The following is a 55,745-nucleotide window of genomic DNA, read 5'->3' on the forward strand; positions in this document are numbered from 1 at the left end:
ACTGGGCGTCAGTCAACGACACACCCAGACCAACGATCCGATGATCTGAAAGAAACGGCCTAGTCCCGCGCCTCCGCCAGCAGCTTCTGGATGCGGCTCACGCCCTCGACGAGGTCCTCGTCACCGAGCGCGTACGACAGCCGCAGGTAGCCCGGTGTGCCGAAGGCCTCGCCCGGGACGACCGCGACCTCGGCCTCCTCCAGGATCAGCGCGGCCAGTTCGACGGTGTCCTGCGGGCGCTTGCCCCGGATCTCCTTGCCGAGCAGCGCCTTGACCGAGGGGTAGGCGTAGAACGCGCCCTCGGGCTCCGGGCAGACCACGCCGTCGATCTCGTTGAGCATCCGCACGATGGTCTTGCGCCGCCGGTCGAACGCCTCGCGCATCGTCGCCACGGCCTCCAGGCCGCCCGAGACGGCGGCCAGGGCGGCCGCCTGGGCCACGTTGGAGACGTTGGAGGTGGCGTGCGACTGGAGGTTCGTCGCGGCCTTGACGACGTCCTTCGGGCCGATGACCCAGCCCACCCGCCAGCCGGTCATGGCGTACGTCTTCGCCACACCGTTGACCACGACGCACTTGTCACGCAGCTCGGGCAGGAGCGCCGGCAGGGAGACCGCGGCGGCGTCGCCGTAGACCAGGTGCTCGTAGATCTCGTCGGTGAGCACCCACAGGCCGTGCTCGACGGCCCAGCGGCCGATCGCCTCGGTCTCGGCCTCGGAGTACACCGCGCCGGTCGGGTTGGACGGGGAGACGAAGAGGACGACCTTCGTCCGCTCGGTGCGCGCCGCCTCCAGCTGCTCCACCGAGACCCGGTAGCCGGTGGTCTCGTCCGCGACGACCTCCACCGGGACACCGCCGGCCAGGCGGATGGACTCCGGGTACGTCGTCCAGTACGGCGCCGGGACGATGACCTCGTCACCCGGGTCGAGGATCGCGGCGAACGCCTCGTAGATGGCCTGCTTGCCGCCGTTGGTGACCAGGATCTGGGAGACGTCGGGCTCCCAGCCGGAGTCGCGCAGCGTCTTGGCGGCGATCGCGGCCTTCAGCTCGGGCAGGCCGCCGGCCGGGGTGTAGCGGTGGTACTTGGGGTTCTTGCAGGCCTCGACGGCCGCCTCGACGATGTAGTCCGGGGTCGGGAAGTCGGGCTCGCCGGCGCCGAAGCCGATCACCGGACGCCCGGCGGCCTTCAGGGCCTTGGCCTTGGCGTCCACGGCGAGGGTGGCGGACTCGGAGATCGCGCCGACTCGGGCGGAGACCCGGCGCTCGGTGGGAGGGATTGCAGCGCTCATGCGGCCCATCGTTCCAGACCGGAAATACCCCCGGCACACGGGTTTCACAGACTGGGCAGCCGGCGGCCGAGGGGTGAACACGGGTCCGAATCCGGCCCCCGGCCAGGACGATCTTCCTTTCCGCGGCCCCGACGGGCACTTTCTGTTCGACGCCGGGCCCCGGACCACGTACACTCTCACCTCGTTGGCCTCTCGACGGCCGCCGTCGGGCCGGTGCACATCGGGCACCCGGTCGGATGCGGTACGTTGGGGGACACACAAAGGGTCGTAGCTCAATTGGTAGAGCACCGGTCTCCAAAACCGGCGGTTGGGGGTTCAAGTCCCTCCGGCCCTGCTACACACACCGCCAGGATGTGTGCGCATGTACGTACAGCAATGCACCGCCGTGCGGCTCAGAAACCGGGCGCGGCACGGCCACGACCCGGGATCAGGTGAGGACTATGACGGACGCCGTAGGCTCCATCGACACGCCTGACGCCCAGGACGAGGTGCCCGAGTCCAAGAAGGCCCGCAAGGGCGGAAAGCGCGCCAAGAAGGGCCCGCTGAAGCGCCTCGCCACCTTCTACCGCCAGATCATCGCGGAGCTCCGCAAGGTCGTCTGGCCGACGCGCAACCAGCTGACGTCGTACACCACCGTGGTGATCTTCTTCGTCGTCATCATGATCGCTCTGGTGACCGTGATTGACTATGGGCTCGACCACGCGGCCAAGTACGTCTTCGGCTGAGCCAAAAGCGAAGGGCGCCGTGGTACCGGCGCCCCTTTTCGCATGTTCCACCCCTATGTATCCAGGAAGAAGCAGCCATCGTGTCTGACCCGAACCTGAACGACGACGCCGCAGAGCCCCGCGGGCTGGCTGCCGAGACGGTGGACGACGAGCTCGACATCGTCGAGGGCGCGGACGACCAGGACGAGTTCGAGGCTGCCGAGGCCGAGGCGGGGGAGCCGGCCGAGGAGGCCGCCGTGCACGCCGAGGACGCCGAGGACGAGGACGAATCCGAGGACGAGGGCGAGGGCGACGAGGCCGCCGAGGAAGCCGTCGCGGAGCCCGCCGAGGCCGAGCCCGTCGCCCCGGTCGACCCGGTCCAGGCGCTGCGCGAGGAACTGCGCACCCTGCCCGGCGAGTGGTACGTCATCCACACCTACGCCGGTTACGAGAACCGCGTGAAGACCAACCTGGAGCAGCGCGCCGTCTCGCTGAACGTCGAGGACTACATCTTCCAGGCCGAGGTGCCGCAGGAGGAGGTCGTCCAGATCAAGAACGGCGACCGCAAGACCATCAAGCAGAACAAGCTGCCGGGTTACGTCCTGGTCCGCATGGACCTGACCAACGAGTCCTGGGGCGTCGTCCGCAACACCCCGGGCGTCACCGGCTTCGTCGGCAACGCCTACGACCCCTACCCGCTGACCCTGGACGAGATCGTCAAGATGCTCGCCCCGGAGGCCGAGGAGAAGGCCGCCCGCGAGGCCGCCGAGGCCGAGGGCAAGCCCGCCCCGCAGCGCAAGGTCGAGGTCCAGGTGCTGGACTTCGAGGTCGGCGACTCGGTCACCGTCACCGACGGCCCGTTCGCCACCCTCCAGGCGACCATCAACGAGATCAACCCCGACTCCAAGAAGGTCAAGGGCCTGGTCGAGATCTTCGGCCGCGAGACCCCGGTCGAGCTGTCCTTCGACCAGATCCAGAAGAACTGAGCACACGCCCCGGAAGCGCCCCGCCGGTGAACACCGGTCCGGGGCGCTTCCGCCGTGTCCGGCCCGCGGTCGCCGTACTGGCGCCGCTGGTCCTGGCGTACGCCGTCTGCGTCCCGGCGGCCTGGCAGCGCATCGCACTGCGCGGCGCCGAGCCGGTCGCGGCCACCTTCCACGACGGATCCTGCCTCCTCGGCGGCTGCACGGTGACGTACTCCGTCGCGGGGGAGCGGGTCACGGCCGGTCTGCCGGCGGGCACGCGCGCGTGGGGCCGCACCGAGGGCGACACCGTGTCCGTGCGCGTCGCGCCCGGCGAACCGGGGCGGGTGGCGCTCGCCGCCGACACCGGGCGCGGGGTCGTCGCCGCGCTGCTCGCCGTGCCGGTGGGGGCGACCCTGCTCGCGTTGCTCGCCGCGGCCGTGCACGTGCTGCGCGACCGGCGCCCCGGAGAACCCACGAGGGACGCCTGACCTGGGGGATTTCTTGTCTCGTGGGGACAGCGGCTATCGTTGTGCGGTATGCCATCTGCGGGATCGTGCAACGGCATGGATCCGGAGTCGCAGACGGCCATCAACCTCTCAGTAAGGACCCGGAGAGAGCATGCCTCCCAAGAAGAAGAAGGTCACGGGGCTCATCAAGCTCCAGATCCAGGCCGGCGCCGCCAACCCGGCTCCGCCGGTCGGCCCGGCGCTGGGTCAGCACGGCGTCAACATCATGGAGTTCTGCAAGGCCTACAACGCCGCGACCGAGTCGCAGCGCGGTTGGGTCATCCCGGTGGAGATCACGGTCTACGAGGACCGTTCCTTCACCTTCGTCACCAAGACGCCGCCGGCCGCGAAGATGATCCTCAAGGCCGCGGGCATCGAGAAGGGCTCCGGCGAGCCGCACAAGACCAAGGTCGCCAAGATCACCGAGGCGCAGGTCCGCGAGATCGCCCAGACCAAGATGCCCGACCTGAACGCGAACGACCTGGACGCCGCCGCGAAGATCATCGCCGGTACCGCGCGTTCCATGGGCGTCACGGTCGAGGGCTGAACCCCACCTTCGTAGCAGTCATGCGGCTGCCTGCATTTCGCGGCCGCACGTGGCAGGGCCTGCTCGGCCCAGGGACCACGACTCCTTTCAGAACACACAGGAGCAAGTTGTGAGCAAGCGCAGCAAGGCTCTCCGCGCTGCGGACGCCAAGGTCGACCGGGAGAAGCTGTACGCCCCGCTCGAAGCCGTCCGTCTCGCCAAGGAGACCTCCACGACCAAGTTCGACGCCACCGTCGAGGTCGCCTTCCGTCTGGGTGTCGACCCGCGCAAGGCCGACCAGATGGTCCGTGGCACCGTGAACCTTCCGCACGGCACCGGTAAGACCGCCCGGGTCCTGGTCTTCGCGACCGGCGACCGTGCCGAGGCCGCGCGTGCCGCGGGCGCCGACATCGTCGGTGCCGACGAGCTGATCGACGAGGTCGCGAAGGGCCGTCTGGACTTCGACGCCGTCGTCGCCACCCCGGACCTCATGGGCAAGGTCGGCCGCCTCGGCCGCGTCCTCGGCCCGCGTGGTCTGATGCCGAACCCGAAGACCGGCACCGTCACCCCCGACGTGGTCAAGGCCGTCACCGACATCAAGGGCGGCAAGATCGAGTTCCGCGTCGACAAGCACTCGAACCTGCACTTCATCATCGGCAAGGCGTCCTTCGACGACGACAAGCTGGTGGAGAACTACGGCGCCGCGCTGGAGGAGATCCTCCGTCTGAAGCCGTCCGCCGCCAAGGGTCGCTACATCAAGAAGGCCGCCATCACCACCACGATGGGCCCCGGCATCCCGGTCGACCCCAACCGCACCCGCAACCTCCTCGTCGAGGAGGACCCGGCCGCCGTCTGAGCCCCGGCTCAGCGCGGTAGCCGCGTCAGGGACGCGTAAACCACAAGGGCGGGCCCTGGAACCTCTCCGGTTCCGGGCCCGTCCTTTGTGTGTACGGCCTTTCCGTCAACGGCCTTTCGCAGGACTGTCAGTGGCCTGGGTTACGGTGCAGGCACAGGACACGCATTAGGGGTGGGACTAGATGAAGAGCACGACCGTGCGCCGGGTGACCCTTTCCATCGCGGTGGTGGCCGCGCTGACCGGAGTGGCCGCCTGCGGCTCCTCCGACTCCGACAAGGGCGGCGACAAGGGCGGTGACAAGGCGGCCGGCAAGGGCGCGATACACCTCAGCCCGATCGCCGCGCTGCGGTCCGTCGAGAAGACCACCGACCAGGCCGACTCGGCGAAGGTGCGCTCCACGACGTCCCTCGGCGACCTCATGTCGATGACCGCGAACGGCGCCCTCACCTGGAGTGACGGTCTCAAGGGCAACCTGACCATCACCTACACCGGTGGGCAGATGGCCGAGCTGATGAAGAAGGCCGGCACCCAGTCGATGGAGGCCCGGTATCTGCCGGACGCCTACTACGCGCACATGAGCGAGAAGTACGCCCAGCAGGCCGGCGGCGGCAAGCACTGGATCAAGTACTCCTACGACGACCTCGCCAAGCTCGGCGGCGCGTCCGGGTCGTACATGAAGGACCAGATCCAGAACGCCACCCCGAACCAGTCCGTGAAGATGCTTCTGGCCTCCGGTGACGTGAAGAAGGTCGGCGAGGAGAAGGTCTCCGGCGTCCAGACCACGCACTACTCGGGCAAGGTCGACGTCGCCGACCTCGCCGACAAGACCAGCAACCTCGACGCCGACCAGATGGCCGCCCTGAAGAAGCAGCTCAGCCAGGCCGGGGTCACCACGGAGACGATCGACATCTGGGTCGACGACCAGAACCTGCTGGTCAAGAAGACCGAGAAGGGCAACACCGCCAACGGCGTGATGACCAGCACCGCGTACTACTCGGACTACGGCGTGAAGGTCGACGCCGAGGCCCCGCCGGCCGGTGACACCAAGGACTTCGCGGACATGATGAAGTCCGGCGGCATGGCCACGGGCGGCACGGGCACCGCCTCCTGAGCCTGAGCGAGCCTTAGCGAGCCTGGGCCTGGGCCTGGGCTTGGTTCTGAGGCGGCCGGCGTCCCCCGGGCTCCCCTGAGCCCGGCCCACGGCCACGCAGCGCCGTGCGGCACGCCGGCCGGCTCCCGGGCAGCCACAGACCCGGCCCGGGACCGGCGAACGGTCCGATTTGCTCTGTGGGGAGCCGGTCCCGTACTCTCTGGAGGAAGCCAAAGACCGCTGGTCGTTGCCGTGCGCTCGAATGAGGGCGCGGTGGCCGAAGGATCCGCTGAAAAGTGGGCGACCCGCGCAGGTGACTGTGGAAGTACTCCCGGAGTGCGCGCCGAGCGTGCGTAAGACCGGTCGAGTCCGCCCCGTGCGCCTGCGCCGGGGCGTTTCGTTTTCCCCAGTCCTCCTTCGGGTCCGCGCGGTCCGAATCACCCGGAAGGAGGCCGAGGCTCTATGGCGAGGCCCGACAAGGCTGCCGCGGTTGCGGAGCTGACGGACAAGTTCCGCAGCTCCAACGCCGCCGTGCTGACCGAGTACCGCGGTCTCACCGTGGCGCAGCTCAAGACGCTGCGCCGGTCGCTCGGTGAGAACGCCCAGTACGCCGTGGTGAAGAACACGCTGACCAAGATTGCGGCCAAGGAGGCCGGGATCACGCTGGAGGACCAGCTCTTCGCTGGCCCGACGGCCGTCGCCTTCGTCACCGGTGACCCGGTGGAGTCGGCGAAGGGTCTGCGTGACTTCGCCAAGGAAAACCCCAATCTCGTCATCAAGGGCGGTGTCCTTGACGGCAAGGCGCTGTCCGCCGACGAGATCAAGAAGCTTGCGGACCTCGAGTCCCGCGAGGTTCTGCTCAGCAAGCTGGCCGGTGCCTTCAAGGCGAAGCAGTCCCAGGCTGCTTCCGTCTTCCAGGCGCTGCCGTCGAAGCTCGTCCGCACCGTGGACGCGCTGCGCGCCAAGCAGGCCGAGCAGGGCGGTGCCGAGTAATTCGGCTCGCTTTCTGATCCGCGCCGCCGGCGCGGGTCGCAGCGGGCCGACGTACGCCCGCCTTATCCAGTACATCCGGCACCTGCCGATTTGAGTGGAAGGACCGCCATCATGGCGAAGCTGTCCCAGGACGAGCTGCTTGCCCAGTTCGAGGAGATGACCCTCATCGAGCTCTCCGAGTTCGTGAAGGCCTTCGAGGAGAAGTTCGACGTCACCGCCGCCGCCGCCGCGCCGGTCGTCGTCGCCGGTGGTGCCGCTGGTGGCGCCGCCGCCGAGGCCGAGGAGGAGAAGGACGAGTTCGACGTCATCCTCACCGGTGCCGGCGACAAGAAGATCCAGGTCATCAAGGTCGTGCGTGAGCTGACCTCGCTGGGTCTGAAGGAGGCCAAGGACCTCGTGGACGGCACCCCGAAGCCGGTCCTGGAGAAGGTCAACAAGGAGGCCGCTGACAAGGCCGCCGAGGCCCTCAAGGGCGCCGGTGCCTCCGTCGAGGTCAAGTAAGACCTCAGCGAGCGCCACAGCGGCCCGCTAGGGCTGTAACGCGAACGCACCGAAGGGCGATCATCCATCCGGGTGGTCGCCCTTCGGCGTTCCCCGGCCCGGCGAGGGCTGCCTTGCACCTGTGTTCGTGCGGGGTAAGGTGATCTTCGTCGTGTCTCCCGAAGGGCCGGTTCCGGCAAGCAGCTCTTGACGAACCGCACGCAGCGCGCAATTCTCAGGACGCGTCGTCACAAGGATCCGAATCCGAGGCATGGATCGACGACGAAGAGGGCAGTATCAACGTGCGTTGAGGGCAGGATGCCGAGGGCGTTGACAGAGGCGTTGAGCACAACGAGGGTCTTCGAATACCCGCACTGGACATCAGTGTGCCAAGTGGCTACACTGACCCTTTGCGCTGCCTGTTAGCTGTCCCCTGCCCGTCGCCAGGGGTCTGCCCTCACTTGAGCACAGTCGACCGAACCTCCCTGACCTGGGGTTTCCGTCTCTGTGTACAGGAGAGGGACCGGTACGCGCGTAGTGAGTCCGAGCCCTCGGAAGGACCCCCTCTTGGCCGCCTCGCGCACTGCCTCGACCGCGAATACGAACAACGGCGCCAGCACCGCCCCGCTGCGCATCTCCTTTGCAAAGATCAAGGAGCCCCTTGAGGTTCCGAACCTGCTCGCGCTGCAGACCGAGAGCTTTGACTGGCTGCTCGGCAACACCGCCTGGCAGACTCGGGTCGAGGAGGCTCTGGAGAACGGTCAGGACGTCCCCACCAAGTCCGGTCTGGAGGAGATCTTCGAGGAGATCTCCCCGATCGAGGACTTCTCCGGGTCGATGTCGCTGACGTTCCGGGACCACCGCTTCGAGCCGCCGAAGAACTCGATCGACGAGTGCAAGGAGCGCGACTTCACGTACGCCGCCCCGCTCTTCGTCACCGCCGAGTTCACCAACAACGAGACCGGTGAGATCAAGTCCCAGACCGTCTTCATGGGCGACTTCCCGCTCATGACGAACAAGGGCACTTTCGTCATCAACGGCACCGAGCGTGTCGTGGTGTCGCAGCTGGTCCGTTCCCCCGGTGTCTACTTCGACTCCAGCATCGACAAGACATCCGACAAGGACATCTTCTCCGCCAAGATCATCCCCTCCCGGGGTGCCTGGCTGGAGATGGAGATCGACAAGCGCGACATGGTCGGTGTCCGCATCGACCGCAAGCGCAAGCAGTCGGTCACCGTGCTGCTGAAGGCGCTCGGCTGGACGACCGAGCAGATCCTTGAGGAGTTCGGCGACTACGAGTCGATGCGCGCCACCCTGGAGAAGGACCACACCCAGGGCCAGGACGACGCGCTGCTCGACATCTACCGCAAGCTGCGTCCGGGCGAGCCCCCCACGCGCGAGGCCGCGCAGACGCTGCTGGAGAACCTCTACTTCAACCCCAAGCGCTACGACCTGGCCAAGGTCGGCCGCTACAAGGTCAACAAGAAGCTGGGTACGGACACCCCGCTGGACGCGGGCATCCTGACCGTCGAGGACATCATCGCGACGATCAAGTACCTGGTGAAGCTGCACGCCGGCGAGACCGAGACCACCGGTGACAACGGCGAGACGGTCGTCGTCGAGACCGACGACATCGACCACTTCGGCAACCGCCGCCTGCGCAGCGTCGGCGAGCTGATCCAGAACCAGGTCCGCACGGGTCTGGCCCGTATGGAGCGCGTCGTGCGCGAGCGCATGACGACCCAGGACGTCGAGGCGATCACGCCGCAGACCCTGATCAACATCCGGCCGGTCGTCGCCTCCATCAAGGAGTTCTTCGGCACCAGCCAGCTGTCGCAGTTCATGGACCAGAACAACCCGCTCTCCGGGCTGACGCACAAGCGCCGTCTGTCGGCGCTCGGCCCCGGTGGTCTGTCCCGTGAGCGGGCCGGCTTCGAGGTCCGTGACGTGCACCCCTCGCACTACGGCCGCATGTGCCCGATCGAGACGCCCGAAGGCCCGAACATCGGTCTGATCGGCTCGCTCGCCTCCTACGGCCGGGTCAACGCGTTCGGCTTCGTCGAGACCCCGTACCGGAAGGTCATCGACGGCCAGGTCACCGACGAGGTGGACTACCTGACCGCCGACGAGGAGGACCGCTTCGTCATCGCGCAGGCCAACGCGCCGCTGACCAGCGACCTCCGCTTCGAGGAGAGCCGCGTCCTGGTCCGCCGCCGCGGCGGCGAGGTCGACTACGTCGGCCCCGAGGACGTGGACTACATGGACGTCTCGCCGCGCCAGATGGTGTCGGTCGCGACCGCCATGATCCCGTTCCTTGAGCACGACGACGCCAACCGCGCCCTCATGGGCGCGAACATGATGCGTCAGGCCGTCCCGCTGATTAAGTCGGAGGCCCCGCTCGTCGGTACCGGCATGGAGTACCGCTCCGCCGTCGACGCCGGCGACGTCGTCAAGGCCGAGAAGGCCGGTGTGGTCCAGGAGGTCTCCGCGGACTACATCACCACCGCCAACGACGACGGCACGTACATCACGTACCGCCTGGCCAAGTTCGCCCGCTCCAACCAGGGCACCTCGGTCAACCAGAAGGTCATCGTCAACGAGGGCGACCGCGTCATCGAGGGCCAGGTCCTCGCCGACGGCCCGGCCACCCAGAACGGCGAGATGGCCCTCGGCAAGAACCTGCTCGTGGCGTTCATGCCGTGGGAGGGTCACAACTACGAGGACGCGATCATCCTGTCGCAGCGCCTCGTGCAGGACGACGTCCTCTCCTCGATCCACATCGAGGAGCACGAGGTCGACGCCCGTGACACCAAGCTCGGCCCCGAGGAGATCACCCGGGACATCCCGAACGTCTCCGAGGAGGTCCTCGCCGACCTCGACGAGCGCGGCATCATCCGCATCGGTGCCGAGGTCATCGCCGGTGACATCCTCGTCGGCAAGGTCACCCCGAAGGGTGAGACCGAGCTGACCCCCGAGGAGCGCCTGCTGCGCGCGATCTTCGGTGAGAAGGCCCGTGAGGTCCGTGACACCTCGCTGAAGGTGCCGCACGGTGAGACCGGCAAGGTCATCGGCGTGCGCGTCTTCGACCGCGAGGAGGGCGACGAACTGCCGCCGGGCGTGAACCAGCTGGTCCGCGTCTACGTCGCGCAGAAGCGCAAGATCACCGACGGTGACAAGCTCGCCGGCCGTCACGGCAACAAGGGTGTCATCTCCAAGATCCTGCCGATCGAGGACATGCCGTTCCTGGAGGACGGCACCCCGGTCGACATCATCCTCAACCCGCTGGGTGTGCCGTCCCGAATGAACCCGGGACAGGTCCTGGAGATCCACCTCGGCTGGCTCGCCAGCCGTGGCTGGGACGTCTCCGGCCTGGCCGACGAATGGGCCCAGCGCCTGCAGGCCATCGGTGCCGACAAGGTCGCCCCGCGCACCAACGTCGCCACCCCGGTCTTCGACGGTGCCCGCGAGGACGAGCTGGCGGGTCTGCTGCAGCACACCATCCCGAACCGCGACGGCGAGCGCATGGTGCTCCCGTCCGGCAAGGCGCGGCTGTTCGACGGCCGTAGCGGTGAGCCGTTCCCGGACCCGATCTCGGTCGGCTACATGTACATCCTGAAGCTGCACCACCTGGTCGACGACAAGCTGCACGCCCGTTCGACCGGCCCGTACTCGATGATCACCCAGCAGCCGCTGGGTGGTAAGGCCCAGTTCGGTGGCCAGCGGTTCGGTGAGATGGAGGTGTGGGCACTCGAAGCCTACGGCGCCGCTTACGCGCTGCAGGAGCTGCTGACCATCAAGTCCGACGACGTCACCGGCCGCGTGAAGGTCTACGAGGCCATCGTCAAGGGCGAGAACATCCCCGAGCCCGGCATCCCCGAGTCCTTCAAGGTGCTCATCAAGGAGATGCAGTCGCTCTGCCTGAACGTGGAGGTGCTGTCCAGCGACGGTATGTCCATCGAGATGCGCGACACCGACGAGGACGTCTTCCGCGCCGCGGAGGAGCTCGGTATCGACCTGTCCCGGCGCGAGCCGAGCAGCGTCGAAGAGGTCTGACGGGAGTCCGGCGGGGCCCCTGACCGACCAGGGGCCCCGCCGACCCCCAGGCCCCCGTACAGACCACAGACTTACGACCCTGAGAGGGATTGACGCATAGTGCTCGACGTCAACTTCTTCGACGAGCTCCGGATCGGCCTGGCCACCGCTGACGACATCCGTCAGTGGAGCCACGGCGAGGTCAAGAAGCCCGAGACCATCAACTACCGCACCCTCAAGCCCGAGAAGGACGGACTCTTCTGCGAGAAGATCTTCGGTCCGACCCGGGACTGGGAGTGCTACTGCGGCAAGTACAAGCGCGTCCGCTTCAAGGGCATCATCTGCGAGCGCTGTGGCGTCGAGGTCACGCGTGCGAAGGTGCGCCGTGAGCGGATGGGCCACATCGAACTGGCCGCCCCCGTCACCCACATCTGGTACTTCAAGGGTGTCCCCTCGCGCCTCGGCTACCTGCTGGACCTGGCGCCGAAGGACCTCGAGAAGGTCATCTACTTCGCGGCGTACATGATCACGTACGTCGACGAGGAGCGTCGTCAGCGCGACCTGCCCTCCCTGGAGGCGCACGTCTCGGTCGAGCGTCAGCAGATCGAGAACCGTCGCGACGCCGACCTGGAGGCCCGCGCCAAGAAGCTCGAGACCGACCTGGCCGAGCTGGAGGCCGAGGGCGCCAAGGCCGACGTGCGCCGCAAGGTGCGCGAGGGTGCCGAGCGCGAGATGAAGCAGCTACGCGACCGTGCGCAGCGCGAGATCGACCGCCTCGACGAGGTGTGGAACCGGTTCAAGAACCTCAAGGTCCAGGACCTGGAGGGCGACGAGCTGCTCTACCGCGAGCTGCGCGACCGCTTCGGCACCTACTTCGACGGCTCGATGGGCGCCGCCGCGCTGCAGAAGCGCCTGGAGTCCTTCGACCTGGAGGAGGAGGCCGAGAAGCTCCGCGAGATCATCCGCACCGGCAAGGGCCAGAAGAAGACCCGCGCCCTGAAGCGGCTGAAGGTCGTCTCCGCGTTCCTGCAGACCTCCAACAGCCCCAAGGGCATGGTCCTGGACTGCGTCCCGGTCATCCCGCCGGACCTGCGTCCGATGGTGCAGCTGGACGGTGGCCGCTTCGCGACCTCCGACCTGAACGACCTGTACCGCCGTGTCATCAACCGCAACAACCGCCTGAAGCGGCTTCTCGACCTCGGCGCGCCCGAGATCATCGTGAACAACGAGAAGCGCATGCTCCAGGAGGCCGTCGACGCGCTCTTCGACAACGGCCGTCGTGGCCGCCCGGTCACGGGCCCCGGCAACCGTCCGCTGAAGTCGCTGTCGGACATGCTGAAGGGTAAGCAGGGTCGCTTCCGGCAGAACCTGCTCGGTAAGCGTGTCGACTACTCGGCGCGTTCCGTCATCGTCGTCGGCCCGCAGCTGAAGCTGCACCAGTGCGGTCTGCCCAAGGCGATGGCGCTGGAGCTGTTCAAGCCGTTCGTGATGAAGCGCCTGGTCGACCTGAACCACGCGCAGAACATCAAGAGCGCCAAGCGCATGGTGGAGCGCGGCCGCACGGTCGTGTACGACGTCCTCGAAGAGGTCATCGCCGAGCACCCGGTGCTGCTGAACCGTGCTCCCACCCTGCACCGCCTCGGCATCCAGGCCTTCGAGCCGCAGCTGGTCGAGGGCAAGGCCATCCAGATCCACCCGCTCGTGTGCACCGCGTTCAACGCGGACTTCGACGGTGACCAGATGGCCGTGCACCTGCCGCTGTCCGCGGAGGCGCAGGCCGAGGCCCGCATCCTGATGCTGTCCTCGAACAACATCCTCAAGCCGGCCGACGGCCGTCCGGTGACGATGCCGACCCAGGACATGGTCCTCGGTCTGTTCTTCCTCACCACCGACGGCGAGATGCGGGACGTCAAGGGCGAGGGCCGTTCGTTCGCGTCCGTGGCCGAGGCGATCATGGCGTTCGACGCCGGCGAGCTGTCGCTGCAGTCGCGCGTGGACATCCGCTTCCCGGTGGGCACCATCCCGCCGCGCGGCTGGACCCCGCCGGTGCGCGAGGAAGGCGAGCCGGAGTGGCAGCAGGGTGACAGCTTCCGGCTGAACACCACGCTGGGCCGCGCGCTCTTCAACGAGCTGCTGCCCGAGGACTACCCGTTCGTCGACTACGAGGTGGGCAAGAAGCAGCTCTCCGAGATCGTCAACGACCTCGCCGAGCGCTACCCGAAGGTCATCGTGGCGGCGACGCTCGACAACCTGAAGGCGGCCGGCTTCTACTGGGCGACCCGTTCCGGTGTCACCGTGGCCATCTCCGACGTCGTCGTTCCCGAGGCGAAGAAGGAGATCGTCAAGGGGTACGAGGCGCAGGACGAGAAGGTCCAGAAGCAGTACGAGCGCGGTCTGATCACCAAGGACGAGCGCACGCAGGAGCTCATCGCGATCTGGACCAAGGCGACCAACGAGGTCGCCGAGGCGATGAACGACAACTTCCCGAAGACCAACCCGATCTTCATGATGGTGAACTCGGGTGCACGAGGCAACATGATGCAGATGCGTCAGATTGCCGGTATGCGTGGTCTGGTGTCGAACGCGAAGAACGAGACGATCCCGCGGCCCATCAAGGCGTCGTTCCGTGAGGGTCTGTCCGTGCTGGAGTACTTCATCTCCACGCACGGTGCCCGTAAGGGTCTGGCGGACACCGCTCTGCGTACCGCCGACTCGGGTTACCTCACCCGTCGTCTGGTCGACGTCTCGCAGGACGTCATCATCCGCGAGGAGGACTGCGGCACCGACCGCGGCCTCAAGCTCAAGATCGCGGAGCGGGGCGCGGACGGCGTGCTGCGCAAGACGGACGACGTCGAGACGTCCGTGTACGCGCGCTGCCTCGCCGAGGACATCGTGGTCGACGGCCAGGTGCTGGCCCCGGCCGGCACCGACCTGGGTGACGTCCTCATCGAGGAACTGGTCTCCCGTGGCGTCGAGGAGGTCAAGACCCGCTCGGTCCTGACCTGCGAGTCCGCCGTCGGTACCTGCGCGATGTGCTACGGCCGTTCGCTCGCCACCGGCAAGCTGGTCGACATCGGTGAGGCGGTCGGCATCATCGCCGCCCAGTCCATCGGTGAGCCCGGTACCCAGCTGACGATGCGTACCTTCCACACCGGTGGTGTGGCCGGTGACGACATCACCCAGGGTCTGCCGCGTGTCGTCGAGCTCTTCGAGGCCCGTACCCCGAAGGGTGTCGCCCCGATCTCCGAGGCTTCCGGTCGCGTCCGCATCGAGGAGACCGAGAAGACCAAGAAGATCGTCGTCACCCCGGACGACGGCAGCGACGAGACGGCGTACCCGATCTCGAAGCGTGCCAAGGTCCTGGTCCGCGAGGGCGACCACGTCGAGGTGGGCCAGCAGCTCACCGTGGGTGCCACCAACCCGCACGACGTGCTGCGCATCCTGGGCCAGCGTGCCGTCCAGGTCCACCTGGTCGGCGAGGTCCAGAAGGTCTACAACTCGCAGGGTGTGTCGATCCACGACAAGCACATCGAGATCATCATCCGGCAGATGCTGCGCCGCGTGACGATCATCGAGTCCGGCGACGCCGAGCTGCTGCCCGGCGAGCTGGTCGAGCGCTCCCGCTTCGAGCAGGAGAACCGTCGTGTGGTCCAGGAGGGCGGTCACCCGGCCTCCGGTCGTCCGCAGCTGATGGGTATCACCAAGGCCTCGCTGGCGACGGAATCCTGGCTGTCGGCCGCCTCCTTCCAGGAGACGACCCGAGTCCTGACGGACGCGGCGATCAACGCCAAGTCCGACAGCCTCATCGGCCTGAAGGAGAACGTCATCATCGGTAAGCTCATCCCGGCCGGTACGGGTCTGTCCCGCTACCGCAACATCCGGGTCGAGCCGACCGAGGAGGCCAAGGCCGCGATGTACTCGGCCGTCGGCTACGACGACATCGACTACTCGCCGTTCGGCACCGGCTCCGGCCAGGCCGTCCCGCTGGAGGACTACGACTACGGTCCGTACAACCAGTAAGCGAGCAGCATGAAGGGCGGCCATCCCGTTACGGGGTGGCCGCCCTTCGGCGTTCTCCGGGTGTGCTCAGTGCCCTCGCGGGGCGAGGTAGGCCTGGAGGTGGTGCAGCCGGGTGTGGTAGTCCGGGTGCGAGGTGAGCAGCTTGGCGAGCGGGCTCCGCGCGACCGGGACACCGCCGTTGTGGACGGTGAGCGCGGCCTGGACCTGCTGCTCCTGCTGGTGCATCTTCTCCAGCACCGCCGCCAGCATGGGCGCGAAGCCGAGGGCCGCCGCGTGCTGGTCGGCGCGCAGCTCGGCCCGTCGGCCGACGGCGGCGAGCGCGTAGGGCACGCCGAGGAGTAGCAGCGGAAGACCGTACAGGGAGCCGATGGTGACGAACGCCAGGCCGATGACCATCATCCCGAAGAAGGCGATGCCGAAGCAGGAGAAGACGCGCGAGACCTTGTACATCACGCTGATCGCGCCCCGCAGCAGCCGCCAGGCGAGCCGGCCGGGCAGCGCGTACCAGTAGCCGAGCAGTCCGGCCCAGGCGTGGCCGCCGACATGGTGGCCGAGTTCGTGGGCCATGACGGCGGCGAGTTCGCCGTTGGGCAGCCGGTCCATGGCGAACCGGGTGACGCCCACGATGTGCCCGGCCGCCGCGACCGCGTTCAGGTGGTCGCTGTCCTCGACCCACAGCTCGTAGGTACGGCCGTCCACCCCGGCCCGGGCCGTGACCTCCCGCCAGACCGGTTCGAGTTTGGCTCGTTCTTGTGGAGTGGGGTAGCGCAGGCGAAGCACATGGCGTGCGAGGGCGCTTTCGGTGGGCCGGTGGAAGACGAGTGCGCCGCTGGCGAGCCAGGCCAGGACGACCAGGAAGCCGAGGTCGCCGAAGAGGAGCGAGACCAGGCCGACGACGAAGAGGCTGCCCAGGAGGTTCGGCAGGTGCAGCAGCAGGCTGCCGACGGCCGTTGCGTCGGTGCGGCGCTGCTGGGCGGCGAGGTGGATACGGCCGTGATCGGTGCTGATGTGGTGCGGGTGCCGGGCATCGTGCGCCTCGCCGCCGCCCGGACCGACGTCCGGCGGCAGGGGCGGGGAAGACGGTGGCGCGGGTGCGGCCTGCGGGGGCTGTGGGTACGACGGGTAGGCCGGGGACGGCGGATACGGCGGATACGGCGGATGGGACGGCGTCGGCTGCGCCGGGGGTTGGATGGGCGGACCGGGCGGCGGTTGCTGCGGGTAGCGGGGTGGCTCGGGATACTCCGGTGCGGTGGGCGGGTGGGTCATGCTGGTTCCTTCGATGGGTGGGGACGGCGGCCGACGGGTCAGCCGATCAGCAGGGATGCGGGCACCAGGACCGTGCCGGCGCAGAACGCGATGAGGCCGGAGCGGATCCACTGGTGCTTGCGGGCGGCGATCGCGCTGTTCGCGGTCAGCGAGGCGAGCAGTCCGGCGGTGGGGTCGCGGACGGTGTCGTCGAGTGCCGCCTCCAGCCGGCCGGTGCGGGCGGCCTGCCGGATGTCGCCGAAGTACGACAGCGGTTGTCCCGGCGTCCAGGCCCCTGGGCGGTAGCGCGGCAGGACGGCGAGCAGCAGGGAGAACAGCGAGAGCACCAGGCAGACGGTCCCGGCCCACCACAGGACGGCCCCGGCGGCGGAGAGCCGGTCCGGTGCCCAGCTCCGGCCGGCCAGCAGGCCGCTGAGCAGCCCGGCGGTCATGCCGAGCGCCGCGACCAGCACGGAGGCCTTGCTGTCGGCCCGGGCTATCTCGGTGCGCAGGTCGGCGAGGAGCCGTTCGCACAACCGCAACCGGTCGGGGGACCGGTCGGCGGAACCGTCCGGAGGGCTGGTCACCGTCATCCGCCGACACCGCCCTCGCCGCCCGGGGACTCGGCCTCCGGTCCGGCGTCCGTGGGGGAGGACCGCGGGTGCTGTTCCGGTGTACCGGCGGCCGGCGGGTGCCCGGGAGGCGGCGGTACGACCGGGGGCGCGGCCGGCGGCGGTACGACCGGAGGTGCGGCCGGCCGCTGCGGGGGTGCGGTCGGCACCGTGCCGTAGCCGGGCGGCGGTTGCCAGCCGGGCGGCGGGGACACGGGAGCCGGCGGAACGGGTGGCGGGTAGAAGCCGCCCGGCCGCGTCGGGTACGGAGAGTGGGGCGACTGGGCCGGTGCCTGGGGTGCCGTGGCCGCGTACGGGGCCGACGGCGGCGCGTACGGCAGGGTGTACGGGGCGTGGGGAGGGGAGTAGGGCATCTCCGGCGCGGGCTGCTGCCCACCGGGCGCAACCCGGTGGTCCTCGGCGGACGCTTCCGCGCCGTCGCCCCCGCTGTCCGGTGGGAGTTCTTCCGTACCGCCCTCGGTGATCTCGCCGGGTGCCGGTCCGCTCCCCGGCACCGGACCCGGCGGGATCAGCGGCGGGTTCTGGGCCACACCGGGCAGCCGCTGGTTGAGGATGTCGGTGACCGTGCGCAGGGCCAGCTGCTTGGGGCCCTCCAGCTCGAACTTTTCCGCGTTGTCCCCGGCCAGCAGCTCCTTCACCAGATCCATCTGTGCCTGGATCATGCGCAGCTGGTCCTCCCGCATGGCGGTCATGACCAGCCCGGTGTCGCCGGGGTGCTCGGCGAGATGCAGCGCCCAGGCCTGTACCCCGCCCTGCTGGAGGTGCCACTGGTAGAAGGCCACCTTCTGGGCCTCGTACTGCTGCATCGCCAGGGCGTGCTGGGCCTGCTGTACAGCGAGCTGATGCTGCTGCGCGCCGTGCAGCATCGCCTGTTCCTGCTGCCAGTGCTGTTGCTGGAGCGCGAGTTCCTGGTGTTGACGTCCGTACGCCATGGCCCGCTCGATGTGCAGCCGGTCCTGTTCCCGGGCCCGGCGGTCCAGCTCGGCGTCGATCTCCGTCCCCCGCTGGGCCACGCGGATCTGCTCCGCGGCGGAGTGGTCGATCGCCTGGAGCCGCTGCTGGTGCTCGATACCGGCCTGGTCCCGACGCAGCCGCAGGGTCCAGGTGACCTGGAGGCCCACGTCCGAGCCCAGGGTGCCGAGCGGTGCCAGGGCGGTCAGCAGCTCCCGCTCGGCCGTCGCGCTGTCGGCGACCGGGAACCGGCGGGACACCGGCCGGGCCGTCTGCTGGAGCATGCCGACGAGCAGTCCGGGCACGTCCCGGTGACCGCTGCGCACGAACCCGGCGGGGTCCAGCACCTGCCAGGAGAAGTCGACCTCGGCGGTGAACTCGAACGCGTCGTTGTCACTCGGCAGGGTGAAGGTGCCGGTGAAGGGGTGCACGCCCATGTCCACCTCGTACACGGCCGTGTAGCGGTGGGCGACGATCTCGCTCCGGGTCGGGCGGTGCGGCGGGAGGTACGCGTCGTAGCCGCCCTTCGGGGTGGTGAACACCAGCGCGTGGTCGATCCGGACGACGTGCTTGAGCGAGAACTCGAAGCGGGACAGCTGCCGCACGGTGAGCACCGGGTCGGACAGCCGGGTGTGCCGGTCCGCCGGCTGCTGCCACTCGGGCGGGCGGGTGAAGCTGGACATGGGCGGGTCTCCTCGGGGACGTGCTCGGGACGTGCGCGCGCACGGACCGTCAGCGGGGCGGAAGCGTGGTCAGCAGCCGGGCCGCCACCCGCGGGGGCGGGGCGCCGTCCCGGCCGGGCATCGTGCGCAGCAGATGGCTCAGGCGCTGGTACTCGGTGGGCGTGGTGACGAGGTGCGGCAGCAGGGCGGCCAGCGCCCACTCGGTGCCGGGCGAGTGGTCGGCGATCAGCACCCACTCACCCAGGGCGTCGAGCGCGAGCCGGGTGGTGTGCCGGTCCGCGAGCGCCCTGCGCCACAGGAAGGCGAGGCCGGCGGCGGCCTGGTCGCCCCCCGCGGCCGTGTCGGCGTACCAGGCGAGGACGGTCGGCCGGCCGGCCGGGTCGCCGTCCTCCTCCTGGTGGCCACAGGCGTTGACGAACGCCGTGAGCGTGAGCGCGTTCACCGCGGGATCGTCGTCGAGGTGCGTCAGCAGCTCCTTGAGGACCTGGTCGTGCGCGGGGGAGAGCAGCAGCAGCGCCACCGCGTCGGAGAGCTCGCGCACCATCTCCAGGTCGAACTCGTCGGGTTCGGCGGGATCGGCGTACAGGCTGCGGGTGGCCTTGCGCAGCGCGGCGAGCGCCTGGCCGGGCAGTTCCGGGCCGATCAGGGCGTACGCCCGCGCGGCCACCCAGCGCAGGGCGCGGTCGTCGTCGCCGGACCAGTCGTCCAGGATGCGCGGGATGTTGGGCGTGCCGACGAGGTGGGCGAGGGTGAGGGAGTTGACCGCGACGAGCCGGTGCCGGAACAGGCGGGAGGTGGCCCATGGCTGGATGACCAGGGCCATCGCGGAGGGCAGGTCGGTACGGGCGAGGACGGCGACGGTGGCGGCGGCGCGGGTGCGCACCAGCGGGCGGCCGTCGTCGGCGAGCCGGCGCAGCCACTCGATCAGCGCGGGCCGGGCCGATGGATGGCCCGTCCACACCAGGCGCAGCAGCACCAGGGGGACCCGCTCGTCGAGGAACTTCGCCTTGAACTGGGTCACCGGCCCCCACTCGGTGTGCTCGTCGTCCTCGTAGCCCTCCGCGCGGGCCAGTTGGAGCCGCTTGTCGATGTGGGTGCCGAAGACGGGGACCTCGGCCGGCCGGCCCGGCTGCTGGGTGTGGAGCAGGAAGCGGTAGAGCAGGTCGCTCAGTTCGGCGGTCAGGGCGTAGGGCCCGCCGTCGAACGCCGCGAGGGCGACGAGGAACGCCTTGTCCCGCAGGTGGAGCGTGCTCTCGTCCTCCTCGAACCACTCCTGGACCTGGTTCTCCAGCGAGAGCCACGAGAACGCCGTGATCGGCTCCTCGGTCACCTCCCCGGCGGCGTAGCGGGCCAGCAGCCGGGCGAACCCGGCGGTCTCGCGCAGCCGGTGGCCGCGGGCCAGGAAGTCGGTGACCGCCGGGAGGCGGAGCAGACCGGCGGCGGTGTCCGGGTCCACGTGGGTGCGCAGGTGCGCCGCCAGCACCTCCGCCCCGGCCGGCGGCTTCCAGGGGACGGCCGCCACGTCCTCCAGTACGGCGGTGTGACCCACGGTGATCACCAGGTAGGCGTCCTGCTCCGCGAGCCGGCCGCGCGCGGCCAGCAGATGGGGCTCGCGCAGCGGACTCCCGCGCCGGGTGGCCAGGTCGCCCAGCACATAGCCGCGGACCTGCCGCTCCCCGGTGCCGGTGCCGGTGCCGGTGAGCCGGTCGGCGAGGGAGCCGGGCGCGGTGTCCCGGTCCAGGACGTGCACGGGGACGGCGCCGAGCCGGTGCAGCAGCACCAGCGCGGCCGTCCGGCGGCCGGAGAAACGGGTGCCGGACAGGACCAGGACGCGGTCGCGGCGCAGCCGGTCCAGCAGTTCCCCGACGGTCTCCTCGGCGGCGGTGAACGACGCGTCCAGCCGCTCCAGCCGTTGCCGCGGTACCTCGCCGGAGACGGTGGCCGACCCGGACAGGCCGGCGAAGCTCCAGTGGTGTACCTCCGTCTTGCCGCCCAGGAACACATCGCCGGTGATCTGGTTGCCGGCCAGGTTGTTCTGGTCGCCGTGGACCGTGCCGCCGCCGAACCGGGTCCGGGCGCCGATGTTCATGGTCCGGGGACTGTGGTCGACCAGGTCGCGCCGGGCCGCCCAGACGTCCTGCGGCTGGTCGCGCTCCTCGGTCTCCTCGCCGGTACCGGCGGCCTGGGTCTGCTCCGCCTGCGCCTCGCCCGCCGGTGCGCCGGGGGCCGGGCCGGGCGGGGAGCCGGGGCGCTCGGCCTGGGGTTCGCTCACGCGTCCTCACTCCGTTCCCGGCGCCGGCCGCCGCCCAGGTGGATGTCGCCGGTGATCTGGTTGCCGCTGAAGTTGTTCTGGTCGCCGTGGACCGTGCCGCCGCCGATCGTCACGGGACCGTGGAGGAAGGGGCCCGGCGCCGGCGGGGGCGCGGTGGCGGGCCCCGGCGTGGGGCCCGGCGCCGGGCGGTCCCCCGATCCGCCCGGCGCCTTCCCCTCCCCCGTGTCACCGTGGTCCGCGCCGGTGCCCAGGGCGATACCGGACGTCTCGTCCGCCGCCGTACCGGGCACCGGTCCATGCAGCCAGGCCGTGAGCGGGCCGTTCTTGCTCGCCACCGACACCCGGTGGAAGCCGTCGGCCGGGACGCCCGGGTGGTCGTGCCGTACGACTCCCGCGTACAGGGCGTCCGAGACGCACAGGGCGAAGTCGTCGGCGCGCTCGCGCAGCGCGTCGCGCAGCACCTCGGCGTCCAGCAGCCGGCAGGCGTGGTTCAGATCGGAGCCGACCCAGCCGGCGTGCGCGTCGATGGCGACGAACCCGCTGGCGACCACCCCGCGCAGCCGGATCTGCGCCGAGCTGGACGCCATGCGGTTGATCGCCCGCAGCTCGGCCGGGACCTCGGTGAGCAGGGCCCGCAGCAGCGCGGTGACGGAGGCGTTGGCGTCGATCAGCTCCATCACCGAGTCGCCGCGGTCGGCGCGCAGCCGCTTTGTCTCGTCGATGCCGGCGCTGTGCAGCGCGCGGTCGGTGATGTCGTAGAGCATGCGGCGCAGATAGGCCTGTTCGACATCGTCCCGATGGCTGAACCTCTCGATGTCCAGCAGCAGGATCGTGCGGTTCACGGGATCGGTCATGGCGGCCTCTCGGAGGGGGGCGGTGTGCTGGGCAGCAGCGTGCTGTCCGGCGGGCCGGAGTGGTGAGGGCGGATGACGCACACCGACTGTGACCGTGTGCACAGAACGGCACCCGGGGCGCGTGGGGGCCGGCGAGGAGGGCCGCGCGGGACGGCAGACGGGCTTGGGCGGGCCGGGGCCGGATGGGACGGCGGGGCTGCGAGAGCGCCGGAAGACCGGGCGAGGAACGACGGGCCGGGACAGTCCGTACGGGCCTCGGCGGTCGGCCGGCGGGGTGGCCCGCGAGCTTGGGGCGGGGCCCCGAGAGCCGGAACCCCGGGCCGGTGGGGACGGGATGGCCGTGCCCCGCGAGGAAGGGAGGACGGAACCGGTCGACAGGGCGGCGCCGGAGGGCCGGCCTCCGGAGGGCGCGGTCCTCCGGAGGCCGGCTGGGGGAGGGGCGGCTGGCTCGGTGGCGAGGGCCGGGGGCGGACGTCCCTCGGTCGGCAGGGCGGCGCCGGGAGCCGGCCTTGGAGGGCTCGGTCCTCGCCGAGTCCGCTGGGGGGCGGTTGGGCTCGGCGACGAAGGGGGGGGCCGAGGGGCCAGACGACGAGGTGGCCGCTGGGAGCCGGTCCCCGGACCCCGTTCCCCGGATCCCTGGCCCCGGACTCCGGTCCCCGGACTCCGTCCCTGTTTCCCGGATCCCTGGCCCCGGACCCGGACCCCGGACTCCGCTCCCCGGACTCCGCTCCCCGGACCCCTGCCCCGGTCCCCTGGCCCCGGCCCCTGCTACCCCGACCCCGTCCCCAGCAGGTTCAGTCCTCCCGTGGGCCCGGTGGGGGCGGAATGGTGGGGGGCGTCGGGGAGGGGAGTGTCGCCGTGATGCGGCGCAGGATGTCCGGGCGGCGGATGAGCAGGGCGCGGCGGCCGGTGACCACCGCGTCCTTGTCGCGCAGTTCCTTCAGCAGCCGCTGCACCATCTCCCGGGAGGCGCCGACGGATCCGGCGAGTTCCTGCTTGCTGAGCGGGACGGCCAGCTCGATGCCGTCGGGGACGCGCCGGCCGTGGGTGCGGGCGAGGTCGAGGAGCAGGACGGCGAGCCGTTCACGCACGTTCATCGACGCGAACTCCAGCCGTCGCCGGTCGGCCGCCCGGGTGCGGTCCGTGGTGAGCCCCAGCAGGGCGAAGGAGGCGGCGGGGGAGTCGCCCAGGAAGTCCCGGAACCGCTCCCGCTCGACGGCGACCGCACGGACCCGCTCCAGCGCGGTGACCGTCGCCGAGCGCGGCCGTCCGGTCAGCGCGGCCGACTCCCCGATGATGTCGCCGGGCCCGCGCAGCGCGAGCAGCGCCTCGTAGCCGTTGGCGGCGGAGGCGGTGACCTTGGTCCAGCCGTCGACCAGGAACAGCACGTGGGAGGACGGCTCGTGCTGGTGGAGCAGGATCGTGCGGGGAGCGAAGGCGAGCGTCATGCCGAGGTCGAGCAGCGCCGAGCGGTCCTCGCTCTCCAGCCTGGCCAGGAACGGAACCCGGTCCTCCAGACCGCCGTCGTCCGGCGAGTACGCCGGCGTCCTTGCTGTCATGCTCATCCCCCGGGAGTCAGCGGACGCATCAACGTACTGAACACGCAAGACCGCCGAGCCGCGAAGAGCGCGTTTCGGCCACTCACGGTCCACCGGACAAGCCGGGCGAATGTCAAGGGACAAGGTGGGGAGTCTGGGGAGTCCGGCGTGTCGAAGAGCACTTCATTTGTTTTGACCGAAGTCCGTGAGGTAGGTACGCTCAGACCTTGTGCCTGGGGTGTGCCCTGGCTCCTGTGCGTGCCTGTAAACCGTGCGGCGAGTCAAGTGCGGCCACCGTAATTCGCGCCCTTTTCGCCTTGCGGCGGGAGTCTGGCGGATTCGACACACCCGACCGCGTGGGTCGGCGACGTTCCAGGTTAGCTGTACCCATCGGCACACAGAAACCGGAGAAGTAGTGCCTACGATCCAGCAGCTGGTCCGCAAGGGCCGGCAGGACAAGGTCGAAAAGAACAAGACGCCCGCACTTGAGGGTTCGCCCCAGCGTCGCGGCGTCTGCACGCGTGTGTTCACGACCACCCCGAAGAAGCCGAACTCGGCCCTCCGCAAGGTCGCGCGTGTGCGTCTGACCAGCGGCATCGAGGTCACCGCTTACATTCCGGGTGAGGGACACAACCTGCAGGAGCACTCGATCGTGCTCGTGCGCGGCGGCCGTGTGAAGGACCTGCCGGGTGTTCGCTACAAGATCATCCGCGGTTCGCTCGACACCCAGGGTGTCAAGAACCGCAAGCAGGCTCGCAGCCGTTACGGCGCCAAGAAGGAGAAGTAAGAATGCCTCGTAAGGGCCCCGCCCCGAAGCGCCCGGTCATCATCGACCCGGTCTACGGCTCTCCTCTGGTGACCTCCCTGATCAACAAGGTGCTGCTGAACGGCAAGCGCTCCACCGCCGAGCGCATCGTCTACGGCGCCATGGAGGGCCTGCGCGAGAAGACCGGCAACGACCCGGTCATCACGCTCAAGCGCGCTCTTGAGAACATCAAGCCGACCCTTGAGGTCAAGTCCCGCCGTGTCGGTGGCGCCACCTACCAGGTGCCGGTCGAGGTCAAGCCCGGCCGCGCCAACACCCTGGCGCTGCGCTGGCTGGTCGGTTACTCCCGCGCCCGTCGCGAGAAGACCATGACCGAGCGTCTCCTCAACGAGCTTCTCGATGCCTCCAACGGCCTCGGTGCGGCCGTGAAGAAGCGCGAGGACACCCACAAGATGGCCGAGTCCAACAAGGCCTTCGCGCACTACCGCTGGTAGTCGCTACCCACATCGAGACCGAGAGAAGACTGAAGCCTTATGGCTACCACTTCACTTGACCTGGCCAGGGTCCGCAACATCGGGATCATGGCCCACATCGACGCGGGCAAGACGACCACCACCGAGCGGATCCTGTTCTACACCGGTGTGTCTTACAAGATCGGTGAGGTCCACGACGGCGCTGCCACCATGGACTGGATGGAGCAGGAGCAGGAGCGTGGCATCACGATCACCTCTGCTGCCACCACCTGCCACTGGCCGCTGGAGAACGTCGACCACACCATCAACATCATCGACACCCCGGGTCACGTCGACTTCACCGTCGAGGTGGAGCGCTCCCTGCGCGTGCTCGACGGTGCCGTGACGGTGTTCGACGGTGTCGCCGGCGTCGAGCCGCAGTCCGAGACGGTGTGGCGTCAGGCGGACCGCTACGGTGTTCCGCGTATCTGCTTCGTCAACAAGCTCGACCGCACCGGTGCCGAGTTCCACCGCTGTGTCGACATGATCTCCGACCGTCTGGGCGCGCAGCCGCTGGTCATGCAGCTGCCGATCGGTGCCGAGGCGGACTTCAAGGGTGTCGTCGACCTGGTGACGATGAAGGCGTTCGTCTGGTCCGCCGAGGCGACCAAGGGCGAGATGTACGACATCGTCGACATCCCGGACACCCACACCGAGGCTGCCGAGGAATGGCGCGGCAAGCTGCTTGAGGCCGTGGCCGAGAACGACGAAGAGATCATGGAGCTGTACCTGGAGGGCGAGGAGCCTTCCGTGGAGCAGCTGTACGCCGCGATCCGTCGTATCACCATCGCCTCCGGCAAGGGCACCGGCACCACGGTGACCCCGGTGTTCTGCGGTACCGCGTTCAAGAACAAGGGCGTGCAGCCCCTGCTCGACGCGGTCGTGCGCTACCTGCCGTCCCCGGTTGACATCGAGGCCATCGAGGGCCACGCGGTCAACAACGCGGAGGAGGTCGTCAAGCGCAAGCCGTCCGACGACGAGCCGCTGTCGGCGCTGGCGTTCAAGATCATGAGCGACCCGCACCTCGGCAAGCTCACCTTCGTCCGCGTGTACTCCGGCCGCCTGGAGTCCGGCACCGCCGTGCTGAACTCCGTCAAGGGCCGCAAGGAGCGCATCGGCAAGATCTACCGCATGCACGCCAACAAGCGTGAGGAGATCGAGTCGGTGGGCGCCGGTGACATCGTCGCCGTCATGGGCCTGAAGCAGACCACCACCGGTGAGACGCTCTGCGACGAGAAGAACCCGGTGATCCTGGAGTCCATGGACTTCCCGGCGCCGGTCATCGAGGTCGCGATCGAGCCCAAGTCCAAGGGTGACCAGGAGAAGCTGGGTGTCGCCATCCAGCGTCTCGCGGAGGAGGACCCCTCCTTCCAGGTGCACACCAACGAGGAGACCGGCCAGACCGTCATCGGCGGTATGGGCGAGCTTCACCTTGAGGTGCTCGTCGACCGTATGCGCCGCGAGTTCAAGGTCGAGGCCAACGTCGGCAAGCCGCAGGTGGCCTACCGTGAGACGATCCGCAAGGCCGTCGAGCGCGTCGACTACACCCACAAGAAGCAGACCGGTGGTACCGGTCAGTTCGCGAAGGTGCAGATCGGCATCGAGCCGCTTGAGGCCGGTGACACCTCGTACGAGTTCGTGAACAAGGTGACCGGTGGCCGTATCCCGAAGGAGTACATCCCTTCGGTGGACGCCGGCTGCCAGGAGGCCATGCAGTTCGGCATCCTCGCGGGCTACGAGATGACCGGTGTCCGTGTCATCCTGCACGACGGTGCCTACCACGAGGTCGACTCCTCCGAGCTCGCCTTCAAGATCGCCGGTTCGCAGGCCTTCAAGGAGGCCGCGCGCAAGGCCAGCCCCGTGCTGCTCGAGCCGATGATGGCCGTCGAGGTCACCACGCCCGAGGACTACATGGGTGAGGTCATCGGCGACATCAACTCCCGCCGTGGCCAGATCCAGGCCATGGAGGACCGGGCCGGTGCCAAGGTCGTCCGCGGCCTCGTGCCCCTGTCGGAGATGTTCGGCTACGTCGGCGACCTCCGCAGCAAGACGTCGGGTCGCGCAAGCTACTCGATGCAGTTCGACTCCTACGCCGAGGTTCCGCGGAACGTCGCCGAGGAGATCATCGCGAAGGCCAAGGGCGAGTAACGCACCGCGTGAACACGCCGTAGGCTTGACTCCGGAGCCTCCAGGGGCAAACGTCCGCAATCGTGAGCGTTTGCCCCGGGTTCCGGGCCTTTACAGCAAAGATCACCTGGCGCCGATGAAGTAAGGCGTACAGAACCACTCCACAGGAGGACCCCAGTGGCGAAGGCGAAGTTCGAGCGGACTAAGCCGCACGTCAACATCGGCACCATCGGTCACATCGACCACGGTAAGACGACCCTCACGGCCGCCATTACCAAGGTGCTGCACGACGCGTACCCGGACCTGAACGAGGCCACCCCGTTCGACAACATCGACAAGGCGCCCGAGGAGCGCCAGCGCGGTATCACCATCTCCATCGCGCACGTCGAGTACCAGACCGAGGCGCGTCACTACGCCCACGTCGACTGCCCGGGTCACGCGGACTACATCAAGAACATGATCACCGGTGCCGCGCAGATGGACGGCGCGATCCTGGTGGTCGCCGCCACCGACGGCCCGATGCCGCAGACCAAGGAGCACGTGCTCCTGGCCCGCCAGGTCGGCGTTCCGTACATCGTCGTCGCCCTGAACAAGGCCGACATGGTGGACGACGAGGAGATCCTGGAGCTCGTCGAGCTCGAGGTGCGTGAGCTCCTCTCCGAGTACGAGTTCCCGGGCGACGACGTTCCGGTCGTCAAGGTCTCCGCGCTCAAGGCCCTTGAGGGCGAGCAGGAGTGGGTCGAGTCCGTCCTCAACCTGATGAAGGCTGTCGACGAGTCGATCCCGCAGCCGGAGCGCGACGTCGACAAGCCGTTCCTCATGCCGATCGAGGACGTCTTCACCATCACCGGTCGCGGTACGGTCGTCACCGGCCGTATCGAGCGTGGTGTCCTCAAGGTCAACGAGAACGTCGACATCATCGGCATCAAGCCGGAGAAGACCTCCACCACGGTCACCGGCATCGAGATGTTCCGCAAGCTGCTCGACGAGGGCCAGGCCGGTGAGAACGTCGGTCTGCTCCTCCGTGGCATCAAGCGCGAGGACGTCGAGCGCGGCCAGGTCATCATCAAGCCGGGCTCGGTCACCCCGCACACCGAGTTCGAGGCGCAGGCCTACATCCTGTCCAAGGACGAGGGTGGCCGCCACACGCCGTTCTTCAACAACTACCGTCCGCAGTTCTACTTCCGCACGACGGACGTGACCGGCGTGGTGACCCTCCCCGAGGGCACCGAGATGGTCATGCCGGGTGACAACACCGAGATGAAGGTGGAGCTCATCCAGCCCGTCGCCATGGAAGAGGGCCTGAAGTTCGCCATCCGTGAGGGTGGCCGCACCGTGGGCGCCGGCCAGGTCACCAAGATCGTCAAGTAAGTTCCGCTTGCTTGAGGGTCGGTACCTGACCTAAGGGGAGGCCCGTACGACTCCGGTCGTACGGGCCTCTTCTGCTGTTCCGGGGCGCTCACCGCGCGCGGGGGTTCGAAACTATTCGGCGCGTACGACCCGTTCCCCGGCGGCACTGCCTCGCCCACTATTTGTCATGCCGCTGAGCAAATAGCGAGGCAAGTGGGAGCTGGAGGAGTGCCGTATGTCGTCTGCGCACGTCAGCCGTAGGACGGTCCTGGGCGGGACGGTTCTGGGCGCCGGGCTGGCCACGGTGTCGGGACCGGTGGCGGGGGCCGCCTCCGGGCCGGAGCCCGGGTCCGTGTCCGGGGCCGGTTCCGGGGAGGGGCTGCGGGTGACGGACCCGGGGTCGTACATCTCGTTCACGGGCGGGGTGTTCTCCCTGGTGGGCGCGCCGGTGGTGGTCAGCCCCGAGGATCACCCCGGAGTCGTACGGGTCGCGGGGGACCTCCGTGACGACCTCGCGCGGGTGACCGGCGTCCGTCCGGGCACGACGATCGGGCGCTTTCCGGTGCTGCTCGGCACGATCGGCCGCAGCCCGCTGATCGACGGCCTGATCCGGTCCGGCAAGCTCGATGTGACGGGCGTGCGCGGCAAGTGGGAGACCTCGCTCCAGACGGTGGTGGACCACCCGATGCCCGGCGTGGAGCGGGCGTTCGTCATCGCGGGCAGCGATCCGCGGGGCACGATCTTCGGGGCGTACGACGTCTCGTACGGCATCGGGGTCTCGCCCTGGCACTGGTGGGACGACGTACCGCCGGCCCGGCGCAAGCACGTATGGGTGAAGCCCGGCCGTTTCACCCAGGGAACCCCGGTGGTGAAGTACCGGGGCGTCTTCATCAACGACGAGAACCCGGCGCTCGGCACCTGGGCCCCGGCCTACTTCGGCCCCGGGAAGGTGCCGGGATACCCCGGAGGCTTCACCGCCGACTTCTACGCGAAGGTGTTCGAGGTCCTGCTGCGCCTGAAGGGCAACTACCTGTGGCCGGCGGTCTGGGGCCGGGCGTTCGCCGAGGACGACCCGGAGAACCACCGCAGGGCCGCCCAGTACGGGATCGTCATGGGCACCTCCCACGAGGCGCCGATGATGCGCGGTATCGAGGAGTGGAACCGGCACGCGGGCTCGGGGTCCGACCCCTACGGGGGCACGGGCGAATGGTCGTACCGGCGTAACGCGGAGGCGATCCGCGCGTACTGGCGCGCGGGCATCCAGCGCATGGTCGACGAGGGCTTCGAGGGCGTCGTCACCCTCGGCATGCGCGGCAACGGCGACACCAGTCTGCCCGACGGCGACGGCATCGAGCTGATGCAGGAGATCATCGCCGACCAGCGGCGCATCATCGAGGAGGTGACCGGGAAACCGGCCGCCGAGACGCCTCAGGTGTGGACCCTCTACAAGGAGGTCCAGCGCTACTGGGACCGGGGGCTGCGCGCCCCCGACGACGTCACCGTGGTCCTCACGGACGACAACTGGGGCAACATCCGCAAACACCCGGACGGCCCGCGCTCCGGCGGCTTCGGCCTGTACTACCACTTCGACTACGTCGGCGACGGCCGCAACTACAAGTGGGTCGACACCGCGAACCTCCGCAACGTCTGGGACCAGCTCCACCAGGCGCACGCCTACGGCAACCACGGCCTGTGGGTGGTCAACGTCGGCGACCTGAAGGGCAACGAGCTGCCGACGGAGTTCTTCCTCACCTACGCGTGGGACCCGGACCGCCTGCCCCTGGAGCGGCTCGGCGCGTGGGAGGAACGTTACGCCCGGCAGAACTTCGGCGAGGCGCAGGCGGCGGAGATCGCGTCGCTGCTGGCGGAGTACGGCCGGCTCCAGGCCCGCCGCAAGCCGGAGCTGCTGAACCGCCGGATCACCCTTTCCGGCGACCGCATCGTCTACGACGACCAGCAGACCCCGTACTACTTCGCGCACCGGGAGCTGGAGCGGGTCACCGAGGAGTGGCGCGAGCTGGGCCGCCGCGCCGAACGCGTCGAGCGCAGGCTGCCGGAGCGGCTGCGGGACGCGTGGTTCGAACTGGCCGGCTACGAGGTGACGGCGACGGCGAACCTGTACGAGCTGCGGCAGGCGGAGTTCACCAACCTGCTCTACGCGGCGCAGGGCCGGGCCGCGACGAACGACCGCGCGGCCCGGGCGGAGGCGGGACTCGACCGGGACTTCGCCCTCGCCGACCGCTTCAACTCCCGTGTGGCGAACGGCAAATGGCAGGGCTTCCAGACCCAGCCGCACATCGACTACGGCGATGTGGAACGCTACGGCCCCAACGCGGGCTGGCAGCAGCCGGAGAAGGACAACGTGGCCATACCCGACGTGCTCTTCCCGGCGGTGCGCCGCATCGAGGTGCCCGAGGCGGCGGAGCTGGGCGTGTCGGTGGACGGCGCGGAGGACAAGGGCGAGTGGTGGCCCGGCGGCGCGTCGGGGGAGGCCGCCCTGCCGCCGTTCAGCCCATACCAGACCCGGCCCCGCCAGTATGTGGAGATCTTCAACCGGGGCCGTACGCCGTTCCCCTACGAGGTCTCGGTCTCCGCGCCGTGGCTGCGGGTGGACCGCCCGCGCGGCCGGGTGGGAAAGCAGGTCCGCCTGGAGGTGGAGGTCGACTGGTCCCGGGCCCCCAAGGGGCGCGCGGAGGCGACCCTGACCGTGCGGGGCGCGGGCGTGTCGGTCCCGGTCCGCTGCGTGGCGGAGCGTCCCTCGGGCGTGCGGCCGCGGGGCTTCGTGGAGGCCGGCGGTTATGTGGCGATCGACGCCGGGCACTATGACCGGGCGGTCGGCCAGTGGCGCCGTATCGAGGGCATCGGCCGTACGGGGGCGGGGGTGACGCCGTGGCCGGTGACGTCCCCGAGCCGTACTCCGGGGGGCGGCTCCCCGCGCCTGGAGTACGAGGTGACCCTGCTCTCCGCCCCCGGCGAGGTGACGGTCTGGGCGTACCTGTCCCCGCGCAACCCGGCCCTGCCCGGGGTCTCGGGCCTGCGCTACGGCGTCTCGCTGGACGACGGCCCCATCCGGACCGTGGACATCACGGAGGGCGCGGACGACGGCGGGCTGAACAGGGTGTGGGCCCGCAACACCTCGGACAACATCAACCGCACGGCCACCCGCCACACGGTGACCTCACCGGGCGTCCACCGCCTGAAGTTCTGGATGGTCGACCCTACGGTGGTGGTCCAGCGGCTGCTGATCGACACGGGCGGCCTGCCGGAGCTGTACTTGGGGCCGCTGGAGAGTCGGCGGTTGTAAAAGGGCTGGTCGGAAAGGGTCGGCGAGGGGGCGGTTGTGGAACAGGCTGACGGGCACCAGGCGTCCCGACGCGGGTGCCGCCCCCTTGCCGGCCCCGGAGGTCCGGGCGGCCCTGCCGGCGCTCAACGGGCCGGACGTGCCGTACCGCGTGCCCGCCGCCTCGCCCGGTGAGAAGGCCGACCTGGTGGCGGAGTGCCGGGTGCCGAGGGTGGGGCTGACCCTTAAGGCGCGGATGCGTCTGATCCCCGAAAAGCGGGAGGTGCGCACGCTGGAGGAGCGGTGGGAGAAGCGGACCTCCGGCCAGGCCGAGGCGCAGTACGGCCGGGGGCACGCGCCCGCCGTGTACCGGCAGTGGGGGACGGTGTGCTCAGGCTTTGAGCAGGTCGTTCATGGCTTCGTCGAGAACGGCGCTCAGTTCTCTCAGGGCGTCCTGTGCGACGATCCGCTGGTCGGCTCGCGTGCTCATGTCGTTCGGTCGTAGAGCGGCAGGCCCCGGGTCGGGATCGTCCAGTCGGCGATCGTCACGTCCTCGCCGTAGACGAAGTCCTTCCGGGTGGCGTAGCGCGGGCCGGCCGGGGTGGGGTGGATGTCGGTGAAGACGGCGCCGGTGCCGGTGCGCGGATCGAAGACCGCGTAGACGGGGATACCCATCAGAGCGTAGTCGCGGACCTTTCCCACCCAGTCGTTGTCCGGGTTCGAGCGGGATACGATCTCGATGGCGGCCAGGACGGTACGGGGGTCGATGGAGCCTTCGGTATCGAGGTCTTCCCAGGCGATCACCATGACGTCGGGGTGCCGCAGGATGGCCTCGGGCTCGTCCTCCACGTCCGGTGTGCCGGTATGGGCCAGCAGCTCGTCCGGCATCGCCTTCTCCAGGCGACGGCTGACGTGCGCGGCCGTGACCTCGTGCGGTCCCCCCGGCGACATCATGTCGTGAACGATCCCTTCCTTGGTGATCTCGAATTTCCCCGGGAGGGCGTCATCCATCGACTGAACGACATCCCGCATGGTCCGGTACAGGTGGGAAGCGCTCTGCCGGGGGCCGTTCGGTGCGATGGTCATGGCGCCCGCTCCTCGTCTGTGCCCGGGGTCAAGGATCGTCGCTTTCATGCTAGGCGGCCTCCAGGAGAACGGTCCGGCAGTCTCGGCAGTGGCCGGGGGTGGGGGAGCGGAAGGCTCGGTCGCAGGTTTCGCATGTCTGGAGGGGGTGGCGGGTGGGTGGGGGTGGTTCGGGGGCGCGGTACGGCGGGAGGGGAGGGAGGCCCGTCGTGAGGCGGTGGGCCAGGAGGGCGGCCGGGCGGGTCAGGGGGGCCGGTGGGAGGTTGGTGGTCAGGGCCTCGCGTACCGCCGTGGGGGGCACGTCGCGTTCCAGCCAGGCCGCGACCCCGGGCGCCAGGTGTTCGGCCTCGGTGGCGGAGAGGAGCAGGCGGGGGTCCCTGCAGCGTAGGCCGGCCAGGACCTCCGTGGCCGAGCGGAGCAGCTCCGGGGAGGGGTACGCGGGCTTCGGTACCGCCGGGAGGGCCGTACGGCGGGGCTGTTGCCGACGCCGGGGTGCGGGTGGTTCCTCGGCGCGGCGGCCGGGCTGGTTGCAGGAGATCGTGCGGGTGATGATCCGGCCGCCGGGGACGCGGGTGCGTTCGCGGCGCAGGTAGCCGTGGGTCTCCAGCTCCCGCAGGGCCGCCGCGATGCGGATCGCGCCCTCGGGGAACCGCGCGGCCAGGGTCTTGATGTCGACGCGGGCGCCCGGTGGCAGCGACTGGATGTGGCACGCCAGGCCGATCGCGAGGAGCGACAACTCCTCGTGCTGGACCAGGTGGTTGCCGATCACCGTGAAGCGGGTGGTGTGGCGGGTGTGGTCGTGGACGAGTCCACCGGTGTGACGGCCCCGGTTCGGGTGGTTGTTGGCGGTAACTCGGGACTGGGTGCGCGCGGGCGCGCTAGGGTCTTCGCTATCCATCGGGAAGTTGGAGCCTTCCTCGGTGGTCAGGCCCTCGCACTGGGATCGCTACTCCCGGCGAGGGCCGACGCATGTCTGCGGTGGTGTTGCGCTGAGCGTAGGGCAGACAACCAGCCCCAAATCCAGCCAAGTTGGCGATGTTCACCCTCCTGAGTGAGTTTGCTCCGTGGGCGGGAGGGGTGGGGCTTGGCGGGGTTCTTTCACCCTGGTGTTCCTTGGGGAATTGCCGCCCGTGTCACCGGAGCACGGTCCGCCGGGTCCCGGTGGGGGAGGGTCACCTCGGCCCACACCGTCTTGCGCGGGCGACGGCCCACGGCTACGCCCCACTTGTCGGCCAGGGCCTCCACGAGGAGCAGTCCGCGCCCGGCCTCCCCGTCCTCGCTCGGGGGGCGCAGCCGGGGGAAACGGTCGTCGCGGGTGTCGGTGACCTCGATGCGGAGCGTGTGGCCGACGACGTAGATCAGGAGCTGGAAGTCCCGGCCGGGTACGGGACCGTGCGTGACAGCGTTCGCCGCCAGTTCGGCGACGATCTGCGTCACCCGCTCCACCGGCAGCCCCCACGACCGCAGATGCTGTTCGGCGAGCAGCCGGGCGAGTCGGGCACCGCGGGGTGTGGGGGACAGCCGGAGGTCGAAGGTGGGGATGTGGCCGGTGGGGTGGTTTTCAGGGGCACCCATTTCTTGGTTCACATCACAGAGCGTGGCGAAGCCTGCTTCCGTAAGGGAGTGACAACGCCTGTACGTACAGTCACTTTCTCCCGATTTGTCTCGGCTGTCTCGGCTGTCTCCGGCGTTGTACGGGTACGACTGCGCGCCGAAGGAGGAGCCATGGGTGAGGGTGTGGACGAGGCCGGTTGGGACGTCGAGCCGGGCGACGAAATCGAGCCGGTCGTTCAGGCGGTGGGCCGACTGCTCAAAGTCTGCCGGGAGTCGGCCGGGGTGAGCGTGCCCGAGCTGGCGGAAGCCCTGGGCTACGGCGAGGACATGATCCGCAAGATCGAACGCGGGGCGCGTATCCCGAGGCCGGAGTTCCTGGACAACGCGGACACGTTCCTGAAGGCGCAGGGGCATCTGCGGGCGTTCCGGGAGGACATGAGGAAGGCGCGGTACCCGAAGAAGGTACGGGAGCTGGCGGAACTGGAGGGGCGGGCAGTGGAGATGCTCCTCTACAGCAACCACAACATCCATGGCTTGTTGCAGACGCCGGAATACGCTCGGGCGCTGTTGGAGATGAGGCAGCCTGTCCGCAGTCAGGACATGGTGGAGCGGGGCATCGCCGCGCGCATGGCCCGGAAGGCTGTCTTCGAGCGTGAACCCGCCCCCACCCTCAGTTTCGTCCTAGAGCAAGTCACGCTCGAACGCCCCTACGGTGGCAGGATGGTGTTGCGCCAACAACTCGAACACTTGCTGGAAGTGGCGAAGTTGAGAAACGTGACGCTTCAGATCATGCCGACCAACTGCGAGGAAAACCCCGGCGCTTCGGGGTTGGTCGAGGTGCTGAAGTTCGCGGATGGTACGGCGATCGGGCGTTCGGACGGCGCGTTCAACGGCCGCCCGGTCTCGAGCCCCAAAGACCTCCGAATCCTCGAACTGCGCTATGGCATGATCCGGTCGCAGGCTCTCCCGCCGGGGAAGTCACGGGACTTCATCGAGAAAGCGTTGGGAAGACTATGAGCACCGTGGAACTGCACTGGTTCAAGAGCAGTTACAGCAGCAGCGCCGAGGTCGACGACTGCGTGGAGGCGGCTCTCACCTGGTCCAAGAGCAGCTACAGCGACAGCAGCAACGGACACGACTGCCTCGAAGTCGCCCCCACCCCCTCCACCATCCACATCCGCGACTCCAAGAACACCGAGGGCCCCTGCCTCACCGTCGCCCCGGCCGCCTGGGCCGACTTCCTGACGTACGCCGCGGGTCGGTGAATTCGCTTGACGATACAGAACCCCTACCCGTCGGGACATCCGTACGCCGGCCCGCCGCCCGTGCCGCAGAACATCCCGGCCAGGGACTTGCGGCCTCGGCGCGTCTGGTACCTGGTCGCCGCGCTGCTGGGGATCGTGCTGGCCGCTGTCGGGGCCGTCTTCCTGGTGGTGACGGTGAAGGACACGGTCCACTCGATCGACACGGACCGGAGCTTCTCCAACGGTGAGTCGCGGACGTTCCGCTTCGTCGAGGGGGAGACCAAGGCGGTGTACGTCTCCCAGTCCGGGCGGGCCCACGTCGAGTGCCGGATTCCGGGGATGCGGTCAGGATCGATGTCCCAGCCGGACAGCACCTTCCGCGTCACCACGGGGTCCCGCACCTGGGAGCGGGTCTTCGAGGTGAAACCCGGCAGCAGCGGCGACTACCCGCTCACCTGCACCTCGGAGGTGCCGGCCGAGTTCGCGCTGGGGGACAGGCCCCAGGTGGGGGCCACGATCGGCAGCATCGCCGCCGGGGTCGGCTGTCTGCTCGCCGCGTTCTTCGCGTCCGCGACGATCGTCGTCGTCACCGCCGTCCGGCGCAGCCGCCACCGCCGTCGGCTCATGGCCGCCTGGGCCCGGCCGCCGCAGTGGGGGCCGCCCCCGTCCGGCCCGGTCTCCTAGGAACCACCCCGTGCGTGCCGCGTCCGTTCCACAATGATCGGATGCGGGTTCGGGGACTGAAGCGGCTGGGGGCGGTTGTCTACGTCGTGCTCGTGGCGGGCTTGCTCGTCTACTTCCGGCAAGCGGAGCCGGACAGGGCGGACCAGCGGGCCAGTGTGATCGGTGTGCTGATCGCGCTCCTGGGCGTTCCTGCCGCTGTTCACACCCTGTGGCAGATGTGGCGTGGAGAACGCGCCTCCGAGCGGTCGAGCTTCCCCTTGGAAGAGGCGGCGGGACAGCTCGCGGTGGCGGTGCGCAATCAGTGGGAGGCCGAGGCCACGCTGCGGCGGGTCGACGACCCCTATCCGCTGCCGGTCGCCTGGCGGGCCGCGGATCAGGAACTGGCCGTACCGTGGTCCGAGTTGGTGGACATGGCCCGGGCCTGGCCGGGCGGGCCGCCCGGGGACCCGGCGCACTGGCCGCCGGACTCGTCAGGGCTGGGCGGTCAGGACGGCGCGATCGGGGACGTATTCGGCAACCGGGTCCCTACCCGTCGGCTGGTCGTCCTGGGCGAGCCCGGCGCGGGCAAGAGCGTGCTGCTGGTCCGGCTGTTACAGGACCTCCTGGCCCGCCGTACCGGGGACGAGCCCGTGCCGGTCCTCTTCTCGCTCGCCTCGTGGGACCCCCACGAGCCGCTGCAGAAGTGGCTGGCCGACCAGCTGCGCGGCCACTACCCCGGACTGCGCGCCACTGTCATCGGCCCCGCCGGCGGCACGGCCGGCGATCTCGCCGGGGCCCTGCTGGAGAGCGGCCGCGTCCTTCCGCTGCTGGACGGTTTCGACGAACTCCCCGAACATCTGCACTTCCTCGCCCTGGACGCCCTCAACCGGGCCTTGCCGGCCCGTCGGCCCTTGGTACTGGCCACCCGTTCCGCCGCGTACCGGGCCGTCGTCGGCGGACCTGGGCCCACGCTTCGCCTCAACGGCGCCGCCGTCATTCAGCTCCTCCCGCTGGCACCCGAACGCGCCGCGGCCTATCTGCGCCGTGACGCGGGCGGTCCGCACACCCCCGGTGCCGCCCGCTGGGACGCGGTCGTCGACCAGCTGGGTACCGACAGTCCGGTCGGACAGGCGTTGAGCACACCGCTGGGACTGTTCCTGGCCCGCACCATCTACAACCCTCGCCCCGGCACCGGCCGTGCCGATTTCGCGCCACACCCGGACGAGCTGTGCGACCGGCAGGCCTTCCCCGACCGCGCCGCTGTGGCACGACACCTGTTCCAGTCCTTCATCCCCGCGGCCTATGCTCCCGACGGGCCGCAGCCGCCCCGCTGGAGCGCCGCCCAGGCCCAGCGGGCCTTCACCTTTCTCGCCCGCTTCCAGGAAGCCCACTGTCACGGCAGCCCCGACCTGGCCTGGTGGGAACTGCGCCGAGCCGTCCCGGGGGGCGTTCCGTGCCTCGTGGGCGGGCTCGTGCTCGGCCTCGCGTGGGGGCTCGCGGGCGCGGTCGGAGATTCCTGGACGGTCAAGGTGCTGAGCGTCGTCTCAGGCGGGGCGGCGGGCGCGGTCATCGGGAGGCGGGCATACGGACGATCCGTCACCGCGTTCCTGTTCGGACTGGTCGGTGTCTTCGTCGGTGGGCTCGTGTTCGCGCTCGTCGGCGCGGGGGCGGTCTGGGTCTCGGGGGAATCCGGTGCTGTCGTGGGATGTTTCGTCGGAGTCGTACTGGGGTGCCTGATGTTCCGTCCCACCCGGCGTTCCACTGCCCCGAGCGCCGGTCGTCAGCAGCTGCGCGAGGGGCTCGTCGGCGGTTTCTGGGGGCTCGCGGTCATGGCGGTCACGGCCGCGGGCTGGGTCCTCGTCGACTACGACCTGATCGGAGTGTTCCTCGGGGGGTTCTGCGGCGGCTTCGCGGGGGAGCTCGTCGGGCGACGTGTCCGCCGGCAGGCCGGCGGTTTCGTCGTGGGGTTCGTAGGCGGAGCGGCGGGCGCGTGGCCGTTCGGTGATCGGGTCCTGGGCGGGATGCTGAGCGGGCTGGTGTGCGGCGGCCTGGCGGTCGTCGCGTACGGGACCGGGCGCGGACTCGGATCCCGCACGCCCGATCCGACCTCCAGCATCGGGGCATCCAGGCTCTTCGCCGCCGACCGACGTGCCTTCCTTGTGGTGGGCCTCGTCCTCGCAGCGGTGGCCGGAGCTGTTTTCGGGATCCTCTTCGCGACCCCGGTCGGCGACGAGTTCGGCCTGGGCTCCAGCGCGGAGGAGGCCGGTGTCCGCTTCAGGATCGTGTTGGCAGTGGTGACCGGGGCGGCGATCGCTCCCCTGCTCGGAGCGGCGGCGGCGGCCTGGCCCCACCTCGTGATCGCACGGACTTACCTGACGATGCGCCGCCACCTGCCCCGCGAACTGATGACGTTCCTGCGCGATGCCCATGAACACCGTGGTGTCCTGCGTCAGGTCGGCCCCGTCTACCAGTTCCGGCACATGGACCTGCAACGGCACCTCGCCCGACCACGCTGAGCGCGTGATCGCTACCCTGGCAGGTGCACAACACCAGCTGAAACGGGGGCAACGCTTTGTGACTGGCGCACCAGGAGAACAGGGCATAACGGGGGCGGTGCCCCAGTCCGTGGGGACGCGGCTGAACCAGCTGGCCGTTCCCGGGGGCGGCGGCGCCGCGGGCGGGCGACTGACGTCGTCGACCGCCGAGAAGCAGGCCGCCGCGAACGCGATCGAGCGGGACATCGAGGGCGACACCCGTGAGGCGGGGGCCTGGGCGGACGGCGAGACGAACGCGGTGGTGAAGGCGTTCGGCGCCAAGGACGGCGACGGCTGGCTGACGTCCAAAGCCGTTCACACGATGCACAAGACGTGGGGTGAGCAGGTCAAGAACCTGCTGACCCTGCTGTCGATGGACAAGGCCGCGCTGCGGGCCGCCGACACCACCTTGACGGGCACGGACGCCGGGGTCGGCGCGCAGGCGCGCAGGCCGTCGGTGCTCGACCAGTACTCACAGCCCCCGCGGCACTGACCTCACTCGATTCGACTCACAGGCATCGCATTCAACGGGGACCCATGCCGACGTACCACGAAGTCATGACGACCGACCTGTCCACGCTCACCACGGCGGCCGACCGCTGGGACGCGATGGCGAAGCGGTTCCACGAACAGGAGACGGCGTACGCGAAGAAGGTGCACGGCATCACCCTCGGTACGTCGTGGATGGGGTTCAGCGGTGACATCGCCCAGAAACGCCTCGGCGACACGCTGAAGGAGTTCCAGAAGGCCCAGGTGGAGGCCAAGGCCATCGCCTCGCTCCTCCGGGACGCGCACACCCGTTTCGCCGACCTGCGCAAGAAACTGGAGTCGGCCCGGGACGACGCCGTCGACCAGGGGATGAAGGTGTCGGACCAGGGTGTCGTCTCGCTCGACGAGGACAAGCTCAGCGCCCGCGACCGCCAGTTGCTCGGGACGGACACGGACTACGCGGGCAGGGTCCACAAAGCCGTCGCCTCCTGGCAGGCCCACATCGACCAGTGCGTGGAGAACGTGGGCACGGCTGACCAGGACGTCCGGTTCGCCCTCCAGACCGTGGTGGCCGACACCGACGTCACCGACGGCACGCTGAACGGATTCAACGGCAAGGCGCACGGGGACCTCGACACGTACCACGCCCCTGGAGCGGCCAAGGACGGCAAGGCCCGGACGGAGACCGACGGGTGGCAGTGGCACGGCGAGGGCAAGGGCACGGGGCCCGACGCCGGGTTCAGCGTGAGCGGTCCGAAGTACGGCAAGGAGGGAACGGCCAAGGCGTTCGCCGACCTCGACCACATCAGCGGGGAGGGAACGCTCACCAACGGCGACCTCAAGCTCGCCATGGTCGGTGACCTCGTGGTGGGTGCCAGGGCGTCGGCGTCCGGTGCCATGACCGACAAGGGCATCTCCGGGTCCGCCGAGGTGTCCGCGGGAGCACGGGCCCTCGTGGAAGGGCGGGCCGAGTACGGCTACCTCGGCGCCGGCTACCTCAGGGGCACCGGGTTCGACGGAGCCGAAGCCCAGGCGAGTGCCGGTGTGGGGCTGGAGGGCCTCAACGCCGGCGCGAAGGCGTTCGCCGGGGGCAAGGCCGGCGGCGCGGCGGGAGGCGAGGTCGCCGGAATCGGCGCCGGTGCCACGGCCGAGGGGTGGGCCGGTGCGGGCGCGGAGGCCAAGGTGACCTTCGGCAAGGGCGACGACGGTAAGTTCCATGTCGGGGCGAAGGTGGGCCTCGCGGTCGGGCTCGGCGGCTCCGTCGGCGCGGAGTTCACCGTCGACCCGGACAAGGTGGGCAAGGCCGCGGGCGATGCGGCCGACGCCCTGGGAGACGTGGTTGATTTCGCCGGTGACGCCGCGGGCTCGCTCAAGCACGGCATCACCAGCTTGTTCTGACAGGCCACCCCGTGGAAGGAACGACCCCCATGCCCTCGACCCTGCCGGTACCGATCGAATTCAGGCTGCCGGACGGCTGGCGGCCGGCGCCTCCGGACGAGGTCGGCGCTTCCACCGCCGCCTTCGTCGCGCTCCACCCCGGGCCGGACTCCGGGTTCACCGCCAACATCACCATCGACGGCGAGTTCCGGGCCGGCGGGAGGCTGACCGAGTCCGCCGACGAGTCGGTCCAGCGCTTGCAGGCAGTGGCCGGCCCGGTGGCGGTGGTGAGCCGACGCGAGACCGGCACCGAGGACGCGCCCGCCCTGACGCAGCGGCTGGCGTTCTCGGCCGTCGTGGACGGGGTACGCCGTGACCTCGTCCAGTCCCAGGTGCACCTGGGCCTCCTGGACACCGGGAATCCGCACAGGCAGGCGGTGATCCGGGCGTACCTGACCGCCACCACGACGCAGCACGACGCGGTTCTCCCGGACTTCCAGGAGTTCGTGCGCTCCATCCGCCCGGATACGGGAAGGTGATCACATGGGCCTGCGAGACCTGTTCACCGGCACCAGGCACCCCGACCGCGGCGTCCCGCCCCGGTCCGCCGACGAAGTCCGCGCCGCCCTGCTCGCCGTCGGCGGGCCGGACGCGCCGTACGTCGTGCGGGAGGGCCTCGCCGACGGGGCCGACCTGGTCGCCGAATGGCGCATCCGGGACCCCGCCTGGCACACCTTCTTCGCCCGGACCCAGGTGAGCCGGGCCTTCGAGGTCCGGATGCGCCTGGTCCCGGAGAGCCGGGAAGTGCGTGCTCTCGACCGTGAGTGGGAGGTCACCTGGGTCGGCGGGACGCCCAAGCTGGTCCTGTCGGCGGAACGGTCGCGCGGGCAGGTCAAAACCGTGTCCCGGCGCTGGACGGTCGAGCGGGGGGACGACGGCAGGATCAGGGCCACGGAGGACTTCCGCTTCGACACCGCCGAGCTGAAGACGCCCCTGCAGGAGGCGGTCCTCGGCGCGGGGTGGACCTGGCGCGGGGTGCTGTTCAGGCTCTGATCCGGTCCCGAAGTCGTCCGGGCTGAAAACCTGCGCGGTCCAGCGGAGGCGGCGGGGCCACGGGAGGAGGCGGCCGGGGCGGGGGGCGACGCGGGCCAGGGGAGTGCCCTCGGGCGCGTGGACGTCGTGGGTGTCCGGGCCCGCGGGGGTGACGGAACACAGCGGGCGGTCGTCCGGAGCGGTGTGGGTCCAGAGCGGGCGGCCGGCCGTACGGGAGGCGTAGACCCGGGCCGGCGGTGCGTTCCCGGAGCGGTGGCGGACCGTCGCGGCCGGCTCCGCGCCGGGGCCGGCCCGTACGATCTCGTACCGGAAGCCGCGGTGCGCCGCACCGGCGTCCCGGTTTGACCTACGTCACCTTCGGGGTAATCTCTTCGGCCCGATTGGCACAGGGGCCGCCCCATATGGCAGACTGTCCGAGTTGCTCGGTCGAGTGTTGATGCTGCGCGCCTCCCGCCGGGAGGACCGGAAGCGAGTCCCACAGTACTCGTCGTCCTAACTGCCCTCGGGCAGCACTGGGGCGGACGTACGGGAATCTTCCGGGAAGCGTGGGCGCGACACCGGCCAGGCGCCCGGTGGGCCCCGAGGTCCCCGGTCCGCGGTTCCGGAAGGGCCGTGTCAATCCCGCAGGGATGTTCGGACAAGGGACATTCATGTCAGCGGGAGCGCGACACGCCCGACCGCGTGGGTCGGAGGAACAAAGGGTCACCCAGAAGCAACACCGGGTTCCAGAGCGTTAGAGAGACAGGACTACTGAGTAGCCATGGCGGGACAGAAGATCCGCATCCGGCTCAAGGCCTACGACCACGAGGTCATCGACTCCTCGGCGAAGAAGATCGTCGAGACGGTGACCCGCACTGGTGCGTCGGTCGCGGGCCCGGTGCCGCTGCCCACTGAGAAGAACGTGTACTGCGTCATCAAGTCGCCGCACAAGTACAAGGACTCGCGCGAGCACTTCGAGATGCGCACGCACAAGCGCCTGATCGACATCCTCGACCCGACCCCCAAGACCGTTGACTCTCTGATGCGACTCGACCTGCCGGCCGGTGTCGACATCGAGATCAAGCTCTGAGGCTGGTGGGCTGAGAATGGCTAAGCAGATCAAGGGCATCCTGGGCGAGAAGCTCGGCATGACGCAGGTGTGGGACGAGAACAACCGTGTTGTTCCGGTCACCGTCGTCAAGGCCGGCCCCAACGTCGTGACCCAGGTTCGTACCAACGACATCGACGGCTACGAGTCGGTCCAGATCGCCTTCGGCGAGATCGACCCGCGCAAGGTGAACAAGCCCCTCAAGGGCCACTTCGCGAAGGCCGACGTCACCCCCCGTCGCCACCTCGTCGAGATCCGCACCGCGGACGCCTCCGAGTACACGCTGGGCCAGGAGATCACCGCTGCGGTGTTCGAGGCCGGCGTGAAGGTCGACGTCACCGGCAAGAGCAAGGGCAAGGGCTTCGCCGGTGTCATGAAGCGTCACAACTTCGGTGGCCTCGGCGCCGGTCACGGCACCCAGCGCAAGCACCGCTCGCCCGGTTCCATCGGTGGCTGCGCCACCCCGGGCCGTGTGTTCAAGGGCCTCCGCATGGCGGGTCGCATGGGCAACGAGCGGGTCACCACCCAGAACCTGACCGTCCACGCCGTTGACGCGGAGAAGGGTCTGCTGCTCATCAAGGGCGCGGTTCCCGGTCCGAACGGCGGCCTCGTCCTGGTCCGCACCGCGGCCAAGGGGGCCTGAGGTAACCGATGAGCACTGTTGACATCCTTTCGCCGGCGGGCGACAAGGCCGGTTCCGTCGAGCTCCCCGCGGAGATCTTCGACGCCAAGGTCAGCGTCCCGCTGATCCACCAGGTCGTCGTCGCGCAGCTGGCCGCTGCCCGCCAGGGCACGCACAAGACCAAGACCCGCGGTGAAGTCCGTGGTGGCGGCAAGAAGCCGTACCGCCAGAAGGGCACCGGCCGCGCCCGCCAGGGTTCGACCCGCGCGCCGCAGTTCGCCGGTGGTGGCGTCGTGCACGGTCCCGTGCCGCGTGACTACTCGCAGCGGACCCCGAAGAAGATGAAGGCCGCCGCCCTGCGCGGTGCCCTCACCGACCGGGCGCGTCACAACCGCATCCACGTCGTCTCCGGCGTGGTCGAGGGCCAGGTCTCCACGAAGGCCGCGAAGAGCCTGTTCGGCAAGATCTCGGAGCGCAAGAACCTGCTCCTGGTCGCCGAGCGCTCCGACGAGGCCGCGTGGCTGTCCGCCCGCAACCTGCCCCAGGTCCACATCCTGGAGCCGGGCCAGCTGAACACGTACGACGTTCTCGTCTCGGACGACGTGGTCTTCACCCAGGCCGCTTTCGAGTCCTTCGTCGCCGGCCCGAAGGCCAACGACACCGAAGGGAGCGAGGTCTGATGGCCATCCGTCACCCCGCTATCGCCTCGAAGGCCGCCAAGGCCGCCAAGGCCGCGCGCGTCGCCAAGGCGCGTCGCCACGCCACCGAGGGCAAGAACACCGTCGAGACCCCGCTGAGCAAGTCGTACACGGACCCCCGTGACGTCCTGCTGAAGCCGGTCGTCTCCGAGAAGAGCTACGCGCTCCTCGACGAGAACAAGTACACGTTCATCGTCGACCCGAACGCCAACAAGACCCAGATCAAGCAGGCCGTCCAGGCGGTCTTCGACGTCAAGGTCACCGGGGTCAACACGATCAACCGCCAGGGCAAGCGCAAGCGCACGAAGACCGGTTTCGGTCAGCGTGCCGGCAGCAAGCGCGCGATCGTGACCCTCGCCGAGGGCGACCGTATCGACATCTTCGGCGGTCCGACCGCCTAAGGGCGGTCCGGATCGTCCGATATCGGACGAGGACTGAGAAATGGGAATCCGCAAGTACAAGCCGACTACGCCGGGCCGTCGTGGCGCCAGCGTTGCCGACTTCGTCGAGGTCACGCGGTCCACGCCGGAGAAGTCGCTGGTTCGCCCGCTGCACAGCAAGGGCGGCCGTAACAACGCCGGTCGTGTGACCGTTCGCCACCAGGGTGGCGGACACAAGCGCGCCTACCGAGTGATCGACTTCCGTCGTCACGACAAGGACGGCGTGCCGGCGAAGGTCGCGCACATCGAGTACGACCCCAACCGCACCGCGCGCATCGCGCTGCTGCACTACGCCGACGGCGAGAAGCGCTACATCCTCGCCCCGCGCAACCTGCAGCAGGGCGACACCGTGGAGAACGGTCCCGGGGCCGACATCAAGCCGGGCAACAACCTGGCCCTCCGCAACATCCCGGTCGGTACCACGATCCACGCGATCGAGCTCCGTCCCGGTGGCGGTGCCAAGTTCGCCCGCTCCGCCGGTGCCTCCGTGCAGCTGCTCGCGAAGGAGGGCGCCTACGCCCACCTGCGCATGCCGTCCGGTGAGATCCGCCTGGTCGACGTCCGCTGCCGCGCCACCGTCGGCGAGGTCGGCAACGCCGAGCAGTCGAACATCAACTGGGGCAAGGCCGGCCGTAAGCGGTGGCTGGGCGTTCGCCCGACCGTCCGTGGTGTGGTCATGAACCCGGTCGACCACCCGCACGGTGGTGGTGAGGGCCGTACCTCCGGTGGTCGCCACCCTGTGTCCCCGTGGGGCAAGAAGGAAGGCCGTACTCGTTCGCCCAAGAAGGCGTCGAACAAGTACATCGTCCGCCGCCGCAAGACGAACAAGAAGCGCTAAGGACGGGTTGAGATGCCTCGTAGCTTGAAGAAGGGGCCCTTCGTCGACGACCACCTGATGAAGAAGGTGGACGCCCAGAACGATGCCGGCACCAAGAACGTCATCAAGACCTGGTCCCGTCGCTCGATGATCGTCCCGGCCATGCTCGGCCACACGATCGCGGTGCACAACGGCAAGACCCACATCCCGGTGTTCGTCACCGAGTCGATGGTCGGCCACAAGCTCGGCGAGTTCTCGCCGACGCGCACCTTCCGGGGCCACGTCAAGGAAGACCGGAAGTCGAAGCGCCGCTAGTAGCGGATCGCATTCAGACACGTAAGTAACTGAAGGGACAACCATGGAAGCCAGGGCCCAGGCGCGGTACATCCGCGTCACGCCCATGAAGGCCCGCCGCGTGGTGGACCTCATCCGTGGCATGGACGCCACGGAGGCCCAGGCCGTCCTGCGATTCGCTCCGCAGGCCGCCTCGGTGCCGGTGGGCAAGGTGCTGGACAGCGCCATCGCCAACGCCGCGCACAACTACGACCACACCGATGTCGACAGCCTCTTCGTTTCCGAGGCCTACGTCGACGAGGGCCCGACCCTGAAGCGGTTCCGGCCGCGCGCCCAGGGCCGTGCCTACCGGATCCGCAAGCGGACCAGCCACATCACCGTGGTCGTCAGCAGCAAGGAAGGAACCCGGTAATGGGCCAGAAGGTAAACCCGCACGGGTTCCGGCTCGGTGTCACGACCGACTTCAAGTCGCGTTGGTACGCCGACAAGCTGTACAAGGACTACGTCAAGGAAGACGTCGCCATCCGTCGGATGATGACGTCCGGCATGGAGCGCGCCGGCATCTCCAAGGTCGAGATCGAGCGCACCCGTGACCGCGTCCGTGTGGACATCCACACCGCTCGCCCGGGCATCGTCATCGGCCGCCGCGGCGCCGAGGCCGACCGCATCCGCGGTGACCTGGAGAAGCTGACCGGCAAGCAGGTCCAGCTGAACATCCTTGAGGTCAAGAACCCGGAGACGGACGCTCAGCTGGTGGCCCAGGCCGTCGCCGAGCAGCTGTCCTCCCGCGTCTCCTTCCGTCGGGCCATGCGCAAGAGCATGCAGTCCGCCATGAAGGCCGGCGCCAAGGGCATCAAGATCCAGTGCGGTGGCCGTCTCGGCGGCGCCGAGATGTCCCGCTCGGAGTTCTACCGCGAGGGCCGCGTGCCCCTGCACACGCTCCGCGCGAACGTGGACTACGGCTTCTTCGAGGCCAAGACGACCTTCGGCCGCATCGGTGTGAAGGTCTGGATCTACAAGGGCGACGTCAAGAACATCGCCGAGGTCCGCGCCGAGAACGCTGCCGCCCGTGCGGGTAACCGCCCGGCCCGCGGTGGCGCCGACCGCCCGGCCCGTGGTGGCCGCGGTGGCGAGCGGCGCGGTCGCAAGCCGCAGCAGGCTGCCGGTGCCGAGGCCCCCAAGGCCGAGGCCCCCGCGGCTGCCGCTCCGGCTGAGAGCACCGGAACGGAGGCCTGACCGAAATGCTGATCCCCCGTAGGGTCAAGCACCGCAAGCAGCACCACCCGAAGCGCAACGGTATGTCCAAGGGTGGGACGCAGGTTGCGTTCGGCGAGTACGGCATCCAGGCGCTGACCCCGGCCTACGTCACGAACCGCCAGATCGAGGCGGCCCGTATCGCGATGACCCGCCACATCAAGCGTGGCGGCAAGGTCTGGATCAACATCTACCCGGACCGTCCCCTCACCAAGAAGCCCGCCGAGACCCGCATGGGTTCCGGTAAGGGTTCTCCGGAGTGGTGGATCGCGAACGTCAAGCCCGGACGTGTGATGTTCGAGCTGTCGTACCCCAACGAAAAGATCGCCCGTGAGGCGCTGACCCGTGCGGCCCACAAGCTGCCGATGAAGTGCCGGATCGTCAAGCGCGAGGCAGGTGAAGCGTGATGTCGGCCGGTACCAAGGCGTCCGAGCTGCGCGAGCTGGGCAACGAGGAGCTTCTGGCGAAGCTCCGCGAGGCCAAGGAAGAGCTGTTCAACCTCCGCTTCCAGGCGGCCACGGGTCAGCTCGAAAACCACGGCCGGCTGAAGGCCGTCCGTAAGGACATCGCGCGGATCTACACCCTGATGCGCGAGCGCGAGCTGGGCATCGAAACGGTGGAGAACGCATGAGCGAGAACAACGTGACTGAGCAGAACACCGAAGCCCGAGGCTTCCGCAAGACCCGTGAGGGTCTGGTCGTCAGCGACAAGATGGACAAGACCGTCGTCGTCGCCGTCGAGGACCGTGTGAAGCACGCGCTGTACGGCAAGGTCATCCGCCGTACGAACAAGCTCAAGGCCCACGACGAGCAGAACGCTGCGGGCGTCGGCGACCGCGTCCTCCTCATGGAGACCCGGCCGCTGTCCGCGACGAAGCGCTGGCGCGTCGTCGAGATCCTCGAGAAGGCCAAGTAATTCCTGCGGGCAAACCCGCAGGTCAGTTCCGCCAGGCTCGGCAGGGGTCCTCGTGAATGAGGCCCCTGCCGGGAACCGGCAGACGATCAGGAGATAGACGTGATCCAGCAGGAGTCGCGACTGCGTGTCGCCGACAACACTGGTGCGAAGGAGATCCTTTGCATCCGTGTGCTCGGTGGCTCCGGTCGCCGCTACGCGGGCATCGGTGACGTCATCGTCGCCACCGTCAAGGACGCGATCCCCGGTGGCAACGTGAAGAAGGGTGACGTCGTCAAGGCGGTCATCGTTCGCACCGTCAAGGAGCGCCGCCGTCCGGACGGCTCGTACATCCGCTTCGACGAGAACGCCGCCGTCATTCTGAAGAACGACGGCGACCCTCGCGGCACCCGCATCTTCGGCCCGGTCGGCCGTGAGCTGCGCGAGAAGAAGTTCATGAAGATCATCTCGCTCGCGCCGGAGGTGCTGTAAGCATGAAGATCAAGAAGGGCGACCTGGTCCAGGTCATCACCGGTAAGGACAAGGGCAAGCAGGGCAAGGTCATTGCCGCTTACCCGCGCGAGGAGCGCGTCCTGGTCGAGGGTGTCAACCGGGTCAAGAAGCACACCAAGGCCGGTCCGACCGCCAGCGGCTCCCAGGCCGGCGGCATCGTGACCACCGAGGCGCCGATCCACGTCTCCAACGTCCAGCTGGTCGTGGAGAAGGACGGCAAGAAGGTCGTCACGCGTGTCGGCTACCGCTTCGACGAAGAGGGCAACAAGATCCGCGTTGCCAAGCGGACGGGTGAGGACATCTGATGGCTACCACCACCACCCCGCGTCTGAAGCAGAAGTACCGCGAGGAGATCGCGGGCAAGCTGCGTGACGAGTTCAAGTACGAGAACGTCATGCAGGTTCCCGGCCTCGTCAAGATCGTGGTCAACATGGGTGTCGGCGACGCCGCCCGTGACTCGAAGCTGATCGAGGGCGCGATCCGCGACCTGACCACCATCACCGGTCAGAAGCCGGCCGTCACCAAGGCCCGCAAGTCCATCGCGCAGTTCAAGCTGCGTGAGGGCCAGCCGATCGGTGCCCACGTCACGCTCCGTGGCGACCGCATGTGGGAGTTCCTGGACCGCACCCTGTCGCTCGCGCTGCCGCGCATCCGCGACTTCCGCGGCCTGTCCCCCAAGCAGTTCGACGGCCGTGGCAACTACACCTTCGGTCTCACGGAGCAGGTCATGTTCCACGAGATCGACCAGGACAAGATCGACCGCGTCCGGGGTATGGACATCACCGTGGTGACCACGGCGACCAACGACGAAGAGGGCCGTGCCCTTCTCCGTCACCTCGGCTTCCCGTTCAAGGAGGCGTGAGCGAGATGGCGAAGAAGGCTCTCATCGCGAAGGCTGCTCGCAAGCCCAAGTTCGGTGTGCGTGGCTACACCCGCTGCCAGCGCTGCGGTCGTCCGCACTCCGTGTACCGCAAGTTCGGCCTGTGCCGCGTGTGCCTCCGTGAGATGGCTCACCGTGGCGAGCTGCCGGGCGTGACCAAGAGCTCCTGGTAATCCCCTCATTTAGGGATTCTGGGACCTCTCGGTAAGCAACCGGGACGGCAGGGCCCGAACTCCACATGCCGTAGGCTGGTGGGGTTGGGCTCTGCCGCCCTGAACGACTTACTACGCCGTAGGTCCCCGCACCGCACCCGTCCCGTCTGCAGAAGTACGGGGAGAGGGATGGCGCATATAGGAAACCCCGGCGAGAAAGGCCACAGGCCAATTCATGACCATGACTGATCCGATCGCAGACATGCTGACGCGTCTGCGGAACGCGAACTCGGCGTACCACGACTCGGTGTCGATGCCGCACTCCAAGATCAAGTCTCACATCGCGGAGATCCTCCAGCAGGAGGGCTTCATCACGGGCTGGAAGGTCGAGGACGCCGAGGTCGGCAAGAACCTCGTCCTGGAGCTGAAGTTCGGCCCCAACCGTGAGCGCTCCATCGCGGGCATCAAGCGGATCTCGAAGCCCGGTCTCCGGGTCTACGCGAAGTCCACCAACCTGCCGAAGGTGCTGGGCGGCCTGGGCGTGGCGATCATCTCCACGTCGCACGGGCTCCTCACCGACAAGCAGGCCGGCAAGAAGGGCGTGGGTGGGGAAGTCCTCGCCTACGTCTGGTAGCAGAAGGGAACGGAGGAAACAGCTATGTCGCGCATCGGCAAGCTCCCCATCGCGGTTCCCGCCGGCGTGGACGTCACCATCGACGGCCGCACGGTCTCGGTCAAGGGCCCCAAGGGCTCGCTGACCCACACCGTTGCCGCGCCGATCGACATCGCTAAGGGCGAGGACGGCACCCTGCAGGTGCTGCGCCCGAACGACGAGCGTCAGAGCAAGGCCCTGCACGGCCTCTCCCGCACGCTGGTGGCGAACATGATCACCGGCGTGACCCAGGGTTACGTGAAGAAGCTCGAAATCAGCGGTGTCGGTTACCGAGTGACCGCCAAGGGTTCCAACCTGGAGTTCGCTCTCGGTTACAGCCACCCGATCCTGGTCGAGGCCCCCGAGGGCATCACCTTCAAGGTGGAGTCCCCGACCCGTTTCTCGGTCGAGGGCATCGACAAGCAGAAGGTCGGCGAGGTTGCGGCCAACATCCGCAAGCTGCGCAAGCCCGACCCGTACAAGGCCAAGGGTGTCAAGTACGAGGGCGAAGTCATCCGCCGCAAGGTCGGAAAGGCGGGTAAGTAAGCCATGGCATACGGGCAGAAGATCCTCAAGGGCGACGCCTACAAGCGCGCCGCGATCAAGCGCCGTCACATCCGGATCCGCAAGAAGGTGTCCGGTACGGCGGAGCGTCCCCGTCTGGTCGTGACCCGCTCCAACCGCCACATCGTGGCGCAGGTGATCGACGACCTGAAGGGCCACACCCTGGCGTCGGCGTCCACGCTGGACGCGTCGATCCGCGGTGCCGAGGGCGACAAGTCCGCGCAGGCCAAGCAGGTCGGCGCCCTGGTCGCCGAGCGTGCCAAGGCCGCCGGTGTCGAGGCCGTCGTGTTCGACCGTGGTGGCAACCAGTACGCCGGCCGCATCGCGGCCCTGGCGGACGCCGCCCGCGAAGCCGGGCTCAAGTTCTGAGCCGCTTGTAGCTAGCGGAAAGAGAGAGGTAATCCAATGGCTGGACCCCAGCGCCGCGGAAGCGGTGCCGGTGGCGGCGAGCGGCGGGACCGGAAGGGCCGTGACGGCGGCGCTGCTGCCGCCGAGAAGACCGCGTACGTTGAGCGCGTCGTCGCGATCAACCGCGTCGCCAAGGTTGTGAAGGGTGGTCGTCGCTTCAGCTTCACCGCGCTGGTCGTGGTGGGCGACGGTGACGGCACCGTGGGTGTCGGTTACGGCAAGGCCAAGGAGGTGCCGGCCGCCATCGCCAAGGGTGTTGAGGAGGCCAAGAAGCACTTCTTCAAGGTCCCCCGGATCCAGGGCACCATCCCGCACCCCATCCAGGGTGAGAAGGCCGCCGGCGTCGTGCTGCTCAAGCCCGCGTCGCCCGGTACCGGTGTGATCGCCGGTGGTCCGGTGCGCGCCGTGCTGGAGTGCGCCGGTATCCACGACGTGCTGTCGAAGTCGCTCGGCTCCGACAACGCCATCAACATCGTGCACGCGACCGTGGAGGCCCTGAAGGGCCTGCAGCGTCCCGAGGAGATCGCGGCCCGCCGTGGTCTGCCCCTGGAGGACGTCGCTCCCGCGGCTCTGCTGCGTGCGCGTGCCGGGGCGGGTGCGTAATCATGGCGCAGCTCAAGATCACGCAGGTCAAGTCCTACATCGGCAGCAAGCAGAACCACCGTGACACCCTTCGGTCGCTTGGTCTCAAGGGGATCAACACCGTGGTCGTCAAGGAGGACCGCCCCGAGTTCCGCGGCATGGTGCACACCGTCCGCCACCTCGTGACGGTCGAGGAGGTCGACTGATCATGGCGGAGAACAACCCGCTGAAGATCCACAACCTCCGTCCGGCCCCCGGCGCCAAGACCGCCAAGACCCGTGTCGGTCGTGGTGAGGCGTCGAAGGGTAAGACGGCCGGTCGTGGTACCAAGGGCACCAAGGCCCGCTACCAGGTTCCGGAGCGCTTCGAGGGTGGCCAGATGCCGCTCCACATGCGCCTCCCGAAGCTGAAGGGCTTCAAGAACCCGTTCAAGACCGAGTACCAGGTCGTGAACCTCGACAAGCTGGCCGCGCTCTACCCGGAGGGTGGCGAGGTCACCGTCGAGTCGCTGGTGGCCAAGGGCGCCGTTCGCAAGAACAGCCTCGTCAAGGTCCTCGGCCAGGGCGAGATCTCCGTGGCGCTGCAGGTGACGGTCGACGCCGTCTCCGGCTCCGCCAAGGAGAAGATCACCGCCGCCGGCGGCACGGTCACCGAGCTCGTCTGAGTCGCTCAGGCGGAGCGTCGATGACGTAAACGATCCCGACCGGGGATACCTCACAATGAGGTATCCCCGGTTGGTCGTTCCTAGGGGGGCATGGTCGCCGGTAAGGTGGCCTGCACTGTTCTTTTTCGTATTCGTCGAACCTCAGACCGTCACCCTTGACGCAGTTGCGCGGGGGTCGCAGGAGGCACCGTGCTCACCGCGTTCGCCCGGGCGTTCAGGACGCCCGACCTGCGCAAGAAGCTGCTCTTCACGCTGGGCATCATCGTGGTCTACCGGGTCGGTACCCACATCCCGATCCCCAACGTCAACTACCAGGCCGTCCAGCAGTGTGTGAAGGAGGCCGGCGCCAACCAGGGCCTGTTCGGCCTCGTGAACATGTTCAGCGGCGGTGCGCTGCTCCAGATCACGGTCTTCGCGCTCGGCATCATGCCGTACATCACCGCCAGCATCATCCTTCAGCTGCTGACCGTGGTGATCCCGCGCCTGGAAGCCCTGAAGAAGGAGGGGCAGGCCGGCACGGCGAAGATCACGCAGTACACCCGTTACCTCACCGTGGCGCTCGCCATCCTCCAGGGCACCGGTCTGGTGGCCACCGCCCGCAGCGGCGCGCTCTTCAACGGCTGTTCGGTCGCCACGAGCATCGTCTCGGACCAGGCGATCTTCGCGACCATCACGATGGTCATCTGCATGACCGCCGGTACGGCCCTGGTGATGTGGCTCGGTGAGCTGATCACCGACCGCGGCATCGGCAACGGCATGTCGATCCTGATGTTCATCTCGATCGCCGCGACCTTCCCGTCCGCGCTGTGGGCCATCAAGAAGCAGGGCTCGCTGGCCGGCGGCTGGATCGAGTTCGGCACCGTCATCGCGGTCGGCCTGGTCATGGTCGCGCTCGTCGTCTTCGTCGAGCAGGCCCAGCGCCGCATCCCGGTGCAGTACGCGAAGCGGATGATCGGCCGCCGCTCCTACGGCGGTACGTCCACCTACATCCCGCTCAAGGTGAACCAGGCGGGTGTGATTCCCGTCATCTTCGCCTCCTCGCTGCTCTACATCCCGGCGCTGATCGCGCAGTTCGCGGGGGGCAACTCGGGCTGGAAGACCTGGATCGAGCAGAACCTCACCAACGGCGACCACCCGATTTACATCACTTCGTACTTCTTGCTCATCGTTTTCTTCGCGTTCTTCTACGTCGCTATCTCCTTCAACCCCGAAGAAGTAGCCGACAACATGAAGAAGTATGGTGGCTTCATCCCGGGCATCCGGGCTGGCCGACCGACCGCTGAGTACCTCAGCTACGTGCTCAACCGGATCACCTGGCCGGGTTCGCTGTATCTGGGTCTGATCGCTCTCGTACCGACAATGGCGTTGGTGGGCTTCGGGGCAAGCCAGAACTTCCCCTTCGGCGGGACCAGCATCCTCATCATCGTGGGTGTCGGCCTTGAGACGGTGAAGCAGATCGAGAGCCAGCTCCAGCAGCGCAATTACGAAGGGTTCCTCCGCTGATGCGTATCGTCCTCGTCGGGCCGCCGGGTGCCGGTAAGGGAACGCAGGCCGTCCGGCTCGCAGAGAAGCTGGCCATCCCGCACATCTCCACGGGCGACCTGTTCCGCGCCAACATCAGCCGGCAGACGGAGCTGGGCAAGCTCGCCAAGTCCTACATGGACGCCGGCAACCTCGTCCCCGACGAGGTGACCATCGCGATGGCCAAGGACCGCATGGAGCAGCCGGACGCGGAGAAGGGCTTCCTGCTGGACGGCTTCCCGCGCAACGTCTCGCAGGCGAAGGCGCTGGACCAGCTGCTCCAGGACGAGCACATGACGCTGGACGCGGTCCTCGACCTGGAGGTCCCCGAGGAGGAGGTCGTCAAGCGGATCGCCGGCCGGCGCATCTGCCGCAACGACTCCTCGCACGTCTTCCACGTCACCTACAGCCCGGCGAAGCAGGAGGGCGTCTGCGACGTCTGCGGCGGTGAGCTGTACCAGCGCGACGACGACTCCGAGGACACCGTCCGCAAGCGGCTGGAGGTCTACCACACGCAGACCGAGCCGATCATCGACTACTACAGGGCGCAGGAGCTGGTCGTGACGATCTCCTCCCTGGGTCCGGTGGACGAGATCACGCAGCGGGCGCTGGAGGCCCTCAAGCGCGAGAAGGCCGAGAAGTAGATTCCGGCCCTTCCGGCCGCGGTGCCCTCCCCGGGCGCCGCGGCCGTACTGTTGTACAGGTACCCCAGTCGACGTGAGTGACGGAGAGCGCAGGCCCCCCATGGTGCAGATCAAGACCCCCGAGCAGATCGCGAAGATGCGGGCGGCGGGCCTGGTCGTAGCCGCCATCCACGCGGCGACGCGTGAGGCCGCGGTGCCCGGCGCGACCACCCGGGACCTGGACGAGGTGGCCCGCAAGGTGCTCGCCGAGCACGGCGCGAAGTCGAACTTCCTCGGCTACGGCGGCTTCCCGGCCACCATCTGCACCTCCGTGAACGACGTGGTCGTGCACGGCATCCCCTCCGACGACGTCGTCCTGAAGGACGGCGACATCATCTCCATCGACTGCGGCGCGATCGTCGACGGCTGGCACGGTGACGCGGCCTACACGGCCTTCGTCGGCTCGGGGCACTCCCCGGAGCTGATCGAGCTGTCCCGGGTCACCGAGGAGTCGATGTGGGCCGGCATCGCGGCCATGAAGCAGGGCAACCGCCTGGTCGACATCTCCCGGGCGATCGAGACCTACATCCGCCGCCAGCCCAAGCCGGGCGGCGGCCGGTACGGGATCATCGAGGACTACGGCGGCCACGGCATCGGCACCGAGATGCACATGGACCCGCACCTGCTGAACTACGTCGACCGGCGCCGCGGCAAGGGCCCCAAGCTGGTCCCCGGCTTCTGCCTGGCCATCGAGCCGATGGTCTCCCTCGGCACCCCGAAGACCGAGGTCCTCTCCGACGACTGGACGGTCATCACGACCGACGGGACCTGGTCCTCGCACTGGGAGCACTCCGTCGCCCTCACGGAGCAGGGCCCGCTGGTGCTCACCGCCCCGGACGGCGGCAAGGCGAAGCTGGCCGAGTATGGTGTGGTGGCGGCGCCGGACCCCTTGGCCTGAGGCCGGGCCGGGACCGCCGGTCGGAGGCCGGCGCAGCCGCTCGAAGCTTGTGAGGCGCGCCAGGCGCCGAGCCCGCGAGAGCGGCATCCGGAAAACGGGTCCGAGGTCCTCTCCGACGACTGGACGGTCATCACGACCGACGGGACCTGGTCCTCGCACTGGGAGCACTCCGTCGCCCTCACGGAGCAGGGCCCGCTGGTGCTCACCGCCCCGGACGGCGGCAAGGCGAAGCTGGCCGAGTTCGGCATCACGGCTGCGCCGGACCCGCTCGCGTAAGGATCACCCCGATGGGGCAGACTTCCTCGATTCGCCTTTCCGGGTGTGCCGACGTAGACTGACTCGTCGGCTCTTGTGCACCCGCATGCCTGCATGCTCACAAACGGTGCACGACAGAGTCGATCAAGGTAGTCGATTCGAAGGGCGAAGCGTGGCCAAGAAGCAAGGTGCCATCGAGATCGAG

At 68.9% G+C, this 55,745-nt stretch carries 59 protein-coding genes, 1 tRNA gene and 1 pseudogene (1 of these 61 running past the window's edge); 51 read left to right on the top strand and 10 right to left on the bottom strand.

Annotation, left to right across the window (positions count from 1 at the left end; translation table 11 throughout):
* Nucleotides 1-59: 59 nt before the first annotated feature.
* Entirely contained in the window at nt 60-1,286 is a 1,227-nt protein-coding gene (locus ABD350_RS21430) for a pyridoxal phosphate-dependent aminotransferase (RefSeq protein WP_344349861.1), read from the bottom strand.
* A gap of 261 nt (nt 1,287-1,547) precedes the next feature.
* On the opposite strand from ABD350_RS21430, the gene ABD350_RS21435 reads away from it, so the two are divergent.
* The 11 genes from ABD350_RS21435 to ABD350_RS21485 all read left to right on the top strand — a co-directional run bounded on the left by ABD350_RS21435 (nt 1,548) and on the right by ABD350_RS21485 (nt 15,458).
* A tRNA-Trp gene (locus tag ABD350_RS21435) sits at nt 1,548-1,620 on the top strand.
* Nucleotides 1,621-1,726: 106 nt separating this feature from the next.
* Nucleotides 1,727-2,011: a preprotein translocase subunit SecE gene (secE, locus tag ABD350_RS21440; RefSeq protein ID WP_030601348.1), complete on the top strand. Its 285-nt coding sequence runs from the start codon at nt 1,727-1,729 to the stop codon at nt 2,009-2,011.
* An 80-nt stretch (nt 2,012-2,091) separates the two neighbouring features.
* Entirely contained in the window at nt 2,092-2,976 is an 885-nt protein-coding gene (gene nusG, locus ABD350_RS21445; protein ID WP_344349863.1) for a transcription termination/antitermination protein NusG, read from the top strand.
* A 26-nt stretch (nt 2,977-3,002) separates the two neighbouring features.
* Nucleotides 3,003-3,443, top strand: a complete 441-nt coding sequence (locus ABD350_RS21450; RefSeq protein ID WP_344349864.1) for a hypothetical protein — start codon at nt 3,003-3,005, stop codon at nt 3,441-3,443.
* 130 nt (nt 3,444-3,573) lie between these two features.
* Entirely contained in the window at nt 3,574-4,008 is a 435-nt protein-coding gene (gene rplK, locus ABD350_RS21455; protein WP_023547415.1) for a 50S ribosomal protein L11, read from the top strand.
* Between the two features lie 109 nt (nt 4,009-4,117).
* Nucleotides 4,118-4,843: a 50S ribosomal protein L1 gene (rplA, locus tag ABD350_RS21460; protein WP_344349866.1), complete on the top strand. Its 726-nt coding sequence runs from the start codon at nt 4,118-4,120 to the stop codon at nt 4,841-4,843.
* 181 nt (nt 4,844-5,024) lie between these two features.
* Nucleotides 5,025-5,954: an SCO4651 family lipoprotein gene (locus tag ABD350_RS21465; protein WP_344349867.1), complete on the top strand. Its 930-nt coding sequence runs from the start codon at nt 5,025-5,027 to the stop codon at nt 5,952-5,954.
* 441 nt (nt 5,955-6,395) lie between these two features.
* Complete coding sequence (rplJ, locus tag ABD350_RS21470) at nt 6,396-6,926, top strand: 50S ribosomal protein L10 (RefSeq protein WP_030601305.1); 531 nt, start codon at nt 6,396-6,398, stop codon at nt 6,924-6,926.
* Nucleotides 6,927-7,037: 111 nt separating this feature from the next.
* Complete coding sequence (rplL, locus tag ABD350_RS21475; protein WP_086697259.1) at nt 7,038-7,427, top strand: 50S ribosomal protein L7/L12; 390 nt, start codon at nt 7,038-7,040, stop codon at nt 7,425-7,427.
* 546 nt (nt 7,428-7,973) lie between these two features.
* A complete protein-coding gene (gene rpoB / locus ABD350_RS21480; RefSeq protein ID WP_030778446.1) occupies nt 7,974-11,459 on the top strand; it encodes a DNA-directed RNA polymerase subunit beta in 3,486 nt (1,161 codons plus the stop codon).
* A 99-nt stretch (nt 11,460-11,558) separates the two neighbouring features.
* Complete coding sequence (locus ABD350_RS21485; protein WP_344349868.1) at nt 11,559-15,458, top strand: DNA-directed RNA polymerase subunit beta'; 3,900 nt, start codon at nt 11,559-11,561, stop codon at nt 15,456-15,458.
* A gap of 66 nt (nt 15,459-15,524) precedes the next feature.
* Here ABD350_RS21485 and ABD350_RS21490 read toward each other — a convergent pair whose 3' ends face one another.
* The 6 genes from ABD350_RS21490 to ABD350_RS21515 form a co-directional block, all read right to left on the bottom strand.
* The gene (locus ABD350_RS21490; protein WP_344349869.1) at nt 15,525-16,724 is read right to left on the bottom strand and encodes a M48 family metalloprotease; all 1,200 of its coding nucleotides are present in this window, start codon (nt 16,722-16,724) and stop codon (nt 15,525-15,527) included.
* A gap of 38 nt (nt 16,725-16,762) precedes the next feature.
* Entirely contained in the window at nt 16,763-17,296 is a 534-nt protein-coding gene (locus ABD350_RS21495; protein WP_344349870.1) for a Pycsar system effector family protein, read from the bottom strand.
* On the bottom strand, nt 17,293-18,969 hold the full coding sequence (locus tag ABD350_RS21500; RefSeq protein ID WP_344349871.1) for a hypothetical protein: 1,677 nt from the start codon (nt 18,967-18,969) through the stop codon (nt 17,293-17,295). Before ABD350_RS21500 ends, ABD350_RS21495 begins: the two co-directional genes overlap by 4 nt.
* Nucleotides 18,970-19,018: 49 nt before the next feature.
* Nucleotides 19,019-21,241 (bottom strand): hypothetical protein, encoded by a 2,223-nt coding sequence (locus ABD350_RS21505; RefSeq protein ID WP_344349872.1) that lies wholly within the window; start codon nt 21,239-21,241, stop codon nt 19,019-19,021.
* Complete coding sequence (locus ABD350_RS21510) at nt 21,238-22,095, bottom strand: hypothetical protein (protein WP_344349874.1); 858 nt, start codon at nt 22,093-22,095, stop codon at nt 21,238-21,240. Before ABD350_RS21510 ends, ABD350_RS21505 begins: the two co-directional genes overlap by 4 nt.
* A gap of 794 nt (nt 22,096-22,889) precedes the next feature.
* Nucleotides 22,890-23,654 (bottom strand): Crp/Fnr family transcriptional regulator, encoded by a 765-nt coding sequence (locus ABD350_RS21515; RefSeq protein ID WP_344349875.1) that lies wholly within the window; start codon nt 23,652-23,654, stop codon nt 22,890-22,892.
* A 394-nt stretch (nt 23,655-24,048) separates the two neighbouring features.
* On the opposite strand from ABD350_RS21515, the gene rpsL reads away from it, so the two are divergent.
* The 6 genes from rpsL (at nt 24,049) to ABD350_RS21545 (ending at nt 32,173) form a co-directional block, all read left to right on the top strand.
* The gene (gene rpsL, locus ABD350_RS21520; RefSeq protein WP_003948652.1) at nt 24,049-24,420 is read left to right on the top strand and encodes a 30S ribosomal protein S12; all 372 of its coding nucleotides are present in this window, start codon (nt 24,049-24,051) and stop codon (nt 24,418-24,420) included.
* A gap of 2 nt (nt 24,421-24,422) precedes the next feature.
* Complete coding sequence (gene rpsG, locus ABD350_RS21525) at nt 24,423-24,893, top strand: 30S ribosomal protein S7 (protein WP_003998848.1); 471 nt, start codon at nt 24,423-24,425, stop codon at nt 24,891-24,893.
* Nucleotides 24,894-24,932: 39 nt separating this feature from the next.
* A complete protein-coding gene (gene fusA, locus ABD350_RS21530) occupies nt 24,933-27,059 on the top strand; it encodes an elongation factor G (protein WP_344349876.1) in 2,127 nt (708 codons plus the stop codon).
* Nucleotides 27,060-27,215: 156 nt separating this feature from the next.
* Nucleotides 27,216-28,409, top strand: a complete 1,194-nt coding sequence (gene tuf / locus ABD350_RS21535; RefSeq protein ID WP_344349877.1) for an elongation factor Tu — start codon at nt 27,216-27,218, stop codon at nt 28,407-28,409.
* Nucleotides 28,410-28,623: 214 nt separating this feature from the next.
* Nucleotides 28,624-31,692, top strand: a complete 3,069-nt coding sequence (locus tag ABD350_RS21540; protein WP_344349878.1) for a glycosyl hydrolase 115 family protein — start codon at nt 28,624-28,626, stop codon at nt 31,690-31,692.
* Nucleotides 31,693-31,777: 85 nt separating this feature from the next.
* Nucleotides 31,778-32,173 (top strand): hypothetical protein, encoded by a 396-nt coding sequence (locus ABD350_RS21545; protein ID WP_344349879.1) that lies wholly within the window; start codon nt 31,778-31,780, stop codon nt 32,171-32,173.
* On the opposite strand, the gene ABD350_RS21550 is transcribed toward ABD350_RS21545, so the two are convergent.
* The 3 genes from ABD350_RS21550 to ABD350_RS21560 all read right to left on the bottom strand — a co-directional run bounded on the left by ABD350_RS21550 (nt 32,155) and on the right by ABD350_RS21560 (nt 34,326).
* The gene (locus ABD350_RS21550) at nt 32,155-32,754 is read right to left on the bottom strand and encodes a Uma2 family endonuclease (RefSeq protein WP_344349880.1); all 600 of its coding nucleotides are present in this window, start codon (nt 32,752-32,754) and stop codon (nt 32,155-32,157) included. The genes ABD350_RS21545 and ABD350_RS21550 overlap by 19 nt on opposite strands.
* Nucleotides 32,755-32,803: 49 nt before the next feature.
* Complete coding sequence (locus tag ABD350_RS21555; RefSeq protein ID WP_344349881.1) at nt 32,804-33,649, bottom strand: helix-turn-helix domain-containing protein; 846 nt, start codon at nt 33,647-33,649, stop codon at nt 32,804-32,806.
* A 200-nt stretch (nt 33,650-33,849) separates the two neighbouring features.
* Nucleotides 33,850-34,326, bottom strand: a complete 477-nt coding sequence (locus tag ABD350_RS21560; RefSeq protein WP_344349882.1) for an ATP-binding protein — start codon at nt 34,324-34,326, stop codon at nt 33,850-33,852.
* A 150-nt stretch (nt 34,327-34,476) separates the two neighbouring features.
* Here ABD350_RS21560 and ABD350_RS21565 point away from each other — a divergent pair, with 150 nt between their 5' ends.
* From ABD350_RS21565 to infA, 34 genes and pseudogenes are all read left to right on the top strand, one after another.
* Complete coding sequence (locus ABD350_RS21565) at nt 34,477-35,322, top strand: helix-turn-helix domain-containing protein (RefSeq protein ID WP_344349883.1); 846 nt, start codon at nt 34,477-34,479, stop codon at nt 35,320-35,322.
* Nucleotides 35,319-35,570, top strand: coding sequence for a DUF397 domain-containing protein (locus ABD350_RS21570; protein WP_344349884.1), 252 nt, complete (start codon nt 35,319-35,321; stop codon nt 35,568-35,570). The genes ABD350_RS21565 and ABD350_RS21570 overlap by 4 nt, the downstream gene beginning before the upstream one ends.
* A gap of 6 nt (nt 35,571-35,576) precedes the next feature.
* Nucleotides 35,577-36,233, top strand: coding sequence for a serine/arginine repetitive matrix protein 2 (locus ABD350_RS21575; protein ID WP_344349885.1), 657 nt, complete (start codon nt 35,577-35,579; stop codon nt 36,231-36,233).
* 41 nt (nt 36,234-36,274) lie between these two features.
* Nucleotides 36,275-38,728 carry an NACHT domain-containing protein gene (locus ABD350_RS21580; RefSeq protein WP_344349886.1) on the top strand — a complete coding sequence of 818 codons (2,454 nt, stop codon included), beginning with the start codon at nt 36,275-36,277 and terminating at the stop codon, nt 38,726-38,728.
* 97 nt (nt 38,729-38,825) lie between these two features.
* The gene (locus tag ABD350_RS21585) at nt 38,826-39,239 is read left to right on the top strand and encodes a hypothetical protein (protein WP_344349887.1); all 414 of its coding nucleotides are present in this window, start codon (nt 38,826-38,828) and stop codon (nt 39,237-39,239) included.
* A gap of 65 nt (nt 39,240-39,304) precedes the next feature.
* Nucleotides 39,305-40,633, top strand: a complete 1,329-nt coding sequence (locus ABD350_RS21590; RefSeq protein ID WP_344349888.1) for a hypothetical protein — start codon at nt 39,305-39,307, stop codon at nt 40,631-40,633.
* Between the two features lie 29 nt (nt 40,634-40,662).
* Nucleotides 40,663-41,151, top strand: a complete 489-nt coding sequence (locus tag ABD350_RS21595) for a hypothetical protein (protein ID WP_344349889.1) — start codon at nt 40,663-40,665, stop codon at nt 41,149-41,151.
* A gap of 4 nt (nt 41,152-41,155) precedes the next feature.
* Nucleotides 41,156-41,665, top strand: coding sequence for a hypothetical protein (locus tag ABD350_RS21600; RefSeq protein WP_344349890.1), 510 nt, complete (start codon nt 41,156-41,158; stop codon nt 41,663-41,665).
* A gap of 760 nt (nt 41,666-42,425) precedes the next feature.
* Nucleotides 42,426-42,734 (top strand): 30S ribosomal protein S10, encoded by a 309-nt coding sequence (gene rpsJ, locus ABD350_RS21605; protein WP_003948644.1) that lies wholly within the window; start codon nt 42,426-42,428, stop codon nt 42,732-42,734.
* Between the two features lie 16 nt (nt 42,735-42,750).
* Nucleotides 42,751-43,395 (top strand): 50S ribosomal protein L3, encoded by a 645-nt coding sequence (gene rplC / locus ABD350_RS21610; protein WP_344349891.1) that lies wholly within the window; start codon nt 42,751-42,753, stop codon nt 43,393-43,395.
* A gap of 8 nt (nt 43,396-43,403) precedes the next feature.
* On the top strand, nt 43,404-44,054 hold the full coding sequence (rplD, locus tag ABD350_RS21615; RefSeq protein ID WP_030601210.1) for a 50S ribosomal protein L4: 651 nt from the start codon (nt 43,404-43,406) through the stop codon (nt 44,052-44,054).
* Nucleotides 44,054-44,473 (top strand): 50S ribosomal protein L23, encoded by a 420-nt coding sequence (rplW, locus tag ABD350_RS21620; protein ID WP_030601206.1) that lies wholly within the window; start codon nt 44,054-44,056, stop codon nt 44,471-44,473. Before rplD ends, rplW begins: the two co-directional genes overlap by 1 nt.
* A 40-nt stretch (nt 44,474-44,513) precedes the next feature.
* Nucleotides 44,514-45,350: a 50S ribosomal protein L2 gene (gene rplB, locus ABD350_RS21625; protein ID WP_030601203.1), complete on the top strand. Its 837-nt coding sequence runs from the start codon at nt 44,514-44,516 to the stop codon at nt 45,348-45,350.
* Between the two features lie 12 nt (nt 45,351-45,362).
* Complete coding sequence (gene rpsS, locus ABD350_RS21630) at nt 45,363-45,644, top strand: 30S ribosomal protein S19 (RefSeq protein ID WP_059252070.1); 282 nt, start codon at nt 45,363-45,365, stop codon at nt 45,642-45,644.
* 43 nt (nt 45,645-45,687) lie between these two features.
* Complete coding sequence (gene rplV / locus ABD350_RS21635) at nt 45,688-46,035, top strand: 50S ribosomal protein L22 (protein WP_030778516.1); 348 nt, start codon at nt 45,688-45,690, stop codon at nt 46,033-46,035.
* Nucleotides 46,035-46,859 (top strand): 30S ribosomal protein S3, encoded by an 825-nt coding sequence (rpsC, locus tag ABD350_RS21640; protein WP_010036723.1) that lies wholly within the window; start codon nt 46,035-46,037, stop codon nt 46,857-46,859. The genes rplV and rpsC overlap by 1 nt, the downstream gene beginning before the upstream one ends.
* Before the next feature lie 5 nt (nt 46,860-46,864).
* The gene (rplP, locus tag ABD350_RS21645) at nt 46,865-47,284 is read left to right on the top strand and encodes a 50S ribosomal protein L16 (RefSeq protein ID WP_009190136.1); all 420 of its coding nucleotides are present in this window, start codon (nt 46,865-46,867) and stop codon (nt 47,282-47,284) included.
* Complete coding sequence (gene rpmC, locus ABD350_RS21650) at nt 47,284-47,508, top strand: 50S ribosomal protein L29 (protein WP_007494763.1); 225 nt, start codon at nt 47,284-47,286, stop codon at nt 47,506-47,508. Before rplP ends, rpmC begins: the two co-directional genes overlap by 1 nt.
* Complete coding sequence (gene rpsQ, locus ABD350_RS21655) at nt 47,505-47,792, top strand: 30S ribosomal protein S17 (RefSeq protein WP_020941675.1); 288 nt, start codon at nt 47,505-47,507, stop codon at nt 47,790-47,792. The genes rpmC and rpsQ overlap by 4 nt, the downstream gene beginning before the upstream one ends.
* Nucleotides 47,793-47,891: 99 nt before the next feature.
* Entirely contained in the window at nt 47,892-48,260 is a 369-nt protein-coding gene (gene rplN, locus ABD350_RS21660; RefSeq protein ID WP_003998823.1) for a 50S ribosomal protein L14, read from the top strand.
* A gap of 2 nt (nt 48,261-48,262) precedes the next feature.
* Nucleotides 48,263-48,586: a 50S ribosomal protein L24 gene (gene rplX / locus ABD350_RS21665; RefSeq protein ID WP_030601194.1), complete on the top strand. Its 324-nt coding sequence runs from the start codon at nt 48,263-48,265 to the stop codon at nt 48,584-48,586.
* Nucleotides 48,586-49,143 carry a 50S ribosomal protein L5 gene (rplE, locus tag ABD350_RS21670; RefSeq protein WP_030345436.1) on the top strand — a complete coding sequence of 186 codons (558 nt, stop codon included), beginning with the start codon at nt 48,586-48,588 and terminating at the stop codon, nt 49,141-49,143. The genes rplX and rplE overlap by 1 nt, the downstream gene beginning before the upstream one ends.
* A gap of 5 nt (nt 49,144-49,148) precedes the next feature.
* Nucleotides 49,149-49,334, top strand: a complete 186-nt coding sequence (locus ABD350_RS21675; RefSeq protein ID WP_003948630.1) for a type Z 30S ribosomal protein S14 — start codon at nt 49,149-49,151, stop codon at nt 49,332-49,334.
* Between the two features lie 214 nt (nt 49,335-49,548).
* Nucleotides 49,549-49,947, top strand: a complete 399-nt coding sequence (gene rpsH / locus ABD350_RS21680; protein ID WP_014674378.1) for a 30S ribosomal protein S8 — start codon at nt 49,549-49,551, stop codon at nt 49,945-49,947.
* A 24-nt stretch (nt 49,948-49,971) separates the two neighbouring features.
* A complete protein-coding gene (rplF, locus tag ABD350_RS21685) occupies nt 49,972-50,511 on the top strand; it encodes a 50S ribosomal protein L6 (protein WP_344349893.1) in 540 nt (179 codons plus the stop codon).
* A gap of 3 nt (nt 50,512-50,514) precedes the next feature.
* Nucleotides 50,515-50,898 (top strand): 50S ribosomal protein L18, encoded by a 384-nt coding sequence (gene rplR / locus ABD350_RS21690; protein ID WP_344349894.1) that lies wholly within the window; start codon nt 50,515-50,517, stop codon nt 50,896-50,898.
* Nucleotides 50,899-50,934: 36 nt separating this feature from the next.
* Complete coding sequence (gene rpsE, locus ABD350_RS21695; RefSeq protein ID WP_019753099.1) at nt 50,935-51,540, top strand: 30S ribosomal protein S5; 606 nt, start codon at nt 50,935-50,937, stop codon at nt 51,538-51,540.
* Nucleotides 51,541-51,542: 2 nt separating this feature from the next.
* Entirely contained in the window at nt 51,543-51,725 is a 183-nt protein-coding gene (gene rpmD / locus ABD350_RS21700; RefSeq protein WP_003998814.1) for a 50S ribosomal protein L30, read from the top strand.
* Nucleotides 51,726-51,727: 2 nt separating this feature from the next.
* Nucleotides 51,728-52,183 (top strand): 50S ribosomal protein L15, encoded by a 456-nt coding sequence (gene rplO / locus ABD350_RS21705; protein ID WP_030601181.1) that lies wholly within the window; start codon nt 51,728-51,730, stop codon nt 52,181-52,183.
* 189 nt (nt 52,184-52,372) lie between these two features.
* Entirely contained in the window at nt 52,373-53,686 is a 1,314-nt protein-coding gene (gene secY / locus ABD350_RS21710) for a preprotein translocase subunit SecY (RefSeq protein ID WP_344349895.1), read from the top strand.
* Nucleotides 53,686-54,348, top strand: a complete 663-nt coding sequence (locus tag ABD350_RS21715) for an adenylate kinase (RefSeq protein WP_344349896.1) — start codon at nt 53,686-53,688, stop codon at nt 54,346-54,348. The genes secY and ABD350_RS21715 overlap by 1 nt, the downstream gene beginning before the upstream one ends.
* Nucleotides 54,349-54,448: 100 nt before the next feature.
* Nucleotides 54,449-55,285 carry a type I methionyl aminopeptidase gene (map, locus tag ABD350_RS21720; RefSeq protein WP_030778529.1) on the top strand — a complete coding sequence of 279 codons (837 nt, stop codon included), beginning with the start codon at nt 54,449-54,451 and terminating at the stop codon, nt 55,283-55,285.
* 99 nt (nt 55,286-55,384) lie between these two features.
* Nucleotides 55,385-55,561: pseudogene (locus ABD350_RS21725) on the top strand (type I methionyl aminopeptidase); the annotation flags it as partial.
* Nucleotides 55,562-55,712: 151 nt separating this feature from the next.
* On the top strand, nt 55,713-55,745 hold the 5' end (the start) of the coding sequence (infA, locus tag ABD350_RS21730; protein ID WP_003948620.1) for a translation initiation factor IF-1. It continues 189 nt past the right edge of the window; the window shows 33 of its 222 coding nt (coding positions 1-33); it begins with the start codon at nt 55,713-55,715; the stop codon falls past the right edge of the window.

This window comes from Streptomyces nogalater (assembly GCF_039532885.1).
Lineage (GTDB): Bacteria > Actinomycetota > Actinomycetes > Streptomycetales > Streptomycetaceae > Streptomyces > Streptomyces nogalater.

Bases quoted from the DNA above. Each gene is read 5' to 3' on its own strand.
- ABD350_RS21430 (WP_344349861.1), bottom strand. From the start codon at position 1,286: ATGAGCGCTGCAATCCCTCCCACCGAGCGCCGGGTCTCCGCCCGAGTC.
- secE (WP_030601348.1), top strand. From the start codon at position 1,727: ATGACGGACGCCGTAGGCTCCATCGACACGCCTGACGCCCAGGACGAG.
- rplK (WP_023547415.1), top strand. From the start codon at position 3,574: ATGCCTCCCAAGAAGAAGAAGGTCACGGGGCTCATCAAGCTCCAGATC.
- ABD350_RS21465 (WP_344349867.1), top strand. From the start codon at position 5,025: ATGAAGAGCACGACCGTGCGCCGGGTGACCCTTTCCATCGCGGTGGTG.
- rplJ (WP_030601305.1), top strand. From the start codon at position 6,396: ATGGCGAGGCCCGACAAGGCTGCCGCGGTTGCGGAGCTGACGGACAAG.
- rplL (WP_086697259.1), top strand. From the start codon at position 7,038: ATGGCGAAGCTGTCCCAGGACGAGCTGCTTGCCCAGTTCGAGGAGATG.
- ABD350_RS21490 (WP_344349869.1), bottom strand. From the start codon at position 16,724: ATGACCCACCCGCCCACCGCACCGGAGTATCCCGAGCCACCCCGCTAC.
- ABD350_RS21495 (WP_344349870.1), bottom strand. From the start codon at position 17,296: ATGACGGTGACCAGCCCTCCGGACGGTTCCGCCGACCGGTCCCCCGAC.
- ABD350_RS21500 (WP_344349871.1), bottom strand. From the start codon at position 18,969: ATGTCCAGCTTCACCCGCCCGCCCGAGTGGCAGCAGCCGGCGGACCGG.
- ABD350_RS21510 (WP_344349874.1), bottom strand. From the start codon at position 22,095: ATGACCGATCCCGTGAACCGCACGATCCTGCTGCTGGACATCGAGAGG.
- ABD350_RS21515 (WP_344349875.1), bottom strand. From the start codon at position 23,654: ATGACAGCAAGGACGCCGGCGTACTCGCCGGACGACGGCGGTCTGGAG.
- rpsG (WP_003998848.1), top strand. From the start codon at position 24,423: ATGCCTCGTAAGGGCCCCGCCCCGAAGCGCCCGGTCATCATCGACCCG.
- fusA (WP_344349876.1), top strand. From the start codon at position 24,933: ATGGCTACCACTTCACTTGACCTGGCCAGGGTCCGCAACATCGGGATC.
- ABD350_RS21540 (WP_344349878.1), top strand. From the start codon at position 28,624: ATGTCGTCTGCGCACGTCAGCCGTAGGACGGTCCTGGGCGGGACGGTT.
- ABD350_RS21550 (WP_344349880.1), bottom strand. From the start codon at position 32,754: ATGACCATCGCACCGAACGGCCCCCGGCAGAGCGCTTCCCACCTGTAC.
- ABD350_RS21555 (WP_344349881.1), bottom strand. From the start codon at position 33,649: ATGGATAGCGAAGACCCTAGCGCGCCCGCGCGCACCCAGTCCCGAGTT.
- ABD350_RS21560 (WP_344349882.1), bottom strand. From the start codon at position 34,326: ATGGGTGCCCCTGAAAACCACCCCACCGGCCACATCCCCACCTTCGAC.
- ABD350_RS21565 (WP_344349883.1), top strand. From the start codon at position 34,477: ATGGGTGAGGGTGTGGACGAGGCCGGTTGGGACGTCGAGCCGGGCGAC.
- ABD350_RS21570 (WP_344349884.1), top strand. From the start codon at position 35,319: ATGAGCACCGTGGAACTGCACTGGTTCAAGAGCAGTTACAGCAGCAGC.
- ABD350_RS21580 (WP_344349886.1), top strand. From the start codon at position 36,275: ATGCGGGTTCGGGGACTGAAGCGGCTGGGGGCGGTTGTCTACGTCGTG.
- ABD350_RS21590 (WP_344349888.1), top strand. From the start codon at position 39,305: ATGACGACCGACCTGTCCACGCTCACCACGGCGGCCGACCGCTGGGAC.
- ABD350_RS21595 (WP_344349889.1), top strand. From the start codon at position 40,663: ATGCCCTCGACCCTGCCGGTACCGATCGAATTCAGGCTGCCGGACGGC.
- ABD350_RS21600 (WP_344349890.1), top strand. From the start codon at position 41,156: ATGGGCCTGCGAGACCTGTTCACCGGCACCAGGCACCCCGACCGCGGC.
- rpsJ (WP_003948644.1), top strand. From the start codon at position 42,426: ATGGCGGGACAGAAGATCCGCATCCGGCTCAAGGCCTACGACCACGAG.
- rplC (WP_344349891.1), top strand. From the start codon at position 42,751: ATGGCTAAGCAGATCAAGGGCATCCTGGGCGAGAAGCTCGGCATGACG.
- rplD (WP_030601210.1), top strand. From the start codon at position 43,404: ATGAGCACTGTTGACATCCTTTCGCCGGCGGGCGACAAGGCCGGTTCC.
- rplW (WP_030601206.1), top strand. From the start codon at position 44,054: ATGGCCATCCGTCACCCCGCTATCGCCTCGAAGGCCGCCAAGGCCGCC.
- rplB (WP_030601203.1), top strand. From the start codon at position 44,514: ATGGGAATCCGCAAGTACAAGCCGACTACGCCGGGCCGTCGTGGCGCC.
- rpsS (WP_059252070.1), top strand. From the start codon at position 45,363: ATGCCTCGTAGCTTGAAGAAGGGGCCCTTCGTCGACGACCACCTGATG.
- rplV (WP_030778516.1), top strand. From the start codon at position 45,688: ATGGAAGCCAGGGCCCAGGCGCGGTACATCCGCGTCACGCCCATGAAG.
- rpsC (WP_010036723.1), top strand. From the start codon at position 46,035: ATGGGCCAGAAGGTAAACCCGCACGGGTTCCGGCTCGGTGTCACGACC.
- rplP (WP_009190136.1), top strand. From the start codon at position 46,865: ATGCTGATCCCCCGTAGGGTCAAGCACCGCAAGCAGCACCACCCGAAG.
- rpmC (WP_007494763.1), top strand. From the start codon at position 47,284: ATGTCGGCCGGTACCAAGGCGTCCGAGCTGCGCGAGCTGGGCAACGAG.
- rpsQ (WP_020941675.1), top strand. From the start codon at position 47,505: ATGAGCGAGAACAACGTGACTGAGCAGAACACCGAAGCCCGAGGCTTC.
- rplX (WP_030601194.1), top strand. From the start codon at position 48,263: ATGAAGATCAAGAAGGGCGACCTGGTCCAGGTCATCACCGGTAAGGAC.
- rplE (WP_030345436.1), top strand. From the start codon at position 48,586: ATGGCTACCACCACCACCCCGCGTCTGAAGCAGAAGTACCGCGAGGAG.
- ABD350_RS21675 (WP_003948630.1), top strand. From the start codon at position 49,149: ATGGCGAAGAAGGCTCTCATCGCGAAGGCTGCTCGCAAGCCCAAGTTC.
- rpsH (WP_014674378.1), top strand. From the start codon at position 49,549: ATGACCATGACTGATCCGATCGCAGACATGCTGACGCGTCTGCGGAAC.
- rplF (WP_344349893.1), top strand. From the start codon at position 49,972: ATGTCGCGCATCGGCAAGCTCCCCATCGCGGTTCCCGCCGGCGTGGAC.
- rplR (WP_344349894.1), top strand. From the start codon at position 50,515: ATGGCATACGGGCAGAAGATCCTCAAGGGCGACGCCTACAAGCGCGCC.
- rpsE (WP_019753099.1), top strand. From the start codon at position 50,935: ATGGCTGGACCCCAGCGCCGCGGAAGCGGTGCCGGTGGCGGCGAGCGG.
- rpmD (WP_003998814.1), top strand. From the start codon at position 51,543: ATGGCGCAGCTCAAGATCACGCAGGTCAAGTCCTACATCGGCAGCAAG.
- rplO (WP_030601181.1), top strand. From the start codon at position 51,728: ATGGCGGAGAACAACCCGCTGAAGATCCACAACCTCCGTCCGGCCCCC.
- ABD350_RS21715 (WP_344349896.1), top strand. From the start codon at position 53,686: ATGCGTATCGTCCTCGTCGGGCCGCCGGGTGCCGGTAAGGGAACGCAG.
- map (WP_030778529.1), top strand. From the start codon at position 54,449: ATGGTGCAGATCAAGACCCCCGAGCAGATCGCGAAGATGCGGGCGGCG.